This window comes from Thermomicrobium sp. 4228-Ro (assembly GCF_026241205.1).
Classification (GTDB): domain Bacteria; phylum Chloroflexota; class Chloroflexia; order Thermomicrobiales; family Thermomicrobiaceae; genus Thermomicrobium.
Genome location: NZ_JAPFQM010000001.1, coordinates 397358 through 454748 on the forward strand (window position 1 = coordinate 397358; position 57391 = coordinate 454748).

General features: G+C 63.9%; 52 protein-coding genes, 2 tRNA genes, 1 pseudogene and 1 riboswitch (1 of these 56 only partly in view). Of the genes and pseudogenes, 31 read left to right on the plus strand and 24 right to left on the minus strand.

Going from position 1 to position 57391, the window contains the following annotated elements; genetic code table 11:
- The first annotated feature begins 6 nt into the window (after window positions 1-6).
- From OO015_RS02060 to OO015_RS02070, 3 genes are read left to right on the plus strand one after another with little or no spacing between them, the layout of a single operon-like run.
- A complete protein-coding gene (locus OO015_RS02060; RefSeq protein WP_265939297.1) occupies window positions 7-801 on the plus strand; it encodes an ABC transporter ATP-binding protein in 795 nt (264 codons plus the stop codon).
- Entirely contained in the window at window positions 791-1549 is a 759-nt protein-coding gene (locus tag OO015_RS02065) for an ABC transporter permease (RefSeq protein WP_265939299.1), read from the plus strand. Before OO015_RS02060 ends, OO015_RS02065 begins: the two co-directional genes overlap by 11 nt.
- Window positions 1550-1568: 19 nt before the next feature.
- Window positions 1569-2630: an ABC transporter substrate-binding protein gene (locus OO015_RS02070; RefSeq protein ID WP_265939300.1), complete on the plus strand. Its 1062-nt coding sequence runs from the start codon at window positions 1569-1571 to the stop codon at window positions 2628-2630.
- Window positions 2631-2766: 136 nt separating this feature from the next.
- On the opposite strand, the gene nadA is transcribed toward OO015_RS02070, so the two are convergent.
- Window positions 2767-3690 (minus strand): quinolinate synthase NadA, encoded by a 924-nt coding sequence (gene nadA / locus OO015_RS02075; protein WP_265939302.1) that lies wholly within the window; start codon window positions 3688-3690, stop codon window positions 2767-2769.
- Between the two features lie 18 nt (window positions 3691-3708).
- On the minus strand, window positions 3709-4593 hold the full coding sequence (gene nadC / locus OO015_RS02080; protein WP_265939304.1) for a carboxylating nicotinate-nucleotide diphosphorylase: 885 nt from the start codon (window positions 4591-4593) through the stop codon (window positions 3709-3711).
- A 434-nt stretch (window positions 4594-5027) separates the two neighbouring features.
- Between nadC and OO015_RS02085 the strand changes: the two genes are divergently transcribed.
- On the plus strand, window positions 5028-6704 hold the full coding sequence (locus tag OO015_RS02085; RefSeq protein WP_265939306.1) for a hypothetical protein: 1677 nt from the start codon (window positions 5028-5030) through the stop codon (window positions 6702-6704).
- 427 nt (window positions 6705-7131) lie between these two features.
- Here OO015_RS02085 and OO015_RS02090 read toward each other — a convergent pair whose 3' ends face one another.
- A complete protein-coding gene (locus OO015_RS02090) occupies window positions 7132-7389 on the minus strand; it encodes a TOBE domain-containing protein (RefSeq protein WP_265941006.1) in 258 nt (85 codons plus the stop codon).
- A gap of 399 nt (window positions 7390-7788) precedes the next feature.
- Here OO015_RS02090 and OO015_RS02095 point away from each other — a divergent pair, with 399 nt between their 5' ends.
- Window positions 7789-7980, plus strand: coding sequence for a hypothetical protein (locus tag OO015_RS02095; RefSeq protein WP_265939308.1), 192 nt, complete (start codon window positions 7789-7791; stop codon window positions 7978-7980).
- 345 nt (window positions 7981-8325) lie between these two features.
- Here the strand turns inward: OO015_RS02095 and OO015_RS02100 are convergent.
- From OO015_RS02100 to OO015_RS02140, 9 genes and pseudogenes are all read right to left on the minus strand, one after another.
- Window positions 8326-8397, minus strand: a tRNA-Thr gene (locus tag OO015_RS02100).
- 3 nt (window positions 8398-8400) lie between these two features.
- A tRNA-Thr gene (locus tag OO015_RS02105) sits at window positions 8401-8476 on the minus strand.
- A gap of 569 nt (window positions 8477-9045) precedes the next feature.
- Window positions 9046-10032 (minus strand): zinc-dependent alcohol dehydrogenase family protein, encoded by a 987-nt coding sequence (locus OO015_RS02110; protein WP_265939309.1) that lies wholly within the window; start codon window positions 10030-10032, stop codon window positions 9046-9048.
- A gap of 2 nt (window positions 10033-10034) precedes the next feature.
- Entirely contained in the window at window positions 10035-10856 is an 822-nt protein-coding gene (locus OO015_RS02115) for a cyclase family protein (protein WP_265939310.1), read from the minus strand.
- 47 nt (window positions 10857-10903) lie between these two features.
- Complete coding sequence (locus tag OO015_RS02120; RefSeq protein WP_265939313.1) at window positions 10904-11698, minus strand: cyclase family protein; 795 nt, start codon at window positions 11696-11698, stop codon at window positions 10904-10906.
- Between the two features lie 66 nt (window positions 11699-11764).
- A complete protein-coding gene (locus tag OO015_RS02125) occupies window positions 11765-13549 on the minus strand; it encodes a molybdopterin cofactor-binding domain-containing protein (RefSeq protein WP_265939314.1) in 1785 nt (594 codons plus the stop codon).
- 34 nt (window positions 13550-13583) lie between these two features.
- Window positions 13584-14141: pseudogene (locus OO015_RS02130) on the minus strand (xanthine dehydrogenase family protein molybdopterin-binding subunit); the annotation flags it as partial.
- 19 nt (window positions 14142-14160) lie between these two features.
- Window positions 14161-14655, minus strand: coding sequence for a (2Fe-2S)-binding protein (locus OO015_RS02135; protein WP_265939316.1), 495 nt, complete (start codon window positions 14653-14655; stop codon window positions 14161-14163).
- The gene (locus tag OO015_RS02140) at window positions 14652-15536 is read right to left on the minus strand and encodes an FAD binding domain-containing protein (protein WP_265939318.1); all 885 of its coding nucleotides are present in this window, start codon (window positions 15534-15536) and stop codon (window positions 14652-14654) included. The genes OO015_RS02135 and OO015_RS02140 overlap by 4 nt, the downstream gene beginning before the upstream one ends.
- On the opposite strand from OO015_RS02140, the gene OO015_RS02145 reads away from it, so the two are divergent.
- The 7 genes from OO015_RS02145 to polX all read left to right on the plus strand — a co-directional run bounded on the left by OO015_RS02145 (window position 15535) and on the right by polX (window position 25437).
- Window positions 15535-16500 (plus strand): DUF2877 domain-containing protein, encoded by a 966-nt coding sequence (locus OO015_RS02145; protein WP_265939320.1) that lies wholly within the window; start codon window positions 15535-15537, stop codon window positions 16498-16500. The genes OO015_RS02140 and OO015_RS02145 overlap by 2 nt on opposite strands.
- A gap of 393 nt (window positions 16501-16893) precedes the next feature.
- Window positions 16894-18438: an acyl-CoA synthetase FdrA gene (gene fdrA / locus OO015_RS02150; RefSeq protein ID WP_265939322.1), complete on the plus strand. Its 1545-nt coding sequence runs from the start codon at window positions 16894-16896 to the stop codon at window positions 18436-18438.
- 20 nt (window positions 18439-18458) lie between these two features.
- The gene (locus OO015_RS02155) at window positions 18459-19907 is read left to right on the plus strand and encodes a DUF1116 domain-containing protein (protein WP_265939324.1); all 1449 of its coding nucleotides are present in this window, start codon (window positions 18459-18461) and stop codon (window positions 19905-19907) included.
- The gene (gene arcC / locus OO015_RS02160; RefSeq protein ID WP_265939326.1) at window positions 19907-20848 is read left to right on the plus strand and encodes a carbamate kinase; all 942 of its coding nucleotides are present in this window, start codon (window positions 19907-19909) and stop codon (window positions 20846-20848) included. The genes OO015_RS02155 and arcC overlap by 1 nt, the downstream gene beginning before the upstream one ends.
- A gap of 130 nt (window positions 20849-20978) precedes the next feature.
- Window positions 20979-22709, plus strand: coding sequence for a hypothetical protein (locus OO015_RS02165; RefSeq protein WP_265939328.1), 1731 nt, complete (start codon window positions 20979-20981; stop codon window positions 22707-22709).
- Window positions 22710-22916: 207 nt separating this feature from the next.
- Entirely contained in the window at window positions 22917-23687 is a 771-nt protein-coding gene (locus OO015_RS02170) for a hypothetical protein (protein WP_265939330.1), read from the plus strand.
- Between the two features lie 4 nt (window positions 23688-23691).
- Complete coding sequence (polX, locus tag OO015_RS02175; RefSeq protein ID WP_265939332.1) at window positions 23692-25437, plus strand: DNA polymerase/3'-5' exonuclease PolX; 1746 nt, start codon at window positions 23692-23694, stop codon at window positions 25435-25437.
- 59 nt (window positions 25438-25496) lie between these two features.
- Here polX and OO015_RS02180 read toward each other — a convergent pair whose 3' ends face one another.
- Genes OO015_RS02180 through mgtE form a run of 3 tightly spaced genes read right to left on the minus strand, consistent with a single transcriptional unit; the run spans window position 25497 to window position 29265 of the window.
- Window positions 25497-26711, minus strand: a complete 1215-nt coding sequence (locus OO015_RS02180; protein WP_265939334.1) for an MFS transporter — start codon at window positions 26709-26711, stop codon at window positions 25497-25499.
- Window positions 26712-26726: 15 nt separating this feature from the next.
- Window positions 26727-27674, minus strand: a complete 948-nt coding sequence (locus tag OO015_RS02185) for an MBL fold metallo-hydrolase (RefSeq protein WP_265939336.1) — start codon at window positions 27672-27674, stop codon at window positions 26727-26729.
- 40 nt (window positions 27675-27714) lie between these two features.
- Entirely contained in the window at window positions 27715-29265 is a 1551-nt protein-coding gene (mgtE, locus tag OO015_RS02190) for a magnesium transporter (RefSeq protein ID WP_265939338.1), read from the minus strand.
- A 526-nt stretch (window positions 29266-29791) separates the two neighbouring features.
- Between mgtE and OO015_RS02195 the strand changes: the two genes are divergently transcribed.
- The 5 genes from OO015_RS02195 (at window position 29792) to OO015_RS02215 (ending at window position 37985) form a co-directional block, all read left to right on the plus strand.
- On the plus strand, window positions 29792-31072 hold the full coding sequence (locus OO015_RS02195; RefSeq protein WP_265939340.1) for an NAD(P)/FAD-dependent oxidoreductase: 1281 nt from the start codon (window positions 29792-29794) through the stop codon (window positions 31070-31072).
- Window positions 31073-31231: 159 nt separating this feature from the next.
- Window positions 31232-34033 carry a 2-oxoglutarate dehydrogenase E1 component gene (locus tag OO015_RS02200; RefSeq protein ID WP_265939342.1) on the plus strand — a complete coding sequence of 934 codons (2802 nt, stop codon included), beginning with the start codon at window positions 31232-31234 and terminating at the stop codon, window positions 34031-34033.
- 21 nt (window positions 34034-34054) lie between these two features.
- Window positions 34055-35365, plus strand: a complete 1311-nt coding sequence (gene odhB / locus OO015_RS02205; protein ID WP_265939344.1) for a 2-oxoglutarate dehydrogenase complex dihydrolipoyllysine-residue succinyltransferase — start codon at window positions 34055-34057, stop codon at window positions 35363-35365.
- Between the two features lie 4 nt (window positions 35366-35369).
- Window positions 35370-36218, plus strand: coding sequence for an alpha/beta fold hydrolase (locus OO015_RS02210; RefSeq protein ID WP_265939346.1), 849 nt, complete (start codon window positions 35370-35372; stop codon window positions 36216-36218).
- A 141-nt stretch (window positions 36219-36359) separates the two neighbouring features.
- On the plus strand, window positions 36360-37985 hold the full coding sequence (locus OO015_RS02215) for a thiamine pyrophosphate-dependent enzyme (RefSeq protein ID WP_265939348.1): 1626 nt from the start codon (window positions 36360-36362) through the stop codon (window positions 37983-37985).
- A 73-nt stretch (window positions 37986-38058) separates the two neighbouring features.
- Here OO015_RS02215 and OO015_RS02220 read toward each other — a convergent pair whose 3' ends face one another.
- Genes OO015_RS02220 through OO015_RS02235 form a run of 4 tightly spaced genes read right to left on the minus strand, consistent with a single transcriptional unit; the run spans window position 38059 to window position 40621 of the window.
- A complete protein-coding gene (locus OO015_RS02220) occupies window positions 38059-39747 on the minus strand; it encodes a cbb3-type cytochrome c oxidase subunit I (RefSeq protein ID WP_265939350.1) in 1689 nt (562 codons plus the stop codon).
- Window positions 39744-40211, minus strand: a complete 468-nt coding sequence (locus OO015_RS02225) for a cytochrome c oxidase subunit II (RefSeq protein WP_265939352.1) — start codon at window positions 40209-40211, stop codon at window positions 39744-39746. Before OO015_RS02225 ends, OO015_RS02220 begins: the two co-directional genes overlap by 4 nt.
- A gap of 4 nt (window positions 40212-40215) precedes the next feature.
- The gene (locus OO015_RS02230; protein WP_265939354.1) at window positions 40216-40350 is read right to left on the minus strand and encodes a cytochrome c oxidase subunit 2A; all 135 of its coding nucleotides are present in this window, start codon (window positions 40348-40350) and stop codon (window positions 40216-40218) included.
- Complete coding sequence (locus OO015_RS02235; RefSeq protein WP_265939356.1) at window positions 40316-40621, minus strand: hypothetical protein; 306 nt, start codon at window positions 40619-40621, stop codon at window positions 40316-40318. Before OO015_RS02235 ends, OO015_RS02230 begins: the two co-directional genes overlap by 35 nt.
- Before the next feature lie 182 nt (window positions 40622-40803).
- Here OO015_RS02235 and OO015_RS02240 point away from each other — a divergent pair, with 182 nt between their 5' ends.
- From OO015_RS02240 to OO015_RS02250, 3 genes are read left to right on the plus strand one after another with little or no spacing between them, the layout of a single operon-like run.
- Entirely contained in the window at window positions 40804-41775 is a 972-nt protein-coding gene (locus OO015_RS02240) for an ATP-binding cassette domain-containing protein (protein ID WP_265939357.1), read from the plus strand.
- An 11-nt stretch (window positions 41776-41786) separates the two neighbouring features.
- The gene (locus OO015_RS02245; protein ID WP_265939358.1) at window positions 41787-42647 is read left to right on the plus strand and encodes an ABC transporter permease; all 861 of its coding nucleotides are present in this window, start codon (window positions 41787-41789) and stop codon (window positions 42645-42647) included.
- Between the two features lie 16 nt (window positions 42648-42663).
- Entirely contained in the window at window positions 42664-43206 is a 543-nt protein-coding gene (locus OO015_RS02250; RefSeq protein WP_265939360.1) for a cob(I)yrinic acid a,c-diamide adenosyltransferase, read from the plus strand.
- Between the two features lie 3 nt (window positions 43207-43209).
- Here the strand turns inward: OO015_RS02250 and dcd are convergent, their stop codons facing one another.
- A complete protein-coding gene (gene dcd, locus OO015_RS02255) occupies window positions 43210-43803 on the minus strand; it encodes a dCTP deaminase (RefSeq protein WP_265939362.1) in 594 nt (197 codons plus the stop codon).
- 150 nt (window positions 43804-43953) lie between these two features.
- Here dcd and OO015_RS02260 point away from each other — a divergent pair, with 150 nt between their 5' ends.
- The gene (locus OO015_RS02260; RefSeq protein ID WP_265939363.1) at window positions 43954-45429 is read left to right on the plus strand and encodes an LCP family protein; all 1476 of its coding nucleotides are present in this window, start codon (window positions 43954-43956) and stop codon (window positions 45427-45429) included.
- Window positions 45430-45439: 10 nt separating this feature from the next.
- Here the strand turns inward: OO015_RS02260 and argS are convergent, their stop codons facing one another.
- Window positions 45440-47593, minus strand: coding sequence for an arginine--tRNA ligase (gene argS / locus OO015_RS02265; RefSeq protein WP_265939365.1), 2154 nt, complete (start codon window positions 47591-47593; stop codon window positions 45440-45442).
- 21 nt (window positions 47594-47614) lie between these two features.
- Complete coding sequence (locus tag OO015_RS02270) at window positions 47615-48388, minus strand: sugar phosphate nucleotidyltransferase (RefSeq protein ID WP_265939367.1); 774 nt, start codon at window positions 48386-48388, stop codon at window positions 47615-47617.
- A 237-nt stretch (window positions 48389-48625) separates the two neighbouring features.
- Window positions 48626-48742, plus strand: a riboswitch (TPP riboswitch).
- A 72-nt stretch (window positions 48743-48814) separates the two neighbouring features.
- On the opposite strand from OO015_RS02270, the gene OO015_RS02275 reads away from it, so the two are divergent.
- The 6 genes from OO015_RS02275 to OO015_RS02300 all read left to right on the plus strand — a co-directional run bounded on the left by OO015_RS02275 (window position 48815) and on the right by OO015_RS02300 (window position 55489).
- Window positions 48815-49315, plus strand: coding sequence for a hypothetical protein (locus tag OO015_RS02275; protein WP_265939369.1), 501 nt, complete (start codon window positions 48815-48817; stop codon window positions 49313-49315).
- Window positions 49316-49477: 162 nt separating this feature from the next.
- On the plus strand, window positions 49478-50143 hold the full coding sequence (gene tenA / locus OO015_RS02280) for a thiaminase II (RefSeq protein WP_265939371.1): 666 nt from the start codon (window positions 49478-49480) through the stop codon (window positions 50141-50143).
- Window positions 50144-50550: 407 nt separating this feature from the next.
- Window positions 50551-51699 (plus strand): hypothetical protein, encoded by a 1149-nt coding sequence (locus OO015_RS02285; protein ID WP_265939373.1) that lies wholly within the window; start codon window positions 50551-50553, stop codon window positions 51697-51699.
- A complete protein-coding gene (locus OO015_RS02290) occupies window positions 51696-52952 on the plus strand; it encodes an FTR1 family iron permease (protein ID WP_265939375.1) in 1257 nt (418 codons plus the stop codon). The genes OO015_RS02285 and OO015_RS02290 overlap by 4 nt, the downstream gene beginning before the upstream one ends.
- A gap of 14 nt (window positions 52953-52966) precedes the next feature.
- Window positions 52967-55021 (plus strand): hydantoinase/oxoprolinase family protein, encoded by a 2055-nt coding sequence (locus tag OO015_RS02295; RefSeq protein ID WP_265939377.1) that lies wholly within the window; start codon window positions 52967-52969, stop codon window positions 55019-55021.
- Between the two features lie 9 nt (window positions 55022-55030).
- Window positions 55031-55489, plus strand: coding sequence for a hypothetical protein (locus OO015_RS02300; protein ID WP_265939379.1), 459 nt, complete (start codon window positions 55031-55033; stop codon window positions 55487-55489).
- Here OO015_RS02300 and OO015_RS02305 read toward each other — a convergent pair.
- Together OO015_RS02305 and rpsU are read right to left on the minus strand one after the other, a co-directional pair.
- On the minus strand, window positions 55441-55767 hold the full coding sequence (locus tag OO015_RS02305) for a hypothetical protein (protein WP_265939381.1): 327 nt from the start codon (window positions 55765-55767) through the stop codon (window positions 55441-55443). The two genes, OO015_RS02300 and OO015_RS02305, sit on opposite strands and share 49 nt — an antisense overlap.
- Window positions 55768-55844: 77 nt before the next feature.
- Window positions 55845-56069: a 30S ribosomal protein S21 gene (gene rpsU, locus OO015_RS02310; protein WP_012641941.1), complete on the minus strand. Its 225-nt coding sequence runs from the start codon at window positions 56067-56069 to the stop codon at window positions 55845-55847.
- Between the two features lie 293 nt (window positions 56070-56362).
- On the opposite strand from rpsU, the gene OO015_RS02315 reads away from it, so the two are divergent.
- The 4 genes in view from OO015_RS02315 to ureB are tightly spaced (at most 41 nt apart) and all read left to right on the plus strand, a layout consistent with a single transcriptional unit that may run on beyond the window.
- Window positions 56363-56605: a helix-turn-helix domain-containing protein gene (locus tag OO015_RS02315; RefSeq protein ID WP_265939383.1), complete on the plus strand. Its 243-nt coding sequence runs from the start codon at window positions 56363-56365 to the stop codon at window positions 56603-56605.
- A gap of 41 nt (window positions 56606-56646) precedes the next feature.
- The gene (locus OO015_RS02320; RefSeq protein WP_265939385.1) at window positions 56647-56994 is read left to right on the plus strand and encodes a hypothetical protein; all 348 of its coding nucleotides are present in this window, start codon (window positions 56647-56649) and stop codon (window positions 56992-56994) included.
- Window positions 56985-57287, plus strand: coding sequence for an urease subunit gamma (gene ureA / locus OO015_RS02325; protein WP_265939388.1), 303 nt, complete (start codon window positions 56985-56987; stop codon window positions 57285-57287). Before OO015_RS02320 ends, ureA begins: the two co-directional genes overlap by 10 nt.
- Window positions 57284-57391 carry the 5' end (the start) of an urease subunit beta gene (ureB, locus tag OO015_RS02330; protein ID WP_265939390.1) on the plus strand. 282 nt of this gene lie beyond the right edge of the window, so the window shows 108 of its 390 coding nt (coding positions 1-108); its start codon is at window positions 57284-57286; its stop codon lies off the right edge, out of view. Before ureA ends, ureB begins: the two co-directional genes overlap by 4 nt.

The following is a 57391-nucleotide window of genomic DNA, read 5'->3' on the forward strand; positions in this document are numbered from 1 at the left end:
GTGGCCGTGAGCACGCTCCGACGGGTCGAAATCCGGAGCGTCACGAAAGTCTTCTACCGCGGACGCGCGCGCATCGAGGCACTCGGGCCGCTCGATCTCGTCGTCACCGATCGCGAGTTCTTGAGCATCGTCGGTCCCTCCGGTTGCGGCAAGAGTACGCTCCTCAACATCGTCGCTGGCCTGGAGGAACCATCGAGTGGCGAAGTCTGGCTCGACGGCGCACCAGCTCCGCACCGCCTCGGTCGGGTCGCCTACATGCATCAGCGCGACCTGCTTCTACCGTGGCGCCGCGTCCTCGATAACGTGATCTTGCCGCTCGAACTACGCGGTGTGCCCAAGCACGAGGCACGCCACCGCGCCCTGCCCTGGCTCGAACGCTTCGGCCTGGCCGAGTTCGCTGCGGCCTATCCAGCCCAGCTGTCCGGTGGGATGCGCCAGCGCGTCGCCTTCCTCCGAACGCTCATGGCCGAGCGACCCCTCCTCCTCCTCGACGAGCCGTTTGGTGCTCTCGACGCGCTCACCCGAGCGAGCCTCCAAGAATGGCTGCTCGCGCTCTGGGAGGAACTCGACCGCACGATCGTTCTGGTGACGCACGATGTCGAGGAAGCGATCCTCCTGAGCGACCGCGTCATCGTGCTGAGCGAACGCCCTGGACGCATCGTCGACGAAGTACCGGTCGCCCTGCCACGCCCGCGAACCTACGAGATCGTCACCGATCCACGCTTCGTTGCGCTCAAAGCGCGCGTGCTGGGTGCACTTCGGGCTCGATCGGCCCGGGAGGTCCGGACCGATGCACCGTGAACGTCTGCTGCCGGCACTCATCCTCGCCGTCGGTTTGGCGACGTGGGAATGGCTGGTCAGAGTCCTCGCGGTACCACGCTGGGTTCTGCCGCCCCCGAGCGCGATCGTGCTCGCACTCCTCCGCGACCAGCGTCTCCTGCTCCAGCATCTCGCGGTCACTCTGGAGGAAGTTGCGCTCGGACTCGTCCTCTCTGTCGTCCTCGCGATCCTGCTCGCTGTCGGGATCGTCAGCTCGCGGATCGTCGAGCGGTCGCTCTATCCGCTCGTCGTCGCGTCGCAGGCCGTCCCGATCGTCGCGCTCGCGCCGCTGCTCCTGATTTGGTTCGGATACGGACTGACACCGAAAGTCATCGTCGTCGTCCTCATCTGCTTCTTCCCGATCGCTGTCAATCTGGTCGACGGGTTACGCGGTGTCGATGGCGAACTGGTCGACCTCGTCCGCAGTCTCGGTGCCTCGCGCTGGCAGACATTGCGCATCGTCCGCATACCGGCAGCGCTTCCGGCCTTTTTCTCTGGCTTGCGCGTCGCTGCCGCTGTGAGCGTCATCGGTGCGCTCATCGGGGAATGGGTCGGTTCCGCTGCCGGGCTCGGCTACCTCATGATCCGCGCAGCCTCGCAGTTCCACACCGACCGGGTTTTCGCCGCGGTGCTCGTGAGCGCTGCGGTCAGCATCGCCCTCTTCTGGAGCGTCGGCGTGGTCGAGCGCATCGCCCTACCCTGGCGCACGACATCGCGAACGGAACGATAACAGGGAGAGGAGGAGACGCATGACGCGCAAAGTCACGCGCCGAACGTTTCTGATGGGTACGGCAGCGCTGCTCGCCAGTGCCTGCGCTGGGGAACGACCCACCGCAGGCGGATCGGCGCCACCCGCGACACCCACGACCGCCGCTGTCGCGGCTAGCCCGACCGAGGCACGCGAGTCGGTGAGTGTCGCGCTCGACTGGTATCCCTGGTCGAATCACACCGGTCTCCTCATGGCTCGTGAGAACGGGCACGTCCAGTCCGAAGGGCTCGACGTCACGCTGGAAGTGCCGGCCAATCCGGAGGACGTGCTCAAACTCGTCGCGACCGGTCGGAACACCTATGGCATCAGTTACCAGACCGACGTCCTTCTCGCTCGAGCCGAGGGAATCCCGGTCGTCTCGATCGCCGCACTCGTCCAGCACCCGCTGAACTCCGTCATGGCGCTCGAGCGCAGCGGAATCACCCGTCCGCGCGATCTCGCCGGGAAGAAGGTCGGCTATCCTGGCTTGCCGAGCGACGAGGCACTGCTTGCCACGATGCTGGAGGCCGATGGTGCACGACTGGAGGACGTGACACTGGTCAACGTGGGATTCGAGCTCGTTCGTGCGCTACTGAGCGGGCAGGTCGATGCCGTCATCGGTGCCTACTGGGTACACGAGTCGATCCTGATCGAGCAGCAAGGCGAAAAGCCGGTAATTCTGCGCGTCGAGCAGTGGGGCGTGCCGGACTTCTACGAACTCGTCATGGTCACCAGCGAACAGGAACTCCGCGAGCACGCGGACCGCGTCCAGCGATTCGTCCGCGGCATGATCCGCGGATACCAGGATGCCGCCCGTGACCTGGATGCTGCAGTGGCACTTTTGGTCCGGGAGTATCCCGAGACCAACGAAGAGCTGGAGAAGCGCGGCATCCGGCTGCTCGCACCGCTCTGGACCGAGGGCGTGCCGGTCTTCGGCTGGCAGGAAGAGCGGCGCTGGACCGAGTACGCCTCCTGGATGCGCCAGCGGGGGCTGCTGGCCAGCGACGTCGATGCGCGTGCCGCCTTCACCAACCGGTTCGTCGAATCGGCGCGTCAGCCATAGCCGGTACAGCCTCGCCTGGCTTCTGCCTCTGACGTGCTGGGAGGACCGCAGCGCTCTCCGGACGAGAGCCAGCCCGAATCAGCGGGCCGGCTCTCGTTGGAGCGTCGCATCACGGAACTCGTGGCGTCGCTCGCTTCTAGCCTAGTGCGAGCATCGCTTCGAGCGCCCGACGAGCCGGGACAGCGATCTCCTCGGGAACAGTGATGACATGCTTGAGATCGCGTAGCGACTCGTAGACCTTCTCGAGCGTCGTCCGCTTCATGTACTGGCAGACGGCGTCCTCGCGCACCGGAATGAACCGCTTGCCAGGAGCCTTCTTGTTGAGCCGGTGCAGGATGCCCACCTCGGTCGCCACGACGAACTCCTGCGCCGGCGACTGCGCGGCGTACCGCACCATCCCCTCGGTCGAGAGTAGCTTCGCGTCCGGTCGTAGGAAGATGCAGGTCGAACTGCACCCACACTCCGGATGGATGAGAAACTCCGCGTCCGGGTGTGCCGCCAGTTGCACCTCCAGGTCCTCGCTTCGGATACCCGCATGGACGTGGCATTCACCGAGCCAGACATCCAGTTTGCGGCCGGTGATCCGCTCCACGTGCGCACCGAGGAACATGTCCGGAACGAAGAAGATCGGCCGATCCGGAGGCAGGCTAGCTACCACCTCGACTGCGTTCGCGCTCGTGCAGCAGATATCCGCCAGTGCTTTCACCGCCGCACTGGTATTGACGTACGCCACGACGATCCCGTCCGGATGCTGCTCGCGCCAGGCACGGACGTCCTCTCGGGTGATCGTTTCCGCGAGCGAGCACCCCGCTTCGAGATCGGGCAGAAGGACCGTCTTCTCCGGGTTCAGGATCGCTGCCGTCTCCGCCATGAAGTGGACACCGCAGAAGACGATCACCTCGGCATCGGTCCTCGTCGCCTCGCGCGAAAGTCCGAGCGAGTCACCGACGAAGTCGGCGATATCCTGCACCTCTGGTCGCTGGTAACTGTGGGCCAGGATGACGGCACGTCGTTCCTCCTTGAGCCGGAGAATCTCCTGAACCAGTTCCTGCTGCTGCATCGCAGTGAACGACCCCCTTCAGTCCGAATCGATCGCCACGATTTCCAGTGCGATGTCCAGCGCACGCACGGAATGGGTGAGCGCACCGACCGAGATCGCGTCTACACCGGTCTCGGCGATCGCGCGGACGCGCTCGAGCGTCACCCCGCCGGAGGCTTCCAGCCGTGCGCGCCCGGCTACACGCCGGACCGCTTCACGCATCGTTTCCAGATCCATATTGTCCAGCAAGATCCAATCGGCTCCGGCTTCGAGCGCTTCTTCGAGCTCGTCGAGTGTCGTGACTTCGACCTCGATTGCCAGCGGATGGGGAGCCCGCTCGCGCGCCCGCCGGACCGCGTCGCCGACGCTGCCGACCGCTCGGATATGGTTGTCCTTGATCAAGACGCCATCGAATAGCCCGAAACGATGGTTCCGCCCGCCGCCGACGCGTACCGCGTATTTCTCCAGCGCCCGCAACCCCGGTGTCGTCTTGCGCGTATCCAGAATCACCGCACCGGTGCCCTCGATCGCTTCGACGAATCGGCGCGTCGTCGTCGCGATGCCGGAAAGCCGCTGCAGCAGGTTGAGCGCCAGACGCTCGCCCGTGAGGATGCTCGCCAGTCGGCCGGCGATCCGCGCCACCACCGTTCCAGCGGCGACCGATGCGCCTTCCCGAACCAGCGCCGTGCAGTCGAGCTCGTCATCGACCTCGTGGAAGACCAGCTCGACGAGCGGCAGTCCGCACAGGACACCCGCCTCGCGCGCGACGATTTCAGCCTGACCGCGGACATCCGGGGAAACGATTGCCTGGGTGGTCACGTCACCGGTTCCGACATCTTCGAGCAGCCATGACCGCACCCACTCCCGGAGGACGGTCCTCGGAACTCCGAGTGCTGTGAGCGTCGTGCGCTGCTGGACAGCCATCTTCTGTGTCTTCCGTTTCACGTTGACCCGACACTGCGCTGCTTTATGGTTTTCCTTCCAGGATAGATCACAGATCCGTCGGTAAACCAGTCGGCGCGTCCGAGCGCTCGGACGTGTCCGAAGAGGTCCCTGAGCCGCTCGAACGGCGAGGAGCTATGGGAGTCGATTCCCTGCGAGGTGTTCTCGATGAGGGCTTGCCAGGCAGCCTGCTGCTCGCGCCCCGGTCCGCCCCGCACCACCGCTCTTGGAAGTTCCCAGCTGTCGGAAACTGAGAGAAGATGAAGACAAACAACCGCGCACTCTATCCGTGTACCACGGCAGCTGGTCGGGGACAACGGCCGGTAGCACGCACTGATTCAGCCGACTCCCTCTTGACAACAGGCGCAACCGGGTATTACTTAATATGCACACATCGACTGAGGGGGTAAGGATCTGTGGCGCACGCTGGGCGGATGCTGCTTCTACTCGCAATGCTACTTGGTCTGGTTGGGGCGGTTCCCTCGCTACCTTTCACCAGCGCCCGTGCGCAGACCGAAGGGCCGTGCCGCTACTTTCCGGAAACCGGCCACTGGCTCTGTCATGGCTTCCGCGACTACTGGGAGCGGTTCGGCGGGTTGGCAATCTTCGGCTACCCGCTCAGCGAAGAGTTCGTCGATCCGACAACTGGTCTCGTGACGCAGTGGTTCGAGCGGGCTCGCTTCGAGTGGCATCCGGGCGTCTGGCCGGAGCGCTACGATGTGCTCCTGAGCCTGATCGGGCGGGAAGTGACGCGCGGACGCGAGCACGAGCCGCCGTTCCAGCCGGCACAGCCGATTGGGAGCTGCACGTACTTTCCCGAGACCCAGCACAACCTGTGCGGGCGCTTCCGCGAGTACTGGGAGCAGTTCGGCGGGTTGCCGATCTTCGGGTATCCGATCAGCGAGGAATTCGTGGAGGTGAACCCCGACAGTGGGCAGCTGGTGCTCGTGCAGTACTTCGAGCGTCACCGGTTCGAGTACCAGCCGGGCGTCTGGCCGGAGCGGCTGGATGTTCTGCTCGGACGTCTCGGCGCGCAGGCTTTGCATCTCCTGCCGTCCGGCTCTCCGGGGCCAGAACCGTCATCAACGCCCACACCGACGCCGACACCGGTAACCCCGACACCCACGCCAACACCGACACCTAAACCCACACCCCTGCCGACACCCTCCCCGACACCCACGCCGAGGCCCACACCAACACAGACTCACCCTTATACGCCGACGCCAACTTCAACACCCACGCCCGCACCGACACCTGGTGTGACACCGACACCAGTCACCCTGACACCCACACCAACGCCCACACCCGCCCCCGGGTCCGATTTCTGCGGGTATCCGACACTCGTGCAGGTCACCGATAGCCTCGGGCATACCAACCCGAACTCCTGGGGCAAGGGAACCGGTGGGGATTGGCCTGGCGGGCTCGACAACGCGCCGACCGTCCATGTCGGAGATACCCTCACCTTTACCGCAACAGCCCAGAGCCCTTGCAATCGCCCCTTGCTGTACCGCTTCTGGGTTGAATCAAGGCTGCTCCGTGACTGGAGTAGCGACAACCAAGCTATCTGGACTGTAACTGCAGCAGATGTCGGGCAATGGATCACGGTCATCGTCGAAGTCAAGGATGATGATAGCTATTTCCGGTTCGGAAGGAGCGATGACTACACCTACATGACCTACAACGTCGAACCCGCCCCCGGGTCCGATTTCTGCGGGTATCCGACACTCGTGCAGGTCACCGATAGCCTCGGGCATACCAACCCGAACTCCTGGGGCAAGGGAACCGGTGGGGATTGGCCTGGCGGGCTCGACAACGCGCCGACCGTCCATGTCGGAGATACCCTCACCTTTACCGCAACAGCCCAGAGCCCTTGCAATCGCCCCTTGCTGTACCGCTTCTGGGTTGAATCAAGGCTGCTCCGTGACTGGAGTAGCGACAACCAAGCTATCTGGACTGTAACTGCAGCAGATGTCGGGCAATGGATCACGGTCATCGTCGAGGTCAAGGATGATGATAGCTATTTCCGGTTCGGAAGGAGCGATGACTACACCTACATGACCTACAACGTCGAACCCGCCCCCGACTCTGGCTGAGAGGGCCGATAACCGACGTTGAGGCAGGAAAATCAAGGAGTCAGCTAGCCCTGGAAAGTGTTTCAGTTGCTCTTACCTGGTCCGCGCAGAAGGGCTCCTGGAAGTTGGGAACGTGCCCTAGCTCTGGGCCACACAGGGCAACTTCTCCTCCTGCCCAACACCAGAAATGAGACAGTTGGCTTCGACGCCGCACAGCCGCGACTCGGTGCCTATCCCGCTGTCCAGATCGCGCCGAGCCGGTGACAGTGTCAACCCTACAGCTGCACCCGCTGCGGGACGCCCGACTCGTGGTCGCGCGAACGTGCGGGCCTTCCTCCGACCCCAGGCAGGCCCACAGCAGGTCCAGACGACACCAGCCACGAACGCAGGATCGGCTGTCACCGAACCGACACGGACATGCACCGCCCGGAACTCGTCAGCCCGCAGCTCACTCGACTGCGACCATGACCTCGGTCGCTTTGATGATGGCCACGACCGGTGTGCCGGGAGCCAGCCCCAGTTGCTCGGCCGACTCGCGGGTAATGACGGAGACGAGCTCTTGCCCATTGCCGAGGTCGATAACGACCTCGCTGACGACTGCTCCGTGTTTCACGGACTTCACTGTGCCCCGCAACTGGTTGCGGGCGCTGATACGCTTAAGCCCTTCCTTCCGCGCCCATGACCTCTGACGAGAGTTCCAAAACAGTCTACCACGTTCCCGTCGGGTCCATTGGCAAATTCGTGCACACCCGAGCAACCCCGGGGCGATCTTTTTCGGTCTTTCCCGATCCGAGTGCGTCAAACGATACGAACCATACAGTATCACTTCGGCCCGTGAAGGAGGCGTCGTGGGGTTCACGGTACGGCTCGTCACAGGACGTGCGTGAGTCGCGCATGCCCCTTTACGGTTGACGAGACACCGGATCCTGGCCAAATCGAACGCACTCGGCCTCATTGTGACCAAGCCCGAGCTGGTCGACCGACTGACGAAGATGGGGTGCGCTGTCCGATGTACTGGCGGCCGACACTGGTAGCGGCACAGAAGCGCTGCTGACGTGATCCCGCTGATCCCGCGCACTACAAGTGGGAGACGGTCGAGAAGCTGATGCCGGAAGCGCTGGCGTTCCGGCAGTGGGTCGGCGACGTGGAACGCCGCAAGCTGACCACCAGCTACATCCGCAACGCCAAGCGCACGGAAGCTCGCCTGCGCTGGCTCGACCGGATGAAGGCCGGGCGTCTCACTCGGCTCGGACCATTCGCCACCGACCTCCAGTGGACGAGCGGAGTCCCCTTCTGAAAGCAGGTACAGGCTGGTAGGTCACGGACTCACCGGCCTGTGTCGTCCGGACAGCTCGACGGCCGCCGACGAGTGTGCTGTGATAACCGTGTGAGACGGTACGTACCTTGAGAACGCGATACCTGGCCACTGCAGTGGCCAGCGGCCGGGTCAGTGGCCGAGCGAGTGGCGGCTCGCTGGACCGGCGTCGAGTATAGTCCGCTGGCGCTCGACCAGCGGGCTCTCCGCGTCTCCGGCTGACCACACCTTGACCACACGGTGACCACACGCCGGTCAGCGCGAAGGCGGCCGAGTATCGCGCCCGGCCGCCTCGTGGGTTCTGCGTCGTCTCGCGCTTTTTCGGGGAGCCGGTGGTCGGATTCGAACCGACGACCTGCTGTTTACGAAACAGCTGCTCTACCGCTGAGCTACACCGGCCTCTGGAGCCCACGCCGGGACTCGAACCCGGGACCTCAATCTTACCAAGATTGTGCTCTGCCTCCTGAGCTACGTGGGCCCACAGCCAACGCCTTCAGCAGTATACCCGAGTTCGCCGTTTCGTGCAACGCTCTCTGCTCCACACTACGCAGCACCGGTCCTCCTCGTCGTGCACCACCGGACAAGCTCCGGTCCTCTCGGGACACTTCGCATGGTTGCGCGAGAGCGCTCGTATCATCGCTCGATTTCCGTGAAGGAACGCCGCGACGCTCCACCATCGCCTCCGCCATCATCTCTTCTGGACAACCGAGACCAGAACGAGCAGACAAGACGACACGCTTTGCGTCCCGTTCGGGGCAGCTTTCGTGACGGTCGTCTTCCGTCAGACTCCCACCGCTCGCGCCAACCGTGCCGTCATCCTCCGGCGTGACGAGGGGACGCCTGCACCGATCGGTTGATCGCTGCCGCCCCGTTGCACAGCCTCCGGATTTACTTCCTAAGACTGCCCGTCGGTCGGCTGGTATCGGTCGTGTCCCACCTGTACCCACCGACTCTCGGCTGGACCGTCGCAGCACGCGCTGGAGCAGCGAAACTGGTGCCGGATGCGACTTGCACACGAGGCATGCGGTACCGCCGGATGAGGAGTCTTTAAGCGATCTGCAGCACCGCAGCGCCGCGCACGCGCCCAGCCCGTACATCATCGAGCGCGCGGTTCGCGTCTTCGAGGCGATACACCTGCACCTCGGTGCGCACAGGCACCTGCGGAGCGAGGGACAAGAACTCCTCACCGTCTCGGCGCGTGAGGTTGGCGACCGAGCGAATCACTCGCTCCTCCCAGAGCAGTCCATAGGGAAACGAGGGGATGTCGCTCATATGGATCCCCGCGCACACGACTGAGCCACCTTTTTCGAGCGCCCGCAGCGCCTGGGGTACCAGCGCGCCGACCGGTGCGAAGATGAGCGCCGCCTCGAGCGGTTCCGGCGGGAGCTCGTCCGATCCTCCCGCCCAGACGGCGCCGAGGCGGCGGGCGAACGCTTGCCCCTCCGTATCGCCAGGACGCGTGAAGGCATAGACCTGGCGCCCTTGCCAGACCGCGACCTGGGTGAGAATGTGGGCCGCTGCACCGAACCCATAGAACCCGATCCGCTGCGCTGGGCCAGCGAAACGCAATGCCCGGTACCCGATCAGTCCAGCGCACAGGAGCGGTGCTGCCTGAACATCCGGATAGCCTTCGGGAATTGGGAAACAGTACCGCTCGTCGGCCACGGCGTACTCGGCGTAGCCACCATCGAGCGTGTAACCGGTGAAGCGGGCGCGATCACACAGGTTCTCGCGCCCGCTCCGACAGTACCTACAATTACCACAGGTCCAGCCGAGCCACGGTACACCGACACGCTGCCCGGGGGCGAATCGTGTGGCACCGGCGCCGGCGCGGACGACCTCACCGACGATCTGGTGCCCGAGCACCAGCGGCAACTTCGGATCGGGAAGCTCACCGTCCACAATGTGGAGATCGGTCCGACAGACACCGCAGGCACGCACGCGTAAGAGAACCTGCCCGGCCCCTGGCTCCGGAACCGGAAGGTCACGCAGCACCAGCGGCTGCCTTGGTCGCTCGAGCACCATCGCGCGCATCGCTACAGCTCGTCCTCGGGGACGAAAGCGACGAACCGGCAGAACGCCGCCTCCCCTCCTTTGAAGCGCCAGGGGAAGCAACCGACCATGACACGCCGATCGAGGATCCTGTCGATCTCCCCACCAGCATTCTCGATATGAATGACCCCGTGCGGAAAGAGCGCGAAGTGCATCACCTGATAGTCTGCGTCGGGCAGAAGCTCGCTGATCGGCTTCCCGTGCTTGGCCTCGAACTCCGGCACGAGATCCGCCCGGATTTTCCGGATCACGGTGTTGAACGGATGGTCAGCGGAAGCACAGTCGACCGCGAGCCAGGCGATCTTCCGCTCCAGCACCCAGTCAGCGAACGCCCGCGTCGGTCCAGGATGCTTGATGAAGTACCGCGTCTCGTCCGGTTGCCGCAATGCCGGATCGGTCGCCCAGTCGCTCGGGTAGTAGTGGTGATAGCCGGTATGGATCACCAGGATGTCTCCGGGCTGGATCCGGATGCCGGTATCCCGTTCCCACTGCTCGAAGTGTTCGGGGCCGTAAATGTCGTAGTCGCCGATGCCATAGCGAGTGAGGTCAACGATACAGGCCCAGCCGACCAGCTTGTCGAGCGGGATCGAGGCGATATCGTCTCCACCAGTGATGAAGTGCAGCGGTGCATCCAAGTGCGTTCCGACATGAAGCGTGGACGAGATCCACTGGCCGCCTGCCCGCTCGAAGGCGACGCGCTTGATCCACTTGACCGTCGGACCCTCGTAGAGCGCGAAACCGGGCGTATGGATGTCCCAGTCCTGGGAAAGATCCAGCACCCGGCACCGCGCCAGATCGACTACCATCGAGCGACTCCTTCGTACTCACTCGCAACCGTAGGAAACAGCCTCTCTCAGGCTTCTTCGACGAAGGCGACGACCCGGCAGAACGCCGCCTCGCCCCCTTTGAACAGCCATGGGAAGACACCCAGCGTCAAGCGCCGGTTGTGCAGCTCCTTCCGCCCGATCTCCCCACCGAGGTTTTCGACATGGATACAGTCATGCGGGAACAGCGCGTTGTGCGTCAGCTGGTAATGCTCCTCCGGAAACAGCTCGGCCAGCTTGTCACCGAACTTGCGCTCGCAGATCGTTCGAACCTTCTTCCACTGCTCGAGTCCGCCGCGCCCCAGGAACCGACCGATCGGCAGGTTCATCGGGTGGTCGGTGGAGACCATATCGACACCCCAGATCTTGATCTTCTTGGCGATGAGCCAGTCCACGATCGACGGATGCGGACCAGGGTGCCGGAGAAGGTACTTTTCCTCGTCCGGTTCCTCACCGAACTGCGCATAGCGGTGCCAGCCGGTGTGGATGAAAAGGATATCGCCTTCGCGGACTTCGACCCGCTGCTCGATCATCTCGGGCGTGAAGATGTCGAGCTCGTCGAGCATGTCCGACAGGTCGACGATAACTCCCGGCCCGTACAGCCAGTCGAGCGGAATCTGGTCGATCGTCTTCCCACCGGTGATGAAGTGACGCGGTGCATCGAGGTGCGTGCCCATGTGATTCGAGGTCATGATGTATTGCGCGTTGACCCCATGCTCCGCCTTGCGCTTGATGTACTTGACCTCGAACGGTGGATAGAACGGCCAGAATGAGACTTCCTGGTTGAGCGGTTGTGAGAGATCGTACAACTTGACTTTACCCATCGCGCCTTCCCCTTCCCTCCGCACTGATCCCATACTGCTCTCCAGCTCGTTTCGTGCGTTGGCGCATCAGCCCTCCGCAGGATGCGTCAGACGCCAGATCGTATCCGGATCGAGCGGCATTCGCGTGATCCGCACCCCGAAGGGTTGCAAGGCATCCTCGACTGCCGCGGCGAACACGGCCGGCATGGGGATCGCTCCGGCCTCCCCGACTCCTTTGACACCGATCGGATTGAGCGGTGAGGGCGTCTCCTGATGTGCGACCTCGATGCGCGGTATTTCCATCGCTGTCGGCATCAAGAAGTCCATGAAGCTCGCGTTCAACAATTGCCCGTTCTCGTCGTAATGGAGCTTCTCGTAGAAGGCTCCGCCGATTCCCTGGGCGATCCCACCGTGCACCTGTCCCTCGACGACCAGCGGGTTGATCAGCTTGCCGCAGTCGTGCACGACCCAGAGCTTGCGGAAGACGACTTGACCGGTGTCGATATCCACTTCGACCAGCGCCCCCACTGCACCGCTCGCCCACGTCGCATGTGGGGGAGAGTAGTACTCCGTCGCCTCCAGCGCCGGCTGGCGTCCGGGCGGGAGTGCTGGCCCTGTCCAGGGACGCGGTCGGACCACGAGATCGCCGGAGTAGGCGTACCGCAACGGGTTCGCCAACTGCGCCACCTGTGCCCAGGTGAAACCGCGTTCCGGTGCGCCGCGGACGAATACCCGGCCGTCCTCGACGACCAAGTCCTCCGGCGCGACCTCGAGCTCTTCGGCCACCAGCGCGAGGCCCTGCTCGCGCACCTTACGAGCGGCCAAGGCAACGGCGCTCCCGCACACCACCGCGCTCCGGCTCGCATAGGTCCCCGAGCCGAACTGGAAATGCTCCGTATCGCCCTCGTAGACCTGCACGGACTCGAGCGGGACCTGCAGCTCCTCCGCCACGATCTGAGCCAGGATCGTCTTGTGCGCCTGCCCCTGCTGCGGCATCCCAGTGGCCACGTACACCTGTCCGGTCGGCTCGATCCGAACCGTCGCCCCCTCGTACGGCCCGATACCGGTACCCTCGACGTAGCAGGCGATGCCGACCCCGACGTATCGCCCCTCCGCCCGCAGACGCGGGAGTTCCTCCTGGATCAGGCGCTGGTAGTCCATGCGCTCGAGCAGCAGGTCGAGCATACCGGGATAGTTACCGCTGTCGTAACGGGTCGGCGCCCCGTCCTGGAAGATCAGTCCCACATCGTAGGGAAACTCGTCCGGCTGGATGAAGTTGCGGCGTCGGACTTCCGCGCGGTCGAGCCCGAGCTCATCCGCTACGCGATCCAGCAGCCGTTCCATGACGAAGCAGGCATGGGGACGGCCAGCACCACGGTAGGGGCTGACCGGGACGGTATTGGAATAGACAGCGCGAAACTCGACGTGGTAGTTGGGAACTTTGTACGGTCCGGGCAATTGGCACGCCGTGATGATCGGCACGATGATGCCATAGGGCGTGTAGGCACCGGCATCGTGGAGGAAGCGGTCGCGGATCCCGAGGATGCGTCCCTCGGCATCGACGGCGATCTCGGCTTCGTGGATTTGTAGTCGCTCGTGGTTGGTCCCCACGAAGTGCTCGAGGCGATCTTCCGCCCATTTCACCGGCCGGCCGAGAATCATGGCGGCATAGGGAATCAGCACTTCTTCCGGATAGACCATGATCTTGCAGCCGAACCCACCACCGACGTCCGGCGCGATGACTCGAACCTGTGTCGGCGCGAGACCGAACAGTGCTGCCAGCGCATTCCGGATCACGATAGGGGCCTGCGTGGTATCCCAGACCTCGAGGACCGCTTCTTCGCCCGGATTCCATGTCGGCCAGAACCGCACGTGTCTCGATCGGCATACCGGCGCTGCGCTCGATCACGAGGCGTTCGCGAAAGACGTGTGCCGCCTCGGCGAACGCCCGTTCCGGATCCCCGACGATTCCCACGTAGTGTGCCGCGACGTTCGTCCCCAGCTCTTCGTGCACCAGCGGTGCTCCAGGCTGTACTGCACGCTCGATATCGACGACCGGCGGCAGCTCCTCCCACTCCACGACGATCGCCTCCAGGGCGTCTTCCGCAGCATACCGGCTCTCGGCGATCACCATTGCCACCGGCTCGCCGACATGGTTGACCTCGTCCCTGGCCAGTGCATAGCGCGTATACGGGTGCGTGAGGTCCGGATGCGGAATGAGCAACGGCATCCGGCGCTGGCAGGGTCCGATGTCCTGGTAGGTCCAGACGGCGACGACACCCGGCGTCGCCCGCGCCGCTGTCACGTCAATCGAGCGGATCCGCGCATGCGCGAGTGGGCTCCGCAGGAACGCGACGTGCAGTTGCCCTGGCAGGTCGATGTCGTCGACGTAGCGACCGTGCCCCGTCAGCAAGCGCGGATCCTCAGCCCGCTTGACCGGTTCACCGAAGAAACGGGTCGGCATGGTTCGCCTCCAACCCTCGTCAGCTCGATCGCAACAGCTGTGCCGCGTACCGTGCCGCTTCGACGATGTTCTGATACCCGGTGCAGCGACAGAGATTGCCGGAGATCGCCTCGCGGATCTCTTCCTCTGTCGGATCGGGGTGCTCCGCGAGAAACGCTTTCAGGACCATCAACATACCGGGCGTGCAATAGCCGCACTGGAGCCCATGCTTTTCCCAGAAGGCGCGCTGCAGGGGATGCAGTTCGCCGTCGCGCGGTGCCAGTCCCTCGACTGTCTCGATCGCGTGCCCGTCGACCTGCACCGCGAACAGTAGACAGCTCCGCACCGGCTCACCGTCGAGGAGCACGGTGCAGGCACCGCACACCCCGTGCTCGCAGCCGACGTGCGTGCCGGTCAGGCCGAGCTCGTGGCGCAAGAAATCGGACAGGAGCAGGCGCGCTTCGACATCGCGCTCGTAGACGGCCCCATTCACAGTGACCCGGATCGTCCGGCGTTCCGTACCCACCGCACTCATCGGTTCATCCCTTCCAGCGCTCGCTGTGCCGCCAATGCCAGTGCCCGCTCGGCGAGGACGCCAGCGACGAAGCGTCGATACGCTGCCGAGGCGTGGATATCGCTGGTCGGATCCAGTTCTTCTCGGACAGCAGCCGCTGCGGCACGCCAGGTCTCGGGAGCCAGCGGCTGCCCGCGCAAAGCCGCCTCAGCCGAGCGCGCACGCACCGGTGTCCCGCTCACCCCGATAAAACTCAGTCGCGCATCCTCGATCGTCCGTCCATCGTCCGACAGCGTCACCACTGCGCCGATTCCGACCAAGGCATAGTCACCGTGTCGGCGCGCGACTTCCAGCCAGGCGGTCCCGCTCCGGGTCGGAAGGACCGGAAAACGGACGGCGGTCACGAGTTCGTCCGCTGCGGCAACGGTCGTCAAGAGATCGACGAAGAACTCGCCCGCTGGTACCACCCGCTGGCCGTTTCGACTCCGCAGCTCGACCGCACCGTCGAGCGCCACCAGCACCCCTGGGAGCTCAGCCGCTGGGTCAGCATGCGCGATACTCCCTCCGACCGTGCCCCGCGTGCGGATCGGAAGATGGCCGACGTAGCGGATCGCTTCTGCCAGCAACGGCTGGTACTGTGCTACCGACGGCGACCGTTCCACGGCTCGGTGCCGCGTCATCGCCTTGACGCGCAGGAAACCGTTCTCGAGCTCGATCCCGTCCAGTTCGGCTATCCTGTTGAGATCGACGAGGACGCTCGGTCGGGCCAGGCGCATGTTCAGCATGGGAACGAGACTCTGGCCACCGGCCAGTGGCTTCGCCTCGTCGCCGAGGTCAGCAAGAAGGGCGAGTGCTTCCTCGAGGCTCTCCGGTGCTGTGTAGCGAAAGCGCGGTGGCTTCATGGACGATCCCCTCACTCCTGCTCGTCCGACACGTTATTCTCCAGCGACTCCCCGTGCGCGCCCCTCGCCTCCTGAGTCCAGCGGGAGTACCGGCACCGCACTGCGACGTCCCTCTCTCCGTCTGGTCGCGAGCCCGGTCGTGCCGCTCGTCTTCGGACCTCCGCGCGAGCTGCGGGCCGTCGCGGCCTACCCGCGCGCAGTCTACCTGACCGACGGCTCGCGGTGGGTCTCGCTGGTCACACCAGGCGCCTTGCTCCCACCCGACGGCCTCCACTTGGAGGCCCAGGACGACCTGTCGGTACGCGTACCACCGGGTGCGATCGTGCGGATCGGCCGCGGCCGGCTCGAACTCCCCAGCGGCTCGGCACTCGTGGCGACTCCAGCGACGCGCCTGTGGCTCCCGGTAGTCCGTCCCGGCAATCGTCCAAGGCGATGCTCGATGCAGCTCGCGGCTGCGTTGCTGTGCGACCTGCCGCCGCAGCCCCCAGTCGCCGATCCCTTCGCCCTGCGCGTTACGCCCCGGCTCCACACACTGTACGGTGCGGTGCTGCGCAGCCTGTCGCAGGAACGGATGGACGAGGCGATCCAGCATGTCGTGACACTGGCCGGTCTCGGCCCCGGACTCACGCCGCTCGGCGACGACGTACTCGCTGGCATGCTCCTCGCACTCTCGCTGCTTGCACCTTACTTGCCGGAAAACTGGCTCAGCTACCGGTACGATCTGGCGGTCGCGGCTGCCGCTCGAACCACCGGCCGCAGCGCGAGTTGGCTCCAGCTGGCTGGGAACGGCGCGTTCGCTCGTCCCTTCCTGGTCTTCGGCCGCGCGCTCCAGCGGTGCGACCGGCGTCACGCTCCAGCGCTCCTCAGGCACGTCCTCGCTACCGGTTCCACCTCCGGCTGGGGCGTCGCCTACGGTCTGCTGACGACCTACCGCGAACTCGGCTCCCTGGTTGGTCTCGAATAACGCGAGGTTCGCCTTCGATCGCATGCAGAACCCGTCTCGATCGCTGTCGGGTGAGCGAAACACCGCACCCACTCGCTGCTCGTGCCCAGTCGGTTGAGAAAAGCAACGATCCATGCCATCGACTCCTTGCCGATGGCGCGAACGAGACCGCTGTTCGTTGGCCGAAAAAGCCGAGAGGAGCTCGTCGCGGAGCTCCTCTTGCCCTCGGGCGACGCGAGCAGTATAGTCTGGGCGAGTCGAGCGTGTCAACGAGCCGGGTCTCGTCTTCTCGCCGATCGTGTTAGGAGGGTAGTCCCGGGAACGCGGCTCACCAGAGAGATCAGCAGTCGAGTGGCCAGCCTGGAAACTGCTCCAGGTTGGCCTGGCTACTTTTTTTGGAGCGAGGAGGGAGCGATGATCGTTCGCCTGCACGTCGAGCCGAATGCGTATTTCGACTCCGTCGCGCTCATGGCGGTGGCAGCTGCGGCCAATCGCCGCGCTGGCGTCGACCTGGCTGCGCTGGTGATGGGTACGAGCGCGAACCTGGAACTCTTGCGTGATTCGGGTATTTGGGACGCGCGACTCGAGCAGGTGGGACCGAACGACCTCGTGATTGCTGTTCGCGCAGAGGATGAAGAGACAGCGCTCGCCGCGATCCAGTTCGCGCTGGAGGAACTGTGGCGAGCGACGCCGGTCCGGCAGGTCGCGGACACGACCATCGTCCCTCGCACTCTCCGCGGCGCGCTCCGTCTCGCCCCACAGGCGCAGGTCGTGGCTGTCTCGGTTCCTGGTCCGTATGCACCGATCGAAGCCGAGGAAGCACTCCGGGCCGGCCGTCACGTCTTTCTCTTCAGCGACAACGTTCCGATCGACGAAGAGGTGCGGCTGAAGCGGTTAGCCTCCGAACTCGGGTTACTGCTCATGGGACCCGACTGCGGCACTGCCTCCATCGCGGGACTCGGTCTCGGCTTCATGAATGCGGTCCGCCGTGGGCCGATCGGCATCGTCGCGGCGGCTGGCACCGGGCTACAACAAGTGGCTTCGCTCATCGATTGGTTCGGTTCGGGAATCAGCCATGGGATCGGTACCGGCGGACGCGACCTCGACGAGCGCGTCGGCGGCCTGACGATGGCAGCCGGACTCGCAGCGCTCGCCAGCGATCCGTCGACCGAGGTGATCGTCCTCATCTCCAAGCCTCCTGCCCCGGCTGTGGGCCAGCGCATCCTCGATCAGGCAGCTCACTGCGGAAAACCGGTCGTCGCTTGCTTCGTCGGCGGGACTGCGGAGGAGCGTACCGACGTGCAGGTGACCCGCGACCTGACGGAAGCAGCACGACTCGCCGTCCACCTCGCGACCGGCCAACCGGTCGACACCTTGGACGTACCGGGCATGGCGGAGGCACGCACTCGTCTGGCCACTGAACGGTTGCACCTGGCACCGGAACAGCGCTTCCTGCGCGGCCTCTACAGCGGCGGCACGCTCTGCGACGAGGCGATGACCATCCTGATGCCGAAGATCGGTGCCATCCATTCCAACGTTCCGTTGCGACCGGAATGGCGGCTCGCCGATCCCCACTGGAGCACAGGCCACACTTTCGTCGACCTCGGCTCGGACGAGTTCACGGTCGGTCGCCCGCATCCGATGATCGACCAGACGATCCGGATCGAGCGTCTGTTGCGCGAGGCCGACGATCCGACTGTCGCTGGGATCGTCCTCGACGTCGTCCTCGGTTACGGCGCCGCCGCCGATCCCGCCGCTGAACTCGCGCCGGTTATCGCTGAGGCACGGGCCCGAGCCCAAGCGACCGGACGTGCCCTACCGGTCATCGTCGCACTGATCGGCACGCGCTCCGACCCGCAAGGCTTCGATCGGCAACGCGAACGACTGGAAGCCGTGGGGGCCATCGTCGTCCCCAGTAATGCCGCCGCTGCAGAACTCGCCGCCCAGTTGGCGCGGTGAAACGGGAGGAGGAGTGAACGATGAGCGAGCAGATCCGCGCGTTGTTGCAGGACAAACCGAATGTGATCAACGTCGGGCTCGAACTGTTCGCGCAAGCGGTCCGCCAACAGGGCGGCGCTGTCCAATCGGTGGACTGGAAGCCACCGTTGGTCGAGCCAGCCCGGGGCGCACTTCCGCTCTTCAACGATCCATTAATCGCTGCGGCGAACCAGGACGCAGTGACCCGGATGATGCGCGCCCAGCCGGTGGTCGTCGGTGTCGCCCGGGCCCGCGACGTCATCCCCGGTATGACCGAGCGCACGTTCCTCCACGCCGGACCGCCGATCGACTGGCAGCACGCTTCCGGCCCCTTACGTGGAGCGCTGATCGGTGGCATGCTGTTCGAAGGTTTCGCCACCACGCCGGAAGAGGCGATCCGCAAACTCGAATCCGGCTACATCGAACTCGCTCCCAACCACGAGCACAGTGCGGTCGGTCCGATGGCCGGTGTGATCACGCCGTCCATGCCGGTGTACATCGCGGTCAATGCCAGCGGTGAGAACCGCGCCTACACCAACTTCAACGAAGGCATCGGTAAGGTGATGCGGATGGGAGCCTACGCGCCCGAAGTCATCGACCGGTTGCGCTGGATCAGTACAGTGCTGGCGCCGCTGGTGGGCCGAGCGCTCGAGCGGAGTGGCGGCATCGACTTGCGGAACATCATCGCCCAGGCACTGCAGATGGGCGACGAGTGTCACAATCGCAACAAGGCCGCGACATCGCTCTTCTATCGCGAGATCGCACCCTACCTGGTCGAATGCGATGCGCCGACTTCCGACATCGCCGCGGTGCTGCGCTTTATCAACGCCAACGACCACTTCTTCGTCAACCTGGCGATGGTCGCTGCGAAGGTGATGGCTGATGCCGCACACGATGTGCCGGGTAGCACGCTGGTGACCACGCTGTCACGGAACGGGACGGAGTTCGGTATTCGGGTCTCCGGCCTCGGGAATCGCTGGTTCACTGGCCCGGCCAACGTGCCGCGCGGTCTCTACTTCGCCGGTTTCGGACCGGACGACGCCAACCCTGACATCGGCGACAGCGCCATAACCGAGACAGCTGGCTTCGGTGGTTTCGCGCTGGCCGGTGCCCCCGCCATCGTCCAGTTCATCGGCGGCACTCCGGTCGATGCAGTTCGTGCGACGCTCGAGATGTACGAGATCACGGTCGCCGAGCACGAGATTTTCCGCATCCCAGCGCTGGATTTCCGTGGCACCCCCGTCGGCATCGACCTCCGTGCTGTCATCCGCAGTGGCGTTCTCCCCGTCATCGATACCGGGATCGCGCACCGCGAACCGGGCATCGGGCAGGTCGGAGCCGGAATCGTTCGCCCTCCGGAGCGTTGTTTCGTCGAGGCGTATCGGGCCGTCGAACGAGCGTACCTCACCGGAACCTTTCGGAACGCCGAAGCCACCGAAAGGAGCAGGTGATGAAGCGCCTCGTCGTCGCGCTCGGTGGAAACGCCATCATTCAGGCGGGACAGCGCGGTACCGCGGAGGAGCAGCAAGCGAATGTCGATCTCACCTGCCGTCAGCTCGCCGAACTGGTCGCAGCTGGTTACGAACTGATCATCACTCACGGGAACGGCCCGCAGGTGGGCAACTTGCTCGTCAAGAACGAGCTCGCCCGCGAAGTCGTCCCGCCCGTCCCTCTCCACTGGTGCGTCGCCCAAACGCAAGCGACGATCGGCTTCATGATCCAGCAGGCACTCGGGGCTGAACTGCAGCAGCGCGGTATCGAGCGCGTCGTGGCGACGCTGGTCACCCGTACCGAGGTGAGTCCGGACGACCCCGCCTGGCGTGAGCCGACCAAGCCGATCGGACTCTACTACCCGGAAGAACGCGCTCGCGCGATCATGGCTGCGACCGGTCAGGTCTGGAAGCCTCAGGGATCGCGCGGCTGGCGGCGCGTCGTGCCGTCACCCGACCCGATCGCCATCGTCGATCGGCCAGCGATCGAGCTGCTCCTGGGGGCAGGGGCGATCGTCGTGGCCTGCGGCGGTGGCGGAATACCGGTCGTCCGTCGCACTGACGGGCGTTACGAGGGCGTCGAGGCAGTCATCGACAAGGATCTGGCCGCTGCGCTCCTCGCACACGAACTCGGCGCGGACGCACTCGTTATTCTCACGGACGTTCCCTCCGTCATGCTCTACTACGGAACTCCGGAGGCGCGTCCGCTCGAGAAGGTGACGGTCGAGGAGCTACGCCGCTATCAGGCCGATGGGCACTTCGCCTCCGGCAGTATGGGCCCGAAAGTCGAAGCAGCGATCCGCTTCGTCAGCAGGAAGCCGGGCCGGCGCGCGGTCATCGCGGCTCTCGACCACGCGCGCGAGGCGGTCGAGGGGAGAAGCGGGACACAAGTCATCGGTTGACCCGGTACCAGCGAGAAAGAACCGGGTACAGAACGGCCAGAATGCGATCGTCCGGCACTACTGGTTCTTCTGCACTCTTGTGCCCCATCATCGGACGGTCGATGCTCCTCGGTAGCGAGGAGGGCGGCCGTTGCGGAACACGAACACGTCGATTCTCCGGCCGATTCCGAGAGCGCCAGGCGCGTACCGAACCACCCGTGACGGTACGCGCCGTCGCGGTACCTGGAGCGGCGTGGCCGCTTTCCTCCGATACACCACGGCGTTGCTTCTGCTCGGCGGTGTGCTCCTCGTCCTCGCGCTCAGCTGGCGTGGCCAGTCAGAAGCCATCACCAGCCCGGTGTTGCTCGGTCGGTATGACGAGGCGAGGCTTCACGCGCTCGCGACGGACGGACTGAGCGTCGCTTTCGTCCGGTCTTCGGGAGAGACCGAAACGCTGACCGTGCGTCCCATCGACCAACCGGACGAGCGCATCCTGGCGGTCACGCCCGGCCACATCGCTGTCGTCGCCGTCTCTGGTGACGTCGTGGCCTGGCAAGAACACGACTGCGAAAGCTGTCCTGGCCGCCTTCAGGTTCGCCGCTGGACGGACGGTCAGGACATCACGCGTGCCAGCACGAACGACGAGCGGTTGCCAGTGCTGTGGCAGCGTTGGCTCGCCTGGGTATCTCGGAACGGGCATGACCGCGTGTACGCTGCCGATCTCTCGAGCCCACAGCGGACGGTCGTCGTGGCAGCAGTGGGGAGTGACGACGTCACGATTCGTTCTATCCAGTTGAACGACGGCCGACTCTCTTGGCTCGAAGTCTCGACCGGAGACACCTGGCGCATTCGGACACAGCCGGTTGCCTCACCGGGCGAGACGGCGACGCTCCTGGAAGGGGACGGTGCACCGCCTGCGTTTCTCGTTGCCGGCGACACGATCGTGACCATCACTGACGCGATGACGGTTCGGAACCGTGACCGGGTACTGCAACTCGGTAGCCCACCGAGGCCTGCTCTGGTCGCCAGCGATGGCCAGTACCTGTTCTGGCTAGATTCGTCACCTCCGGGTCAGACCGCGCCGGCGATCGTCGCCTTCGATACCGAGAGCAGGAGTCGCTTCATCGCTGTACCAGAGGCAGGAGACATCGAGGCGCTCGCTGCTGGCGGTGGTTGGCTGATCTGGTCGGAACGTACGAAGGCGGGCAGCGTCCTCTGGGGTGCACCACTCGTCGACCTCCTGCCGACTGCACCTCGTTCCGCGCCGGAAGGGGAAAATCCGCACTGGCGCTACTTTCCCGAAACAGGCCACTATCTTGCCAATGGTTTCCGCCGTTTCTGGGAGCACTACGGTGGAGTCGAACTCTTCGGCTATCCGATTTCCGAAGAGTTCGACGAACTGGATCCTGAAACCGGGCAGTTCCGGACGGTCCAGTATTTCGAGCGTGCCCGCTTCGTCTGGGCCCCCGCCGACGCTGCTTCTCTCGATGGCGTCGTGCTCGACCGCCTCGGTGTCGAGCTCGCCGAGCAGCTCGGCCTGACCCAGACTCGTGCGTTCCGTGTACCGAACACCGCCACATTCTCGCCGGGCGCCTGCCGTCGATTCGAGGAGACAGGTCATACGCTATGTGGGGGGTTCTTGGCTGCCTGGCAGCGCAGCGGAGAGTTCCTCGCACCTGGCAAAACCCTCTCCAGCGAGGAAGCAGCTGTTCGCTTCACCGGACTTCCCATCAGCGAACCGATCGCCTTGCCCGACGGGTCGATAGCCCAGTACTTCGAACGAGCTCGCCTCGAGTATCGAAGCGGACGCGATGGAGGCGGGTTCGTCGAGCGCGGTCGCATCGGTGCCGAGATCTTGCGCGAGCGCGGCTGGCTACCCTAGATCAGCACTCGGCGTGCCGACGCCCCACTGGATCGTCTGGCCCAGACAATGCTGGGCTCCACTCGATCAGCCCCGAGCCGTTCGCCTACTGAATACCGCATACGCTGCTCACCTGGCTACACTTCGCTCCGTGCGCCCCCACGTGACAGCGACGTGCACACTCGGTATGCTCGACACTGTCGAGTACCGGCGGGGGAGGGAACCGAGATGGTGTTCCAAGATCCGTATTTCCACGCGTTCCGTCGCAAACTCGCCGCCACGCCATACGAGGAGGCCCGACGGCGCCTCACGACGCAACTCCAAGCGGCTGCACGCACGATAGCGCGGCCGCCGCACCTCTCAGCGGACGAGATCGAGCAGCGTGAGCGCTGGCTCTATCGCGAGGGACTCGATCTCTACCTCCCTATCTTGCGCACGGTCTACCGAGCCATCGCGCGCGAGGTCGCCGCCGGGCTCGTCGAGCCGGAGGACCTCGATGCTGAAGAGCTCGCCTTCGCTACCTATCAGCGTGCACTCGACGAGATCCGGCGCCTGCCGCACCTCCCGCGTGACCGTTTCGCCTGGCTGCGCCACTTGGCACGGGACACCGTGCACCGTGTCGCACTGGAGCGACACAGCCAGCGCCACCGTCCATCCGAGACGCGCACGCCCCCGGCTCCGCAAGAGCATCGGCCACCCAGCCAGCCGGTCCTGGCACGACTCGAAGCAGTGTTCGGGGATCCCGATCTCCCGCTCCCGGACGATCTGCTGCAGGACGAGGCAGCACGGCGAATACTCGATTCCTTGCTCGAGCGACTTCCCGACCAGTGGCGCGAACTCTACTTGCTCTCGGTGCTCGATCGCTGGGACGACGAACGGATCGCTGCCGTGACCGGACTCCTCCCGGACGAAGTCCGGGCCATCGTTCGGGCGACCGCTCGCTTTCTCCATGCGTGGCTGCACGAGCTGGCCAGCGAGCAGGCGCCGAGAGAGGGGTGACACCATGCGGAGAAACGAGGAAGTCGCAGTCCTACTCGAACATATCGCAGAACTCTTGATGCTGAAGAACGAAAATCCGTACAAGATCCGCGCTTACACGATTGCCGCTCAGAATATCCGCGACCTGGACGCCGACATCGAAGAGTTCGCCCGCCAGGGTAGGCTGGACGAGATTCCCGGTGTCGGTAAGGCGATCGCGGCGAAGATCGAGGAGTACCTGCGTACCGGAAAACTCGAATATTACGAGGAGCTGAAGCGAGAAGTGCCGGTTCAAGCCGTCAACCTCCTCGAAGTCCCTGGCATCGGCCCCGCTCGCGCGCACGTCTTGTACGAAAAGCTCGGCATTACGACCATCCAGCAGTTGTTGGAGGCAGCCCAGAATCATAAATTGTGCAAGTTACCCGGTTTCGGCGAAAAACTCGAGGAGCGGATCGCGCGCGAGGCAGCCCGCTTGATGCAGCGGACCAAGCGTCTCCTCCTCGGTGTCGCCCTGCCAGTCGCGGAAACCGTCGTCTCCTTGTTGCGTGACGAGCCAGCAGTGCGGGCGATCGCTCCTGCCGGCAGCCTGCGACGGATGAAGGAGACGATCGGCGATATCGATATTCTCGTCGCGTCCGATCGCCCCGAGGAGGTCGTTCAAGCATTCACGCATTTGCCGATCGTGAAGGAAGTCCTCGCCGTCGGCCCGACCCGGCCATCGATTCTCACCCGCGAAGACCTGCAAGTCGACCTGCGGGTCGTTCATCCCGACGAGTACGGATCGGCGCTCCTCTACTTCACTGGATCGAAGGAACACAACATCGCACTCCGTTCCATGGTCCAGGAGCGTGGTTGGAAGCTTTCCGAGTACGGGCTCTTCGACGAGACCGGTAAGCGACTGGCTAGCCGCACGGAAGAGGAGATTTACACGACTCTCGGCATGGACTGGATCCCTCCTGAACTCCGCGAGAACCGCGGTGAGATCCAGGCCGCGCTCGAGCACCGGCTGCCCAAACTGGTGGAACTGTCGGAGATACGGGGCGATCTCCACGCCCATACCGACTGGAGCGACGGGCACGATTCCCTCGAGCGCATGGTCCAGGCAGCGATCACCCGCGGGTACGAGTACATCGTCATCTCCGACCATTCGCCCTCGCTCACCGTCGCCAGAGGGCTGACGCCCGAGCGCCTGCGCGAGCAACGGCAACGTATCGACGAGCTCAACGAGCGCTACGCGCCGTTCCGGATTCTTCAGGGAGCCGAAGTCAACATCCACCCTGACGGCTCGCTCGACTATCCTGACGAGGTGCTCGCCGAGCTCGACGTGGTGATCGTCTCGGTCCACAGCGCCTTCGACTTACCCGAGGAACGCATGACCGAGCGAGTCATCCGTGCTCTGGCGAACCCGCACGTCGATCTGCTCGGCCATCCGACCGGGCGACTCCTCAACTCTCGCCTGCCGTATGCCCTCGACCTCGATGCTGTGCTCGAGGCAGCTGCTGAATTCGGGGTCGCGATCGAAGTCAACGGGCAGCCCGATCGCCTGGATCTGCCCGATATTTGGGTGCAACGCGCCATCCAGCGCGGTGTGCTCATCGCCTGCACCAGTGACGCCCACTCGGCACGACAGTTGGAGAATATGCGCTGGTCGGTCGCGACCGCGCGTCGCGGCTGGGCGGAGACACGGCACGTGCTCAATACGCGCTCGCTGTCCGATTTGCTCGAGTGGCTCGGGCGACATCGCGCCGCACGACGAAGGAACCAGGACTAGCGGCGCGACCAAACGACTACCGACTCGTTCACTGTCAAAGCGCTCGCACGGTGCTCGACTTAGACAGTCGTCCAGCTCCGGTACGTCCGATGTGCTCGCACCACTCCGAGACCGAAAAAGAACAGCAGGGAGGCCGCCTGGATGGCGACGATCGCGAGTGCTGTCTCGCTCGGCCCGACGCGCTCGTACAGGATCCCCAGCAGCACGCCCCCGGCGAGCCAGGCTGCACCGAAGATGGTGTTGAAGATACCGTAGGCGAATCCCCGGACGTCGCGTGGAGAAAGATCGCCGACTGCCGCACGCATCGTCGTCTCGATCAATCCCATCGCAATACCCCAGGCGATGAGACCGAGGACCACCAGCGACACATGTGTCTGCAACGCAGCAACACCAGCGAGCGCTGTGAACACCGGCACCGCCGCAAGCGTGACCAATCCGAAGCGGTCGTAGCCCCACCCGGCGAACAGCGCAACGACGCCGTCGATACCCATCGCCAGCGCGTAGAGCAACGGAATGGTCGCAGCGGGAACCAGATGCTGCGTCTCGAAGTGGTACGAGAGCAACGCGAACGGGGCGAAGCCGAGCGTCGTCACAGCCGTAAAGGCTGCATAGCGCCAAAACGCAGCTGACAACCGGCTGCTCCCTCCGACGGGCACAGGTACTGGATGGTGCGTTTCCAGGGTCTCCGGTTCGGGTTCACCACGCCAGGCGACGAGCAGCACGAGCACGGTCGCCAAGGTCGGCAGGCTCAACAAGGCGAATCCGACGCGATATCCAGTAGTGCCATCCCAGGCGAGTGCCAGGGCGAAGAGCGCCGGACCGATCAGTGCGCCGAGCTGGTCGAGCGCCTCGTGAAGACCGAACCCTTTGCCTCGCCCGACCTGACTCGCCGCATGCGAGAGGATGGCATCGCGTGATGGTGTGCGCAGCGCCTTCCCGAGTCGCTCCAGGACGATCAAGAACGCTGCAAGTTCCCAGCGATGCACGAGAGCCAATAACGGCAAGGCACCGATCGCCGCATACCCGACGAAGGTCAAAAGCCAGTACGAGCGAAGACGATCGGCGACGTAGCCGGCCACCGTCCGGAGTGCGTATCCAACGAACTCACCGAGCCCAGCGACGAGCCCCACAGCCGTGGCACTCGCACCAAGGAGAGCCAGATACGGGCCGGTGACGCCCCGCACGCCTTCGTAGGTGACATCACCGAGCAGGCTGACCATACCGAGAAGGACGATCAGACGATAGGCCCGTTGGCGAAGTGCCTGCTCGACCATCCTCATCCCCCGATGCTATATGCCGCTCGCGAACGGGCGGTGCGAGCGGAAGTATCGGGCGTATCCATCGACCGTCATGCGGTAACTGCCCGATGCCCACTGGTACGCTGGGAGCGATGCTGCACCGCCAGCGAGCTGACCCAGTTCGGCCTCGGTCAGCTCCCGCAACCGTTCGGCGATCGCCTCCGGTTCTTGCCCCAGTTCGAGCTGTGCGCTGATCCAACCTCCCCAGAGGAACAAGCGTGCCAGCAGATCGTCGAAGTGCCATTCAGGATCGTCGACGGCCCCGAAATGGCCGAGATACAGTCGCGTTGGCCGAAGCTGGCGCAACCGCTCGATACTCCGCCGCCACTGACCGAGATCGATATCAGGCGGTGGCGTCGGCGGGAAGACGAAGCGCTGGCCGCCGATGCGGATGCCCGCGACGTCACCAGCGAAGAGCGAACCGCTCGCCGTATCGAGGTAGGCATGATGATGCGAGGCGTGGCCGGGAGTCGCCAAGGCCCGAAGACAGCGACCACCGCCGAGCTCGATCGTCTCGTTGTCCTCCACGATGACGACCCGGTCGCTGGGACACGGACGAACTTCCCCCCACAACTGCTCCATGCGGTCGCCGTAGATCCGGGCAGCGCTCGCCCACAGCCGACTGGGATCGACCAGATGAGGTGCCCCGACCGGATGCACGAAGACACGGGCGTTCGAACACCGCTCGAGCACGTGTCCAGCAGCGCCCGCGTGATCGAGATGGATATGCGTCAGCACGAGATTCCGCACCTCCGCCTCGCCGATGCCGAGCTCGCTCAGCGCAGCGAGCAAGGTCGGCAGCGTCGTCTGCGGCCCCGTATCCACCACTGTCGCACCCTCGCGCCCGACGAACACATAGGACGCGATGACGTGGGGAACGTGCTGAAACGCCAAATCGATCGCATACCAACCTGGCTCAACCTCATGCACCTGCACCATCGTCACCCTCCTGCCTGAGCGCCAGCATGCGACGGCTCGCTCAACTGTGCAAGCCGAGAATGAAGCGTGCGACATTGAAGTAGATGACCAAGCCCGTGCCGTCGACGAGCGTCGCGATAAATGGGGAGGAGACTACGGCGGGATCGATGCCCAGCCTCTTGAGCGCGAGCGGCAAGAGCGTCGCGACCGTCACCGCCCAGAGCACGATACAGAAGAGTGCCGTGCCGACTGTCAGGGAAATAGCCGGATCGACACCCAGAATCTCAGCGCGGAGGAACCCCGCGATACCCATGGTGAGGCCAGCCAGAAGCCCAGCGATGAACTCCTTCGGAAAGATACGGAAGAAATCACGCAGCGAAATCCCCTCCACCGCCATGGCTCGTACCAGCGTGGTGACGACTTGCGAACCGGCGTTCCCACCGGTACCGATCAGGAGCGGGACGAAGAAAGCCAACGCGATCGCTTCTTCCAGCTCTTGCTCGAAGTGGCGGAGCACCGTTCCAGTGTACATCTCAGCGACGAAGAGCAGGAGAAGCCAACCGGCCCGGCGGCGCCAGAGATACGTCGGCGTCGCCCGTGTGTATGGCACTTCCAACGGCTGCGAACCACCGAGTCGCTCGATATCCTCGGTGACTTCCCGCTCGAGGATGTCCGCGACATCGTCGACGGTGATGATGCCGAGAAGCCGGTCCTGCTCGTCGACGACCGGAATCGCAAGGAGCCCTTCCTCGACGAGGAGCCGCGCAGCTTCCTCCTGGTCCGCGGTCGCCCGCACTTTGACGATATCGCGCTCCATGATCTCGCCGATGGTGCGATACGGAGGGCTCAAGACCAGATCTCGCATCGAGACCACGCCGAGCAGGTGATTGTCCTCGTCGACGACGTACGCGTAGTAGATCGTTTCCACCTCCTCAGCGACCTTGCGCAGCGCCGCGATCGCCTGATCGACCCGCACGTCAGGCAGCAACGCAACGTAGGCTGGTGTCATCCGTCCGCCGGCCGTATCCGGCGGATAGCTGAGAAGCTCCTGAAGCTCCTTCGCTTCGAGTGGCTCCATCTCTACGAGTATTTGCCGTGCCTCAGTGGGATCCAGCTGGGCGAACACGTCCGCTGCATCGTCGGGAGCCATCGCCTCGAGGACATCAGCGGCTTCCGCCGAGCTCAGTCGCTCCAGTATGTCGGCAGCATCCTGCGGATCGAGTTCAGCTAGAAATTCGCCGAAGGTCTCGTCACCCAGTAGCTCGGCGAACGCAGCCAGTTCCGCAGGCTGCAGAGCTCGGAGCAAGCCGACGAGCCGACGGTGCTCGAACAACCGCCAGAGCACTTCTTCAAGCACGTCTCGCGCGGCATGGCCGAGCCGGAGCAATACCGCTGCTGCAGGTGGAGGCCCGAGTTTCGTGAGAAGATCCGTGAACTCTTCCACGCCGAGAACCTCGACGAGTGCGACGAGCTTGGCAGGATCGAGTTCCTCGAGGATCGCTGGGAGCCACCCCTGATCGAACAGGTCCCAGAGCACTGCACGGAGCGCTTCCCGATCCTTGCGCTGGAGGGCTTCCTCGAGCATGCTCCGTACGTTCATTTCCGTCGTCATGCGGCCCCCTTCCCAGCCTCGAGCCGAGGCAGTGCTCCCGATTGCGACGCGTCCACGGCTCGCCAGCGATCTGCCCAGCGACGCATTCAGCGACCGGAGCACGATCAGGTATCCGGACCCGGTCAAGCGGGATATCCCGACGCACCAGCGCCCCCGGTACTACGGTTGGCCGCTCCCGACCGCCCCGGAGGGCCGCTGGCGGGACCTACGGGGTCAGGCGGGGGGCACGCGAGCCATCCACACTCGGATCTGAGGCGTCCACCGCTTCGTCAGTCCTTTCATCGATGCGGCACGACGGCTCCTGGGCAGTCGCCATCGCCTCGCCCAGTCTACGCCGCTCCGCCAGCGAAGGGCAATCGATGAAAGGCGGTTGGAGAACCGAGGCGCTGTTGCGATCGCAGCCCTTGTGTGCGCAAGCGTGCCCCTGAGCCCCGGAGGGTCGGTGATGCCACAATCAGACTGTCCGCCAGGGATCACCCTGGTGAGTGACGCTCCAGCGAGTGTTGGTCCGGGAAGGACGCGAACGGTGCCTGCTGAACTCGGATCCTTCGACGCCATCATCGTTGGATCGCGTATCGCCGGTTGCATCACTGCCGCCGGCTTGGCCAAGCACGGCTGGCGAGTGTTGGTCGTCGACCGTGTGGCGTTCCCTCGCTCGACGCTTTCCACGCATCTCTTCTTCTCCGACACGCTTCTTGCTCTGCATGCGTTCGGCCTCCATGTTCCCGTTCTGGCGATCCCGGCACCGCGGATCCGCTGGCTCCGCTTTCCCTACGCCGAAGCACCGTTCCCGAATCACGGCGGATACGATTTCGCACTGTGCATCAGGCGGGAGATTCTCGACACCGTTCTAGTCGAGCAACTGGGTACCAGAACGGAAATAACGTTTTTGACCCGCGCTCGCGCTCGCGATCTTCTCTGGGCCGACGGGCGAGTGCGCGGCGTCGTCGTCGAGTACGCTGGCCGGGAGTGGCGCGCACAGGCACCGTTGGTGGTGGGCGCTGATGGGCGGGATTCCACGATCGCGCGCCTCGTCGGTGCGCGTTCCTACGATCGCGTTCCGCCGCTTTTCGCCTGGTATTACACGTACTACGAAGGACTGGCCGTCGACCCCGAACCGGCAGCGCTTGCGTTCCGCGGCACGTATCCAGAGATCGGTGCCGAGTATGCCGCGGCCTTCCTCTTCCCTGCTGACCACGGATTGACGCTCGTCGGGTACGGTGTCGAACACCGCGCCTTCCGAGCGTTCCGCACGGAGGTCTACCGACATTTTGAGCAAGGTCTCGCGAAGATTCCAGCAGCATGGGAGCGTGTCTGTAGCGGGCGCCGTGTCGCGCCGATTCGTGGGACAGGTCAGCTGCCCAATTTCTTCCGAACTGCGCATGGACCAGGCTGGGTACTGGTCGGTGATGCGGGATGCCACAAGGATCCCCACACCGTTCAGGGAATGGGCGACGCCGCGCGCAGCGCCAGGATGCTCGTCGAAGAACTAGCGACGACCGACCCAGCGACGAGTGCGCTGGATCAGGCACTCGCGCGCTACGCGACACGCCGCGATCACGATCTGCAGCCGATGTACGACTTTACCACGTTTCGCCTGCGCCAGCGCATTCCAGAGGCAATCTGGGAACGCTTCGAGGCACGATCACGTGAGGACCCGGAACTCGCCGCGCTCCGCATCGCCGCGATGGTTCACGCCATCGATCCGCGTGCAGTGTATTCGGAGGAGCAGCTTACCCAACTCGCTACAGGGAAACCGATCGACCCTCCGGGGCGCTCGACCTCAGCCCAGAACGAACGCTTATAGTTCGTCCAAGAAAACCGAACACCGTGCTGTCTCCACGCCACGATTAGGGGTATCATTGGTATGCGACATCCGCCGGCAGGTGGTGTGTGCTGTTCGGAATCTAGGCGCAGGCACCACCCCGCAGAGTCGGTGTCAGCACGCACGAGGTGGGTTGGTGTGATGCAGGATGTGCGAGACGCGTTGGAGCGCCTGACCGGGCTCAATGTCGGCTATGTCATCGCATTGTATGAGGAGTTCCGGCGAGACCCTTCGGCCGTCGATCCGAGTTGGCGAGCGTTCTTCGAGCAGTGGGGACCTCGCCTCGCCGAACTCGAAGCGCCGACGCCGGCCGCCGTCGTAACCGGGCCGGCGTTCGATTTTTCGAAGGTGGCGGCGACCGTGCAGCTGGCGCAACGGATTCGCCACCGCGGGCACCGTGCCGCCCGGCTCGATCCGCTCGGCAGCTCTCCGCCCGGGGATCCGGCGCTCGATCCCGCCTATCACGGGTTGACCGAAGACGACCTTGCCCAACTGCCCGCGGCTCTGGTCGGAGGGCCAGTGGCGCAGGACGCTCCGAATGCACTCGTCGCTATCGACCGTCTCCGCCAAATCTATTGCGGCACCATCGGGTTCGATTACGGGCATATTCAGGAGCGTGCCGAACGGGAGTGGCTCGAGGACGCGATCGAGTCCGGGCGCTATCGCGTCCAGCTCGACGCTGAGGGGAAGCGCGCCCTTTTGGAGCGTCTGACTGCGGTCGAGGTCTTCGAGCGCTACCTCCATCGTGCCTTCGTCGGGCAAAAGCGCTTCTCGATCGAAGGTACCGACATGCTGGTGCCGATCCTCGACGAGGTGCTTCGCCAGGTGGCCGCCGCTGGCATCCCGAAGGTCGCCATGGGTATGGCCCATCGCGGCCGGTTGAACGTCCTGGCACACGTTCTGGGGAAGCCGTACGAACAGATCCTCGCGGAGTTCATGGGACTCGACCACCGGGAGTCGGTCGCGCAGACGGAAGGTGGCACGCTCGGCTACACCGGCGACGTCAAGTACCATATGGGCGGCGTCCGTGCCACGGGCGAACTCCAAGTCATCCTCGCCAACAATCCCAGCCATCTCGAGTTCGTCGACCCGGTCGTTGAGGGAATGGCCCGCGCCCTGCAGGAACGCCGCGATCAGCCTGGCTTCCCGACGCAGGACGTCGATGCCTGCCTTCCGATTCTGATCCACGGGGATGCGGCCTTCACCGGCGAGGGGATTGTTGCTGAGACGCTCAACATGAGCGGCATTCCCGGATACTCGACCGGTGGAACGATCCACATCATCGTCAACAATCAGCTCGGCTACACGACCGAACCACAAGAAGGCCGTTCGACGCTGTACGCGTCGGATCCAGCGCGCGGCTTCGAAATTCCTGTCTTCCACGTCAACGCTGACGATCCCGAGGCTTGCTTGACGGCAGCTCGTCTCGCGTTCGCGTATCGGCAACGCTTCCACAAGGACGTTCTGATCGATCTCATCGGTTATCGCCGGTGGGGGCACAACGAGGCGGACGAACCGACCTTCACGCAGCCGGTTCTGTACCGGGTTATCAGCCAGCATCCCACCGTGCGCGAGCTCTGGGCCAAGCGCCTCCTCGCTGAGGGGATCGTGACCGAGGAAGAAGCGAACGCGCTCGAACGACGCTACTTCTCGTTACTCCAAGAGATCCGGCAGAAGCTACAGAGCGAAGCGAAGCCCACGCTCCTCACCAATGGTTCCTCGAACGGGGATCGACGCACGCCGAGTGTCACGACGAGCGTCCCCCTCGATCGACTCAAGGAGCTCAATCGGCAGGCACATTCCCTACCCGAAGGCTTCCACCTCAACCCGAAGATGCATCGCCAGCTGCAGCGGCGCCTCGAGGCCGTGGAGCGCGAGGAACAGGTCGACTGGGCACACGCCGAACTCCTCGCCTTCGCCTCCCTGCTCGCCGAGGGGGTACCGATCCGGCTGGCGGGTCAGGATACGATTCGTGGCACCTTCAGTCAGCGCCACGTCGCGTTCTACGACTTCGAGACCGGAGAACGCGTCATTCCCTTGCAACGGATGCCAGCTGCACGAGCGAGCTTCGCGGCGTACAACAGCCCGCTTTCCGAGGCAGCACCACTCGGCTTCGAGTACGGGTACAGCGTTCAGGCTCCCGAAGCGCTGGTGCTGTGGGAAGCGCAATTCGGTGACTTCGCGAACGTCGCCCAGGTGATCATCGACCAGTTCATCGTGAGCGGCTGGGCCAAGTGGCGCCAGCGCTCCGCTCTCGTGCTTCTCCTGCCGCACGGTTACGAGGGGCAGGGACCCGAGCATTCCAGTGCACGCCTCGAACGCTTCCTCCAGCTCGCGGCAGAAGACAACGTGCGGATCGCCAACTGCACCACGGCTGCCCAGTACTTCCACTTGCTCCGTCGGCAAGCTGCCCTCCGAGCGGTCGATCCACGTCCGCTCGTCGTGATGACACCGAAGAGTTTGTTGCGCCACCCACGGGCGATGTCAGCGGTGCGGGAACTCGCCGAAGGCACCTTCCAGCCAGTCCTCGATGACCCGCACGCGGCCGATCGGCGTGAGGAAGTGACACGGCTTATCTTCTGCAGCGGAAAGGTCTACGTCGACCTCGTGACGAGCCCGCAGTTCTCAGAAGCACGCACCGTGGCGATTCTCCGTCTGGAGGAGCTGTATCCGTTCCCGGAACTCGAAATCGCCGCTCTCTTGTCGCGCTACCCCAATGCGCGGGATGTGGTCTGGCTGCAGGAAGAGCCTAAGAACATGGGTGCCTGGACGTTCGTCCAACCGCGTCTCCAGGCGCTGCTCGGCGACCGCACGTTGCGCTACATCGGTCGACCCGAACGAGCGAGTCCGGCCGAAGGTCACGCCGATGCGCACGAACGCGAACAAGCGCGCATCATCGCGGAAGCCTTCGCTGGCGTACCGGAACCGGCTGTGCCGGCCTGATGCGGAAGCAGAGGGAGTAGGATGGCAGTCGAAGTCCGTGTCCCGCAGATGGGGGAATCGATCGTCGAAGCCGTGATCGGTGCCTGGCGCAAGCGCGAGGGCGAGCCAGTCGCGGTCGGTGACGTCCTGGTCGAGCTCGAGACCGAGAAAGTCAATGTCGAAATCACTGCGGAACACGCCGGTGTGCTCGAGCGCATCCTGAAGCGCGAGGGCGAGACGGTCACGGTCGGCGAAGTGATCGCGCTCATCGCGGAGTCAGCCGAAGTACCCGCTCCACCCGCTGAAGCCGCTGTCGGGGCAGGAGCACCAGCAGCACCATCGTCGCAAGCAGCCGCGCCACCGCCTGCGCCCGGAGCTGCAGCTGTGCGCGCGACTCCTGCCGTGCGCCGGTTGGCCGAAGAATATGGGGTCGACCTGAGTCAAGTTCCCGCGAGCGGCGAAGGTGGACGCGTAACCCGCGAAGATGTCCTGCGCTACGTGGCACAGCATCGCGCAGCACCGCAACCGGCTGATGGCGCAGCGACGGCAGTCGCCCCCACACCGCCGTCCGTCGCTCCGTCTCCACCCGTGTCGGCACCGATCGAGACCGCTGCTCCTGTTGCACCGCCGCCGATCGTCACCCCGGTCGCTGGCCGACGCGAGGAACGCATCCGGATGAGCCAGCGTCGGAAAACCATCGCGCGTCGCCTGGTGGAGGCGCAGCACACCGCTGCGATGCTCACCACGTTCAACGAGATCGACATGAGTGCCGTGATCGCGCTGCGCAACCGCTGGCGACAGCAGTTCCGCGAGCGCTATGGTGTCAACCTCGGATTCATGTCGTTCTTCACCAAAGCCGTGGTCGGTGCGCTGAAAGCGTTCCCCTTGCTCAACGCGGAGATTCAGGGCGACGAGATCGTCGTCAAGTACTACTACGATATCGGTATCGCTGTCGCGACTGACGAAGGATTGGTCGTCCCGGTCGTGCGGGACGCCGACCGGAAGTCGTTCGCGGAAATCGAGCGAGAAATCGAAGAGTTGGCCCGCAAAGCTCGCGAGCGACGACTGACGCTCGAAGACTTGAGTGGCGGGACGTTCACCATTACGAACGGGGGCGTTTTCGGTTCGCTCCTCTCCACACCGATCTTGAACCCGCCGCAAGTCGGTATCCTCGGTATGCACAAGATCGAGGACAGGCCGGTCGTCGTCAATGGGGAAATCGTTATCCGGCCGATGATGTATGTTGCGCTGACGTACGACCACCGCATCATCGACGGGCGCGAAGCGGTGCTCTTCCTCGTCCGTGTCAAGGAGTTGATCGAAGATCCCGAGCGATTGTTGCTCGAAGGGTGAGGGTGTGAGCGTCACCGAGCTCTGTTGGGCAACGACACCCAATGGAACGAAACTGGCCTATGAGCGGCGGGTCAGCGCAGAAGGCCCGCCGCTCCTGGCGCTCCACGGAATTCTGGTCGGCACGTCCAACTGGATCCACCAGGTCCTCCGCCTGCCACGATTCCGCTGGCTTCTCCCGCACCTGCGCGGACACGGCATGAGTCCGCCCCCGATGCCGCGACAGACCATTGAGGAAGCAGCGCTCGACGCCGTGAGCGTGCTCGATGCGGAACATGTGCAGACTGCAGTCGTCTTGGGAAACTCGCTCGGAGCGACGATCGCGCTGGCACTGGCACTGATGCGACCGGAGCGCGTGCAGGGACTGGTTCTCGTGGAACCCTCGCTCCCTGCGCTCGCTGGCGAGGACGAGCGGGAGCGCCTGCGTGCATCGGCAGATCTCGTTCGTGCGCTGCTCGCCGCTGACCGGATCGACGAGGCGTTAGCCCATTTCCTGGAACCGCGCCTCGGTCCTGACTGGCGCCAGAAGGCTGGACAGCGCCGCCTGGAGGAGTGGCGCCGCAACGTGTTCAGTACACCAGCCTGGATCGAGGCTGTCCTGGCCTTCGATCCCGGACCAGTACCGCTGGCGGCACTCGACCGACCGACCTTGCTCGTCTACGGAGCCGAGACACAAGCCGCCTACCGGCGCACGATTTTCGCCCTCGCTGAACTCCTGCCGAACGCTGAGGTCGTCGAAATTCCCGAGGCCGGACACGGTGCTCCGGTCGATAATCCGGATGCATTCAATGACATCTTGCTCGCCTTTCTGCGTCGCATCGACATCCTCACGGACAGCGCGAACACTTTCCGCTAGAATGGCGCTGAGGCAACGCTGCCTAGACGGTTCCGACCGTTCCCTGCACCGTCCGGCCGGGTTTCCTGCGCAACGGAGCGCTCTCTTGCAGCGAAACGTACAGGGGACGCTCCGCTCGCTTTCGGCGGAAAGGAGACAGAGATGCCGGTTCTGACTGGCGGCCAAGCGCTGGTGGCGCAACTCTTGCAGGAGGGGATCGAAATCGTTTTCGGTCTTCCCGGTGTGCAACTCGATTGGGCGTTCGACGCACTCTACGAGGCTCGCGACCACATCCGCGTGATCCACACACGCCACGAACAGGCAACGAGCTACATGGCTGACGGGTACGCTCGAACCACCGGCAAAATCGGGATGTGTCTGGTCGTCCCCGGTCCTGGTGTACTGAATGCCATGGCAGGTCTCGCGACCGCCTACGCGTGTAACTCGCGCGTCCTCTGTGTCACCGGCCAAATCCCATCCGATCAGATCGGCAAAGGGCGAGGATTCTTGCATGAAATCCCGTACCAGCTCGAAACGCTCCGTTCGGTGACCAAGTGGGTCGCACGGGTGACGACACCGGAAGACGTTCCAGGGCGCGTACACGAGGCGTTCGAACAACTCTTCAGCGGACGGCCACGTCCCGTCGCGCTGGAAATCCCCCCAGACGTGCTCCAGAAGGCTGCCGAGGTCGAACTCGTCGCACCGATACGCCCGGAGCCACCCGAACCGGATCCGGAACTCATCGAACAAGCGGCTCAGCTCTTGGGGAAAGCCGAGCGTCCACTCATCTTCGCCGGGGGCGGTGTACTCGTCGCCGAAGCGTGGAACGAGCTGCGGGAGCTCGCTGAACAACTCGAGGCACCGGTCGTCCTCACGATGGACGGCAAAGGTGCACTCGACGACCGACACGATCTCGCGCAGAACATCATCGCCGCTCGAGAACTCACTCCGCAATCGGATGTCATTTTGGTCGTCGGGACGCGCTTCCTCCAGCCAGCGATGTCCGACTGGGGACCGCACGATCAGGCCGTCATTCAGATGGACATCGACCCGGAGGAGATCGGCCGGAACTACCCTCCGACGATCGGGATCGTTGCCGACGCCAAACGAGGACTCACCGCCTTGCTGGAGCGACTCCCCCTCTATAACCAGCAGCGAGCGTCACGGCGCAGCGAACTCCGAGCCTTGAAGGAGCGGGTCGCCGATCTCCTCTGGGAAGTCCAGCCGCAAGCGTCGTTCGCAATGGCGCTCCGCCAAGCGCTTCCCGAGGACAGCATCGTGGTCAGCGAGAGCACGCAGGTCGGCTACTGGACGTGGAACGCTTTCCCCGTCTACCAGCCCCGCACGTTTCTGACGTCCGGCTACCAGGGGACGCTGGGTTTCGGTTTCGCGACAGCGCTCGGAGCCAAGGCCGGGAATCCCGGTCGTGCCGTGCTTTCGATCAATGGAGACGGCGGTTTTCTCTACAATCTTCCGGAACTGGCGACGATGGTGCAGCACCGCCTCGATGTCATCACTGTCGTCTTCAACGACAACGCCTATGGGAACGTCCGCCGCATTCAGAAGGAACGGTTCGGTGGCCGGTTCATCGCATCGGACCTCTATAACCCAGACTTCGTCGCGCTCGCGCGGAGTTTCGGAATCGAGGGCGCTCGCGTCCATACGCCCGAGCAACTCCGCGATATTGTGGCCGATGCGGTCGCGGATCCGCGACCGATTCTCATCGAAGTGCCGGTCGGGGAAATGCCGAGCATCTGGGGAATCGTGAACGCCGGTCGCCGCTACTGACCGCTCGCCTGGAGCAGAGAGCGAAGGTCGGGGTGGCGGAACTCATCGCCACCCCGCTCCTACCTTGCAGAGCTCAATAGACCTTGATCGGTGGGGACACACTGTTGAGCGGCAAGTAGAGTACGAACAACGGAATGTACGCGATCGCGACCAGAATGACACCGACGAGGAACCAGAAACCGAGACGGTCCCAGAGAGGCGCCGTTTCACGGGCACCGAACCGCATCTCGGCCACCGGGATCTCCATCGGCTGGGCGAGCCGGCGGCCAGCTAACAGTGTCCAGAGGATAACGATGAAGTAGAGCGCCCCGCTGATCACCATCAGGGTACCACCGATGGCGGTCAACCAGTTGTCGAGACCGGCGCTGATGAGGTCGCGGTACGGTGCCTCTCCGATCGACGAGCGACGCGGCTCGCCGAGGAGTCCAGCCGCGATCTGCCCACGCGCGAAGAGGAGGACACCGACGAACCACAACCACGCCTGAGCGAGCGCCAGGCGACGCCCCATGAGCTCACGGCCGCTCAGGTACGGGATCAGCCAGTAGGTGATCCCGATGAAGGAGAGAGCCACCGCTGTCCCCACCGTCATGTGGAAATGGCCAGGGATGAAGGACGTATTGTGTACGACATTGTTGAGGTTATAACTCGCATTGACGATCCCAGTCGCGCCACCGAGGATAAAAACGAGCATCGCGAGCAACTGGGCAGCGACACTCGGATCACCCCAGGGAAGCTTCCAGATCCACCCCAAGAGTCCCCGGCCACCGCGAGCGCGGCCACCGTCCTCCAGTGCCGCCATGACGGTGAAGGCTGTAACGAGGCTCGGATACACTACCGAGAACGTCGTGAACAGGTGGACGACCTTCATCACGGTCGGGATACCGGGATCGACGTACTGGTGATGGAGCCCAGTAGGCACCGAGAAGATCAGCAACAGGATGAAGACGAGGCGAACCAGGCTATCGCTGAAAACACGGCCCCCGACCTGGCGCGGCACGATCAGGTACCAGGAGATATAGGCTGGCATCAGCCAGAAATAGACGATGGCATGGCCGGTGTACCAGAAAAGAATGCGGTTGAACTGGGGATCGGTCGTTTTCAGCCATCCCAGCTGCCAGGGCAGCAAGAAAAAGACGACGAGTACGACGACTCCGAGCGAGGCCAGCGCCCACATGACGTACGTGACGACACCAACGAACCCCAGGAGCGGTGTCCGTTCAGCAGGATGCTCGCGTTGCCAGGCCCGGCGCGTCAAGACGAGGTTCAACGCCGTCAGGAGTGTGGAGACCACCAGCAATGCAGCACCGAGATAGAACAGTGAACTCGCCCGCATCGGCGCGTAGAAGGTGAAGAGAACCGTCGCTTGATTCCGCAGGATGGCATACGCTGCGAGCAGCGTGCCGGCCAGCATCGTCCAGAACGCCCCCTGGACGAGGAACGTGCTCGCGAGCGGCCGCTCGAAGCCGCGGATCGCCATCAGCGAGACGAACGCATTCCCAAAGCCGAAAGTGAACAGAAACGCCAGGAGGACTCCATGGATCGTGAGACCCTGATAATAGCTCTGGAGTAGCAGTCCCTTGTAGATCACGATGCCCACACGATCCAGCGCCTGCATGAGCCCCATCAGGCCACCGACGGCGAGACCGATGAGGGCGAGCGCCAGCTGCCCCTTGATCGGCCACAGCTGCTCAGCAAGGAAGACGCCCTCCCGCGCGACCGCTCCACCACCGGCCACAGCCTGAGGACGCGCTGTCGCGCTCATCGCACCACCACCTTCCCGTACATCTGGTGATGCCCGAAACCACAGTACTCGTGGCAGACCCAAAGGTACTCACCGGGCTGGTCGAATCGGGCCGTCACCTGCGAGATCTGGCCCGGGATGACCATCACATTGGCATTGGTGCCAGTCAACTCGAAACCGTGAATCACGTCCGAACTCGCCAGTGTGAACGTGACCGTCGAGCCGACCGGTACCTCGATTTCGTTCGGCTGGAACTGCCAAGCACGAGCGACGAGCACTGCTTCGTACTTCCCACCGCCCAAGTCACGTAAACCCGGCTGATCGAACGGGGGCGTTGTCGACAGCGCTCGCGGATCGACGCGTCCGGCCGGCGAGGGGACATGGACACCAGCGACCAGCGCACCGATCGCGATACCGACGATGCCGAGCGCGAGCATGAGACCAGCGAGGACCATGAAGATCCGCTCGTACGTCTCGATCCGCATCGATTCACCCCCGCCCGAGCATGTCGAAATACACCGTCAACCAGATCCCGATGATCACGATCAAGATGATCAACGTGAGGAACAACGTTCCGACCGGATGCTGTTCATTCCGCTCGTCGCTCCGCTCCACCGACGACATGCTCCCCACTCCTCTCCGCTTCTTCCCCTGCCACACCACAACCTCGTCCCACCTCGTCTCTCACCTCCCCCAATGCCCCGCTCCGTGCCAGAATCCAGCGCGCCAGGAGCAAGGTGAGCAGAACCCCGGCAATGCCGATTCCGCCACGAAACCAGTCGGATCCCGAAGCGAACCCTCCGACGATCCGATTGAAGCTCGACCAGAACAGCATCGCACTGGCCCCACCCCAAACCAGCAGCACGAGCCAGGCCACAAGCAACGACCAGCGCATCGTCTCCCTCCCGCCTACCGAGTCTAATCGGAAACCGGCGACCCAGATGGCTCGGTGTTGACAGAAAGTGTTACAAATGCATAAAAGTCCGAAGACGGGGCCTATCGCGCATTCGGGCGACGTCCATCCCGCAGCAGTACACTTAGCTGGTGCGACGCGGTCGCAGCTAGAGGGGCGAACGAATGTCTGCGGCCATCGAGGTCCGTGGTCTGGTGAAACGATACGGCGAGATCATCGCTGTCGCTGGCGTAGACTTCACGGTCGAGCGCGGCGAATTCTTCGGTTTTCTCGGACCGAACGGAGCTGGCAAGACGACCACGATCAGCATTCTCTGCACGCTCGTCCGCCCGACCGAGGGCACTGCTCGCGTCGCTGGCTTCGACGTTCGGCATGAATCGGATCGTGTCCGCCAGAAAATCGGAATCATCTTTCAAGATCCCAGTCTGGATACGCAGCTCACCGCTTGGGAAAATTTGGCGCTTCACGCTCGCGTCTATGGCGTACCGGGCGCGCTCTGGCGGTCGAGGGCTGAACAGCTTCTCACCCTCGTTGAACTGTGGGAGCGGCGGCATCACCTGGTTCGAACCTTCTCCGGCGGCATGAAGCGCCGGCTCGAGCTCGTCCGCGGGCTCCTCCATGCCCCGGACGTCTTATTTCTCGACGAACCGACGCTTGGCCTCGATCCGCAAACACGACGTCAGATCTGGTCGTATCTCCTGACCTTACGTCGCGAGACAGGTGTGACCCTCTTTCTCACAACGCACTACCTCGATGAGGCAGAACAATGCGATCGCGTCGCGATCATCGATCACGGCCGGATCATCGCGCTCGACACGCCGGAAGCGCTCAAGGCGCGGGTGGCCAAGGATATCGTCGTCCTCACCACTGCTGATGACCAGCGAGCGGCCGACGAATTGCGTGCACGGTTCGGACTCGAACCGATGCTCGTCGATGGGACGCTGCGTATCGAGGCTGAGCGTGGTGACGAGCTGATCCCGAGACTGATTCGTGAGCTGACCGTACCGATTCAGTCGGCGAGTCTCCGTCGTCCTTCGCTGGACGACGTCTTTCTCGCCCTGACTGGTCGACAGATCCGTGAGGAGGAGGCTTCAGAACTCGATCTGTTCCGCGAGCGTATGCGGGCGCGACGCTGAGAGGAGTCGCGATGGCAACTGCCGAATTGCTCGATCAGGTTCGTCCACCATCCTCCGCCACGCGGGCAGTCATCGGTGTTCTCACGCTCTGGCAGCGCGATCTCCTGCGCTTCTGGCGTGACCGTACGCGTATCGCCGGAGGACTCGCCCAGCCGCTCCTCTTCCTGGCTATCTTCGGCGCCGGACTCTCGCCTTGGATGGGACGGCTCGGTGGCGCGACCGCCGGCCCGGATTATGTCCAGTTCATCTATCCCGGTATCATCGGGATGTCGGTCCTGTTCTCTTCGATTTTCAGTGCCGTGTCGGTGGTGTGGGATCGCGAGTTCGGCTTCCTTAAAGAACTCCTCGTCGCGCCGATCCCGCGCTGGTCGATCGTCGTAGGGAAAGCCCTGGGCGGGAGTTCGACGTCCATGCTTCAGGGGCTCCTGCTGCTCGTTTTGGCTCCGGTCATCGGCGTCGGCCTGAGTCTGCGCGCAATTCTCGTGCTGATCCCGCTCCTCTTTCTGCTCGCCTTCGCGCTCTCCAGCATCGGGCTCGTCATCGCCGCACGGATGCGCTCCACCGAGGGGTTCGGGCTGGTGATGAACTTCCTCGTCACCCCGCTCCTCTTCCTCTCCGGCGCACTCTATCCACTGAATAACCTTCCATCCTGGCTGCTCGTCCTGACGCGACTCGATCCGGTCACGTATGGCATCGACGCGATCCGGCGGATCGTGCTCGCCTCGACCGGGGTACCGCAGCCGCTCATCGACCAACTCGGTGTATCGCTCTTCGGACGCCCGCTCGATCCAGCGCTGGACGCGCTGCTCGTGCTCGCCTTGGGACTCGTCCTGATCGTGGTCGCTGCTCGACAATTCGAGCGGCAAGATTGACCGGAAGGAGCCAACGATGCTGTACACCGGTAAGGGCGATCAGGGATACACCGATCTCCTCGGTGGCCGCGTGCCGAAATACGCGCCACGACCAGAAACGTTCGGAACCCTGGACGAAGCAACCTCCGCGATCGGTCTGGCAAGGGCACTCGCTCAGGACGAGAAGACCAAGCGCATCCTCATCCGAGTCCAGCGCGATCTCTACGTGATGATGGCCGAACTCGCGTTTGCCCCGGGCATCGAACAGGAGAAATACCACATCACCGAAACACACGTGCGGCATCTCGAAGAGACGATCGACCGACTCGGTGCGATCGTTCCCATCGGCCGGCACTTCGTCCTACCGGGCGATACCGCTCAGGGGGCGGCACTCGACTTCGCTCGCACCGTCGTACGACGTGCCGAGCGCCTGGTCGCGCGACTCTATCATGACGGCGAAGTGCACAACGAATATCTCTTGGCGTACCTGAACCGACTCTCCTCGCTCCTGTTCGTCTTGGCACGATACGAGGACCATCGTGCCGGAGTCACACCGACGCCAGCGAAAGAGCAGCCATGACGCTCAGGAACTGCGCAGCCGCTCGAGCGCCAGTTCTTCGGCCAGCCGGCTCGGCTTGGGATCCTTTTGGCCCGCGTACTTGTTGCCGCGCTTCATCCGATACGGTACGAGGGCCGGCGAGGTCAGCTGCTCGAACGTAAACGAACAAATGCGCATGCCTGGATACAGCGCGACGGCCATACGCCCGAGATTCGAGAGCTCCATCGTCGCGGTTCCCGCCCAGCCTGGCTCGAAGAGTGCAGCTGTACTGTGGACCGTAATGCCCAAGCGCGCGATACTCGAACGCCCCTCCAGTCGTCCGACGAGGTCGTCGGCAATCTCGATGTACTCGAGCGTCGAGGCGAGCGCGAAATCACCTGCCTGCATGATGAACGGCTCACCATCCGGCACGACGATCGTGCGCATCGCATCGCCGATCGACTGCGGTTGCCGTGGATCAATGTAGGAAAAACGCGAGTGCTCGAACACCATGAACGTATTCCCGAGGCGCAAGTCGATCGAACACGCGCCGAGTTGTGTCTCGAGATCTGGTTCCGGGGTGATCTTGATGCGGCCGGTCTTCAGTGCCTCGATGATATCCCGATCGGACAGAATCATGCTCGCCTCCTGCCTCGCACCCAGCCGGCGTAGGAACCCCTCGTACGGACGACAGTATGGAGTGAACGGCGGCGCGCCGTCAACTCCGGGCCTCGCTGCTGCGGCTGCTATACTCCTGCCCGGCGCGAGAGGGCTGTGGAAGGACCGGGAATGACCTCGAATGAGCCACCGCGAGAACCGCTGCACCTCCCATACGTGCGCCGGACGGCCCGCGAGTTGCGCGCTGCCCGGCACGGGTACGTCGCCGAGGAGCCGCAGTCGCCTCCTGTCCAGCCAGCGGGCCGTCAACGTGGACCGTCGGCGCGCGTCTTGATCGGTATCGCCTGCCTCGTGTGCGTTGCCGTGGTGCTCGCCTATCTCGGCCCGCTGGCCCTGGCGAGCTGGCGTGCCTACCAGCGCGTTTTCGTCACCCCCGCACCGCGCGCAACAGTCGTCATCAACGAACGGGGAACCCCTGAGGTCGTGCTGCTGACGGCAGACGATCCAGCTCTCCAGCTTCCCGACTGGGAGAAGAAGGATCGAATCAACGTCCTGCTCCTCGGTGTCGACCGGCGGGAGCAGGAGGAGATCCCTCGCTCGGATACGATCATCGTCGTCACGATCGATCCGCTGACCAAGGACGTCAGCATGCTCTCGATTCCTCGTGACCTGTTGGTCACGATCCCGGGGTACGGGGAAGACAAGATCAATGCCGCCTACGCGCTGGGCGCAAATTCACCGATCACCGGTCCCGGACTGGTACGGGCGACGATCGAGTACAACTTCGGTATTCCGATTCACTACTACGCGGAGGTCGATTTCGACGGCTTCGTCCGCATCGTCGATACGCTCGGTGGCGTCGTCGTCGACGTGCCAGCACCGATCAAGGACGACGAGTATCCGGGTGAAGATTACAACTACACGCGTGTCTATTTCGCACCCGGCCTCCAACGGATGGACGGGAGGACAGCACTCCGTTACGTCCGAACCCGTCACGACGACAACGACTTCTCCCGCGGCTACCGCCAGCAGCAGGTGCTTCGCGCGCTCCGCGAGCAAGGACTGCGACTGGATCTGATCCGCAAGGCACCGCAACTCGTCGATTCGCTCGCGGATACCGTGCGCACGGACCTCAGCCCGACGCAGGTGCTGGCACTCGCCAAACTCGGTGCCGAGATCCCGCGTGACCGCATCCACTCCTACACCTTACTGGAGGTGACGACGAGCTACTGGGAGCCGGGTCAGCCGTTTTACCTCATCCCGAACTGGTCGGCGATCCAGGCGATTCTCGATCGGATGTTCCCACCTCGAGAGGGGCAGCCACACCCGCAGGTACGCGCAACCAGCATTTCGATACCAGCCCAACCAGCAGCTCCTGAACTCGCCGAACCGGTCGAGACTCCACCACCGGAATTGACTGCGCCGGAAGAAGGAACACCCGAGCCGACGCCGGAGCCGGTCATCCAGCCGACCCCGGTATCAGAGCCTACCATCGCAATCCCGACAGCTACGCCCCCGACGCCAGCTGCAACCCCGACCGTCGCGCAACCACCCGCGCCGACGCAAGAACCAACCCCGGAGGAGTCGATCCCGATCGTAACGCCGACACCGGTGCTCGAAGTGACTCCTTCTCCGGGACATGGCTGAGTGTGTCGGCTTACATCACCTCGGGTGCAGCGATACCCAAGAGCGCCAGCCCGTTCGCCAGCGTCTGACGCGTCGCCGCTACCATCGCCAACCGGGCCGATCGCTGTGGTTCGGGCGCCTGGAGTACCGGGCAGACGCGATAGAACTCGTTGAACCGCTTGGCGAGCTCGTACACGTAGTTCGCGATCACCAGCGGTTTGTACTCGTCGGCCGCACGCTGGACTTCATCCGGGAAGAGCGCAATCTGCTCGATGAGGTCGCTTTCCTCACGGGTGAGATCCTCCAGCACGTACGGCCCCTCCGGCAAGGCGTCGACCTTCTCCAGGATTCGGCAGGCTCGCGCGTGCGCGTACTGAATATAGGGAGCAGCGTGTCCCTCGAATGACAAGGCTTCTTCGATATCGAAGACGATGACACGGTTGTTGTCGCGCGAGAGCATCCCGTACTTGAGACTGCCTAATCCTACCTGCCGGGCAACCGACTCCTTCACAGCAGGCGGCAGGGTCGGATTCTTCTCCTCGATGATCTCCCGCGCTCGCTTCAGGACCTGACGGGCGACATCCTCGTAGAGAACCACGTTGCCCAACCGGCTGCTCATCGCTCCGCTGGGGAGCATGACGGTCTCGTACGCCAGGTGGTAACACTTCGACGCCTGCTCGAACCCCCACAGCTCCATGACCTTGAAGATCTGCTGGAGATAGAGCGTCTGGCGGACGTCGACGACCCAGATCGCGCGGTCCACCTTGTACTGCTCGAACTTCCGCTTCGTGAGTGCCAGATCCTTGGTCGAGTAGAGTGTCGTCCCATCCGAGCGCAGGATCGGCAGCGTCCGATAGGTCTCCTTCTCGAGGCCGAGCTTCTCGTCGATCTTGACGACCGGTAACCCATCGCTGATCTCGGCGATACCACGCTCCAGGAGCTCACGGACGATCTGTCGTCCTTCCTCCTCGACCTCGCTCTCGAAGAACCACACGTCGAAGTGCACGTCGAGTTCCTCGTAGATGCGGAGGAACTCCTCCATGCTCCAGGCACGGGTTTCTTCCCAGAGGCGGACGAACTCCGGATCCTTCCGTTCCCAGCGCTGGAACGTTTCGCGGACTTCCCGCTCCCACTGTGGCACGTGCGGCCACCAGTCGAGCGTCGCAGCGAGCCGGCGCCAGCGCTCGTACCATTCCTCGAGCTGGGCCAGCCGATCACGAGCTCCCGGTTCTTGTTCGGCCGCAGCGCGTGTTTCGATGAGTTCTTGTTCGAGTTGCCGACCGACGATCGGCCAGAACTTTACGATCGTCTGGTCATCATAGAACGCCTCCGGCTTGATCTCGCGACCGTGTGAGATCTGACCGAGCAGGTAGGCGATATCTTCGCCGACTTTGTGCTCTTTCCAGAGTTCCTTGAGCAGGCGATCGATCGCCTGGACGAAGACCTGATCGTCGCGAGCGATTTCGTTCAAGAGCTCGACGACGTCGTTCCGGTAATTCAAGCGCCGATCAGCTTCGGCATAGATTTCGCCCAGCCAGCGGCCGCGTTGCTCACGCGGCGGTTCTTCGCCCTGGTGGAACCGCAAGTAGCACCAGAGGCACTTGATGACGTGCAACCCGATATCGCCGATGTAGTTGGCCTCCAGGACATCGAAGCCAGCGAAACGCAAGATACGGCTGAGAGCGTTGCCCAGACACACATTGCGCAAGTGCCCGATGTGGAAGGCCTTATGCGTATTTGGCTGCGAATATTCCACCATCACCCGCTCGCCACGCGGGGCGCCGCGCCCGAACTCCCGCCCCGTCACGAGCACCGTGCGGAGCACCTCGTTGGCGAAGCGTCCCGTGTCGTAGACGATATTCACATATCCGTTGACGGCCTCCACGCGGGCGAAGTCACCGTGCGTCGAGAGCCAGCTGGCGAGCTGCTCGGCGATCGCCTGGGCGCGCTCGCGCACACGTGCCTGGACGATGCGCTTCGCTTCCTTCTTCGAGAGGCCAGCCGTGACCTGTTCGAGTTCCTCGGACAGTTGTTCGTTGGCGACCTGGTAACAGACCGTCGTCGACGTTCCCCACACGCCGGGGAACGGGATCGGTCGCATCTCGAAGACGCGGCTGCCGTAGCCGAGCTCCTCGAGCGCTCGATTGATCAATGCTGCTGCGCGATCTGCTTCGCGTTTGAACATCCTTCCTCCGCACGTCAATCGTTACGGGTTCGCTGCTCCGACTGGTGGCTGCGCGACGAACGGTTCCGGATCGCGGTAGCCCCGCCGCTCAGCCCAGTAGCGGTTGGCTCGGTGCAAGCTTTCGAATGTCCCGGCGTCGCTCCAGAACCCCTGGAGCTCGACCCAACGCAAGAGTCCCAATTCCAGGTACCGGTTATTGACATCGGTGATCTCCAGCTCGCCGCGTGGTGACGGCTCCAGCTCGCGAATGAAATCGAAGACGCGACTATCGTAGAGATAGAGGCCCGTCACCGCGTAGGGGCTCTTCGGCTCCTTGGGCTTCTCTTCGATGCGGATGATCCGAGTCGGATCGTCCGGATCGAAAACCGGGCAGCCGAACCGGTGCGGATCGGGCACGCGAGCCAGGAAGATCAAGGCACCACCGGTGAAACTCTCGACAGCAGGTCGGATATCCGCGTCAGTCGTATTGTCACCCAGTATCACACAGATGTGTTCGCCATCGGCGAATTCCTCGCACAAGCTCAGCGCGTCAGCGATCCCGCGCTCTTCCTCCTGGTACGCGTACTCCAGGTGTCGCACTCCGAGATGCCGCCCGTTGCGGAGAACGCGCAGGAAATCACCCGCATGTGGCCCTCCGGTCACGACCATGATCTCGTCGATCCCAGCACGGACGAGCGTCTGGATCGGGTAATAGATCATCGGTTGATCGTAGACCGGAAGGAGGTGCTTGTTCGTCGCGAAGGTCAACGGATAGAGTCGCGTTCCCAGGCCACCCGCGAGCACGACCCCCTTCATCGGTTTCCCCCGTTCGTCGAACCCCGGTACGGCACCGTCACGCACCGGCGAAACCGGGCAGCCGCTCCCGAAGCCTAGTATAGCGAGGGCCGTTTCCCCACTGGTCTCGGACAAGAACAGGCACTGACACGACGGTGATCGGCGCTCGGGACACCGCGTACATCGCCACCAGCGCGATCCGGTCCGGAAAACCGATCCTTGACAATTCTCGATAGCACGAGTAGCGTGTCAGGTAGGACGGCGTGCCCCGGGAGCTCGGGTGAACCGGGCTGAGAGGGCGGCTCAGGATTCCGCCGCCGACCGGTACGACCTGATCTGGGTAATGCCAGCGAAGGGAGGGCCGCAGCCGTGTGACCGCTTGCCACAATCCCCACCAGAAACCGATCGGTCGCGGTGTCCTCTGCCCGAAAGCAGGAGGTTCGTGTCATGACGACTGTGCTCGACGAGTTGCTGCAGGAAGCGCAGCCTCTCTGGCAAGCCATGACCCACCATCCGTTCGTTCGCGAACTCGCGACCGGGCAACTGTCGCGTGAACGGTTCGACTTTTGGGTCCAACAGGACTATCTGTTCGTTCAGGCAGGCATCCGCTTCGTAGCCTTCCTCATCGCCCGTGCTCCGGATGAGGAACTCCGGCGTGGCCTGCTCGACGCCGCCGTGGCGTTCCGCAATGAGCTGGCGCTCTTCGAGGACTACGCCCGCACGAACGCTCTCCCGCTGGATGTCGAGCCGACACCAGTCTGTCTCGGTTACGCCTCGTTCCTCCTCGCGACCGCTGCCACCGGCTCGCTTGCCGAGGCACTGACCGTCCTCTGGGGAGGCGAAAAGGCGTACTACGATGCCTGGTCAACCGTCCGGGCTACCCTGGGCCTGGCCGAGCCCTACGCGCGCTGGATCGAGAACTGGACGAGCCCGCAGTTCGCCGCCTAGGTCGAGTGGCTCGGTGAGCAACTGCGCGCGCGAGTAACCGATGCCGAGCGACCAGCCATCCGGGCCGCTTTCTTCGCCACGGCGCGCTACGAGTATCTCTTCTGGGACATGGTCTACGCGCGAGCCGGTTGGCCCGTCTGAGCGACAGAGAGGAGTTATCCGATGACCCGGTTCACCGAGGAACTGTGGCGTGCCATCGATCCGATCTTCTCGGCTATTCTCGCTCACCCCTTCGTCGAGGGCCTCACCGACGGAACATTGCCCGTCGAGGCATTTCGCTTCTACGTCCTCCAGGATGCACGCTACTTGCAAGATTACGCCCGCTGCCTCGCCATCGCCGCAGCCAAGGCTCCCCGTCAGGACTGGTGCGAACTCTTCGCCGAGCACGCGAAGGTCGCCCTCGTGGTCGAACGAGCCCTCCACGAGAGCTTCTTCCAGGAATGGGGGCTCACCGAAGAGCACGTCGCGGCGACGCCGTATGCTCCGGCTAATCTCGCCTACACCTCGTACCTGTTGCGTGTCGCTTACGAACGCCCGTTCGAGGAACTGCTCGGTGCGGTGCTGCCCTGCTACTGGATCTATTGGGAGGTGGGGAAGCATCTCGAGCGCCTCGGATCGCCCAATCCGCTCTATCAACGATGGATCGATACCTATGCCTCCGAGGAGTACGCGCAGGTCGTGCGCGCGGTTCTCACGGTGATGGACGAGGTAGTCACCGATCTCCCCGAATCGAGGCGTCTGCCCATTCGGGAACATTTCATCACCACCTCGCGGTACGAATGGCTGTTCTGGGATAGCGCCTGGCGATTGGAAACCTGGCCCGTCTGACGCACCCAGGCGAGAACGACGGAGCGCAACGGATGCGGGGAGCGATGCAGGTTCAGTGGAATGGCTGCGTCGCTCCCCATCCGACTAGATGCTGCCCGTCCAGCACAACCGGACTGCCTCGTCGCTGTCGTCGATGAGCGTGAATCCGACCGGATCCGACGGTCATGCTCGCGTCCGGAACGAGAACTTCTCGCTTGCCATCGAAGCGCCAGCTCCGTGCAGTGACTGCCCGTCTTCCGCTCACCGCGTGCCGCAATCGTCAGATCCACGCTCTTACCGCTTGACACCCCTCTCCTGTCCACGTAGAATGAATCCCGATTGTTTTACTCGGGTTTGCTCGCCGGCGACTGGATCGGGAAAACACGAGGGTGACGTCAGACGATCCGGGTATGAGGGAGGAGAGGAACGTGCCGACTCGCTGGTTCCCGGTTCAGCGCGTCGTGTCGCTGACGCTCGTGCTCGCTACTGCACTCTTCTTTCTGGCTTGCAGCCAGTCGCCGGAAGCGGAACCGACTCCGACCCAGCCAGCTGCCGGAGCAGGAACGACTCCGACGACGGTCGCGACACCCGACCCCCACGGGGAACATGCGACCGCGATCCAGGACGACGCCGACCTCGTCGCGACACTCTACGAAATGCTCGGACACCTCGAAGCGAGCCGCGCGAACCTCGATCGGGGCAACTGGACACTGGCCCAAGCGCATGCGGCACACCCGACCGCCGAGCACTGGGCCTCGATCGAGTCGGCGCTCGCCGAACGCGGGTTGACTTCGATCCACGAGCCACTCGACGCATACCTCCAGGCCGCACGGGAGCAGTCCGCGGACGCGGGCCGAGCCAACGAGGCTGCGCAACAGGCAGTCCGCGAGGCGATCGCGACGATCCTACAGTCCGGTGACGATCGATCGTCGCTCCAGGCTGCTGCGCTCGCAACGCTCGCCGAGTCGGTCGCGACGGAACTCGCCGAGGCGGTCGAAAACGGTCAGCTCGTCAACGTCGAAGAGTTTCAGGACGCGTGGGGCTTTTTCCAAGTGCTGCAAAGCGAGCTACCGGACGCGGTCACAGCCGCTCCAGAAACGGGGAAAGAAGCGGCGACCGAGGCACGGGAGGATCTGGAGGCGCTCGAGGCCAGCGCACTCGCGCAGTTCCACGATGAAGCCGGTGCCGCCTTCACCGTCATCGATACGATCCGCGAGCGACTCCAGCACCTCGCCGCTGAACTCCGGCTCGCCTACGGGATCAGCGCGCCGCAAGCAACGTCGGTCAGCGACCAGATCGCCGAGATTCAGGCGATGCTGGACGAAGCGCTCGAACGCTACAGGCAGGGTGACGCCGAGGGAGCCTACGAGCAGGCTGCGAACGCCTACCTCGAAGGATTCGAGCACCTCGAGGCACCGCTCCTCGATGCCGGTCATCGCGAACTGGTCGAGCGCCTCGAACTCGACTTTAAGGCCGTTCGCGATGCGATTCGCGACGGTCGCCCGGTCGATGAAGTGTCCCGGTTGATCGACAAGGTGAAGAGCGGACTCGTCGAAGTCGAGGAGGTCTTGCAGTGACGTTCGCCGCACCACGCTGGGTACGACTCGTTAACCTGCTCGTGTTCGCAGTCACACTGCTCGCGCTGGTCATGCTGCCGAGAGCGACTCACGCCCAAGCGCAGGCGCCGGCAGTCGCCGTGCGCGACGAGCTGGCTGCGCTCCGCACACTTATGCAGCAGAGTCGTGATGCGTACCGTGCAGGAGACCGCGAGCGTGCCCTGCGCCTGGCGCGGCAGGCCTACCTCGATCACTTCGAACTCGTCGAGATTCCGCTCCGCGTCGCCGATCCGACCTTCACGTTCACGATGGAAGTGAAATTCGCCGAGTGGCGGCAGCTCATCGAGGAGGGCGCGCCAGTCGAGGAAATCGACCGCATTCTCATGGATATCGAGAGCGGACTGGTGGAAGTGGAGCGGGTGGTCGGTGGTCCAGGTATCGCCGCCCCGCTCTTCGTCACGCTCGCCTCCTTTTCCATCCTGTTCCGTGAAGGGATCGAAGCGATCCTCGTCATCGCCGCCCTGCTGGGTTATCTCGGCGTCCACCATCCCAGCTTGCGCCGTCCGCTCTGGATCGGCGTGCTCCTCGCACTGCCGGCGACCCTGGCGACCTGGGTCCTGCTGGTGGTCGTCCTGCGGGTGATGCCGATCGGGCGTGAGATTCTGGAAATCGCGATGTCACTCCTGGCGGTGCTCCTCATGATTTCGATCAGCCTCTGGCTCCTGCGTCGAATCGACACGCGGCGCTGGATGGAATACCTTCGAGCCCACGCGTGGGAGGCGGTCGCGACCGGCAAGGCGTCAGCAGTGGCGTTGCTCGGCTTTACCGCTGTCTATCGTGAGGGTGCCGAAACAGCCGTACTCTACCAGTCCCTCGTCCTGATGGCCCGGCGACTGGAATTCTGGATCGTGCTCGGTGTTCTGCTCGCTGCCGGGCTGCTCCTCGCCATCGGATGGGCAGTCATCGCGCTCGGTGCCCGATTGCCGTTGCGGGCATTCCTCTCCGCAGCTGTCGTCGTCATCATGCTGCTGTCGGTCGCCATACTCGGGCACGCGGTCTGGGAGCTTCAGATGCTCGGTTATCTGCCGATCACGGTCGTCGAGCTCCCCACGCTCGATCGCGTGCTGACCGATCTCCTCGGCCTTCACCCGACTCGCGAGGTGCTGATCGCACAGGCTGCGCTCGTTCTGGCATATAGTGCAGCGTGGGTGTGGGCTGGCTGGACATGGTACCGCAGCGCAGCGGTAAGCCGAGCAATCCAGGTCTCCAAGTAGAGGGAGGGAGCGGAGTGATCCGAATCGGTATCGACGTCGGAGGGACCTTCACCAAGGCAGCAGCGGTGGACCCACGCTCGGGCGAACTGATCGCGCGGGCAGCGGTACCCACCACACACCGTGCCGAGCAGGGCGTTGCCGCCGGGGCCATCGCGGCGCTCCGCGCTCTCCTCGCCACCGGCCGATTCACTGCCGAGGAGGTGGGTCTGGTCACGTTCAGCACAACCCAGGCAGTCAATGCCCTGCTCGAGGGCGACGTCGTACCGGTCGGTATTCTCGCCATCGGTCCCCGGCGCGAGCGCCGTCAAACGCAACGACGCACGCGCTTGGAGCGGATCGAGCTCGCACCGGGCCACACGCTCCAGCTGCACCACGCCTACTTGGACCGAGAAGAGTGCAGCGAGCAGAGCATCGAACGAGCACTCCGCGGTCTCGTTGCAGCCGGTGCTCGTGCTGTCGCGATCTCCGCTGCGTATGCCGTCGAAGACGCACAGCCGGAGGAACTTGCTCTGGCCGTGGCTGGGAAACTCGGCCTCCCAGCGACAGCCGGTCATCAACTCACCGGACTCTACGGGCTCGAAGTCCGGACCCTCACCGCGGCGGTCAACGCGAGCATCTTGCCGCGTATGCAGGAGACGACGGCCTGGGTCCGGAGTGCGCTGGCAGAAGCAGGCATCGCTGCGCCGGCGATGGTACTGACTGGGGATCTCAGTGTGGTGCCGATCGACCAGCTGGCGACGCTCCCGGCCGCCAGTATGCTTTCTGGACCGGCAGCGAGCGTTGCTGGTGCACTCCGAACGCGGCCGACTGTGGATGCCCTTTTCGTGGAAGTCGGCGGAACGAGCACGAATATCGGCGTCATCCGTGACGGACGCCCAGCGCTGCGGTACGTCCGGATCATGCAGCACCCGACATGCCTCCGCTCGGTCGACGTCCACGTGGCGGGAATCGGGGGCGGGTCGCTTTTCCGTATCGAGCGCGGTCGAGTCAGCGGTGTCGGACCACGGAGCGCACACATCGCAGGCCTTCCGTACGTGAGTTTCGCCACCGAGCTCGAACCCCCGTTCACCTGGGAAACGATCGCACCCCAAGAAGGAGACGATCCCCACTACGTCGTGGTGCGGGACGCTCGCGGGCAGCGGGCTGCCCTCACGCTGACGGATGCAGCCAACGCGCTCGGGCTGCTCCCTCCGTCGGACTATGCCTACGGTGACCGGGAACGTGCTCGCGCAGCATTTCAAGCAGTCGCGCAGTCGTTCGGATGCAACGCCGATCAGCTCGCGCGTGAGGTGCTGGCGCGCGCGATCGATGCCTTGATCCCTCTCGCCCAGGGGCTCCTCCGCGAGTACGGACTCCATCAGCCCCAGCTCATCGGGTTGGGCGGTGGTGCGGGCGTCATCGCACCGCTACTCGCCGAGCGTCTCGGGCTCGACGTCGTCATCGCACCACATGCCGAGGTGATCGCCGCGGTCGGTGCTGCGACGACTCCGTTGAGCCTCATCGAAGAAGTGCACGTACGCTCGGGCTCGGAATTGCTGGCTGCGGTCGAGCGAGTCGAGCAGCGCCTGATCGCCTACGGGGCTGTCTCCGGAAGCGTGCAAGTGGTCGTCGAGCCGATACCCGAACGTCAGGCCTCGCGCATTCGCGCGCTCGCACTCGACGCAGCCGCACCGCTCTCCCTCACCGCTGTCGTCGACCGCGAAACGGCTCAGCGACTCGCTGCACGAGCACTCGGTGTAGCTGAGGAAGACGTGCGCTTGCAGTTCGAGAATCCCTACTATCGTGTCTTCACGGCCGTGGTTCGGAGTGGCATCGGCCCGCTGCGCCGCGAGCGGCGGCCGATCGTCGTGATCGACTGCCACGGAGCCATTTGCTTCCATGCCCTCGACGGCTCCTGTCGCGCACTGGACGGGAAGTCTGCCAGTTGGCCGCGTCAACCTGCTCACGGTTGCGCCTGTGCCATTATCGGTTCTCGCTGTCTTCTCTTCGACCGTCCAGTCGGGTTCGATCAGGAGCTGCCCTGCGGAGAAGCGGGTTGCCTCCTGGTCGGTCAGCTGGCTCGCCTGTGAGGTGGTCGCGTGGCTGTCGTTCGCCCCCACCGGCGACGCCCGGCGTGGCTTCCAGTCGCCATACTGGCTGCGGCGATCGTCCTCGTCGCGATCGTCGTGGCTGGGTGGCTCCGATTCCGTGCGCCCTCGACAGCGTCCTCCGACGTGAGAACAGCTGCGTCGCAAATCGTCGCAGAACTCGACGTCCTCGCTGTCTCTCTCTACACCGACGAGTCTGTCCGCGATGGGGAAGTGCTCCAACCGGCCGAATACGAGGCTGCACGGAACGCGGTTACCCGAGCGCGCACCAGCTGGGAACGCATCCGCGATGCAGTCAGCCCTGAAGAACGGACGACGATCGATGCCCTCTTCGATCGACTGGCGAGCGCGATCGAGGAGCGGGCAGCAGCAGCCGAAGTGCAAGGGATCGTTACCGAGCTTCAGACACGGCTGCGCTCACTCAGCGAGGGACGTTCACCCGCAGGGTGACCTCGCCACGGGTGGCGAGCGACGCAGAGCCAGTACGGCAAGAACGCGAGGACGTTGAAAAGCGCGATCAGCACAACCCAAACCATGCGTGCCCCGAACCGGAACTCGTCGCGAGGACGCTCGAGCAAGTCGGCGAGCGCCACAGCGAGCGCGCTCACCGTCAGGACAAACGACGGGGGGAGCAAAAAAGCGATGACCCACGGGGGAAAGCGAAGGACCGCGATGAAGAGGATCGAGCCAGCGACAAAAAGCAGGAACGTGGCTGTCGCGAGTGGCAACAGCCACGTTCGTTCAGTCAGAGCACGAAGAGTCGCCTGGCCCGGCTCCTTGGTGCCCGACTTCGCCGGCCGCACGATCAGAGTCCGAGCTGACCCTTCTTGGCGAGCTTCGCGAGCTTGCGCCGTCGGCGGTGCTCCGCCTTGCGGATCTTCGCACGACGCTGCTCCGACTTGCTCACGTAATGCCGCTTAGCCCGGTAGTCACGGAGTACACCGGCCTTCTGCAGTTCCTTCGTGAACCGCTTGAGGAGCGCATCGAAGCTTTCGTTCTCGCGCAGCTCGACATGAACCGACTTCGCCACCTGGCCTCACACCCCTTCGGTACCGAGATTGGCACGCGCCACCGTGCCGGCACACTCGCAAATGATACCACACGGTGATTGCGTTGTGCAGATCGTCCCCAATCCGCGACAGTCTCGTTAGCAACTGAAGGAGTCGAGGCCACGCAACCGAGTATATGCTCACGTCATCACCCATGCCGAACGAAGCACTGTGTTCGTGCACAGCGCCGATGGCTTCATGCTCAGCGACGATGGACGATACTCGATTCTACCGGGTATACTGCACAGCTGCGGGATCGAGACGGGAGCGAGCGATGATCGAAATCGACGGTGTCGAATATCTCACGGCTCAAGAAGCGGCTGCCCTGCTCGGTGTGAAGCGAGAAACGCTCTATGCCTATGCCAGTCGTGGCCGTATTCGGAGTTACCGTCGGGGCATCGGCCGCGAACGCTTGTATCGCCGCGTCGATATCGAGGCACTGCTCCGCTTACAACCAGCTTCCACGGACGACCACCGTCTCCCGGCCGCGGATACGTGGATACCCTTCACCTCATGACGGTGAACGACCAGTCGCCCATTTCTTCCAGGAAGAAAGCCGTGTCGCAGCGCAGGTTGTACATTTGGCTCGATCGCGATCCCTTCAGCGGACCGCCTGATCTCTGGATCGAGGACGTACCTGGCCGGGCCGACCTCGATCTCCTCGCCGAAGCCATCCGTTCCGGTCGGCTCGGACGGTACTTGCCGACTCGGCTCGCGCTGTCGCCGCATGAATTTCCTCGGCTACCCAGTGCCTACCGGAGCGTCAACGTTTCGAACCTGCTTCGCCAGTACCGCATTCCCTATCGCACCCGCCTGGAGATTCCTTCCCCAGAGGCGGCAGAGCAAGAGGCAGCTGTCCGGACGTCGGCCCGTTCGCCGGAAGCAGAGCACGACGGATGTATCTGACGCCGAAAGAACTGGACCGTCTGACCGTTTTCAACCTCGCCGAGTTGGCCCGGCGCTATCGCGCTCGTGGTGTCAAACTCAATTACGCCGAAGCTGCTGCACTGATTTGCGATGAAGTCTTTCTGGAGGCACGAGCGGGCCGCTCGTACGAGGAAGTCGTCGCACATGCCACGTCGCTCTTGACACGCGACGACGTGCTGCCAGGAGTCGCCGAGATGCTGACTGTCCTCTACATCGATGCGTTGTTCCCGGATGGCACCCGCCTGGTGACCGTGAGGAACCCGATCCGATGAGACCAGAGGAACTTCCGCCAGGAGCCGTCCTCCCGGGCGACGGTGAAATCGAACTCAATGCGGGGCTGCCCGCTCGCACGATCCGGATCACCAACCGCGGCTCC

What these genes read in the sequence shown, in the direction of transcription:
- OO015_RS02065 (WP_265939299.1), top strand. Translation starts at nt 791, where the DNA reads ATGCACCGTGAACGTCTGCTGCCGGCACTCATCCTCGCCGTCGGTTTG.
- OO015_RS02070 (WP_265939300.1), top strand. Translation starts at nt 1,569, where the DNA reads ATGACGCGCAAAGTCACGCGCCGAACGTTTCTGATGGGTACGGCAGCG.
- nadA (WP_265939302.1), bottom strand. Translation starts at nt 3,690, where the DNA reads ATGCAGCAGCAGGAACTGGTTCAGGAGATTCTCCGGCTCAAGGAGGAA.
- nadC (WP_265939304.1), bottom strand. Translation starts at nt 4,593, where the DNA reads ATGGCTGTCCAGCAGCGCACGACGCTCACAGCACTCGGAGTTCCGAGG.
- OO015_RS02095 (WP_265939308.1), top strand. Translation starts at nt 7,789, where the DNA reads ATGCCGGAAGCGCTGGCGTTCCGGCAGTGGGTCGGCGACGTGGAACGC.
- OO015_RS02110 (WP_265939309.1), bottom strand. Translation starts at nt 10,032, where the DNA reads ATGCGCGCGATGGTGCTCGAGCGACCAAGGCAGCCGCTGGTGCTGCGT.
- OO015_RS02115 (WP_265939310.1), bottom strand. Translation starts at nt 10,856, where the DNA reads ATGGTAGTCGATCTGGCGCGGTGCCGGGTGCTGGATCTTTCCCAGGAC.
- OO015_RS02120 (WP_265939313.1), bottom strand. Translation starts at nt 11,698, where the DNA reads ATGGGTAAAGTCAAGTTGTACGATCTCTCACAACCGCTCAACCAGGAA.
- OO015_RS02135 (WP_265939316.1), bottom strand. Translation starts at nt 14,655, where the DNA reads ATGAGTGCGGTGGGTACGGAACGCCGGACGATCCGGGTCACTGTGAAT.
- OO015_RS02145 (WP_265939320.1), top strand. Translation starts at nt 15,535, where the DNA reads ATGGACGATCCCCTCACTCCTGCTCGTCCGACACGTTATTCTCCAGCG.
- OO015_RS02140 (WP_265939318.1), bottom strand. Translation starts at nt 15,536, where the DNA reads ATGAAGCCACCGCGCTTTCGCTACACAGCACCGGAGAGCCTCGAGGAA.
- fdrA (WP_265939322.1), top strand. Translation starts at nt 16,894, where the DNA reads ATGATCGTTCGCCTGCACGTCGAGCCGAATGCGTATTTCGACTCCGTC.
- OO015_RS02155 (WP_265939324.1), top strand. Translation starts at nt 18,459, where the DNA reads ATGAGCGAGCAGATCCGCGCGTTGTTGCAGGACAAACCGAATGTGATC.
- arcC (WP_265939326.1), top strand. Translation starts at nt 19,907, where the DNA reads ATGAAGCGCCTCGTCGTCGCGCTCGGTGGAAACGCCATCATTCAGGCG.
- OO015_RS02170 (WP_265939330.1), top strand. Translation starts at nt 22,917, where the DNA reads ATGGTGTTCCAAGATCCGTATTTCCACGCGTTCCGTCGCAAACTCGCC.
- polX (WP_265939332.1), top strand. Translation starts at nt 23,692, where the DNA reads ATGCGGAGAAACGAGGAAGTCGCAGTCCTACTCGAACATATCGCAGAA.
- OO015_RS02180 (WP_265939334.1), bottom strand. Translation starts at nt 26,711, where the DNA reads ATGGTCGAGCAGGCACTTCGCCAACGGGCCTATCGTCTGATCGTCCTT.
- OO015_RS02185 (WP_265939336.1), bottom strand. Translation starts at nt 27,674, where the DNA reads ATGGTGCAGGTGCATGAGGTTGAGCCAGGTTGGTATGCGATCGATTTG.
- mgtE (WP_265939338.1), bottom strand. Translation starts at nt 29,265, where the DNA reads ATGACGACGGAAATGAACGTACGGAGCATGCTCGAGGAAGCCCTCCAG.
- OO015_RS02200 (WP_265939342.1), top strand. Translation starts at nt 31,232, where the DNA reads ATGCAGGATGTGCGAGACGCGTTGGAGCGCCTGACCGGGCTCAATGTC.
- odhB (WP_265939344.1), top strand. Translation starts at nt 34,055, where the DNA reads ATGGCAGTCGAAGTCCGTGTCCCGCAGATGGGGGAATCGATCGTCGAA.
- OO015_RS02215 (WP_265939348.1), top strand. Translation starts at nt 36,360, where the DNA reads ATGCCGGTTCTGACTGGCGGCCAAGCGCTGGTGGCGCAACTCTTGCAG.
- OO015_RS02220 (WP_265939350.1), bottom strand. Translation starts at nt 39,747, where the DNA reads ATGAGCGCGACAGCGCGTCCTCAGGCTGTGGCCGGTGGTGGAGCGGTC.
- OO015_RS02225 (WP_265939352.1), bottom strand. Translation starts at nt 40,211, where the DNA reads ATGCGGATCGAGACGTACGAGCGGATCTTCATGGTCCTCGCTGGTCTC.
- OO015_RS02230 (WP_265939354.1), bottom strand. Translation starts at nt 40,350, where the DNA reads ATGTCGTCGGTGGAGCGGAGCGACGAGCGGAATGAACAGCATCCGGTC.
- OO015_RS02235 (WP_265939356.1), bottom strand. Translation starts at nt 40,621, where the DNA reads ATGCGCTGGTCGTTGCTTGTGGCCTGGCTCGTGCTGCTGGTTTGGGGT.
- OO015_RS02240 (WP_265939357.1), top strand. Translation starts at nt 40,804, where the DNA reads ATGTCTGCGGCCATCGAGGTCCGTGGTCTGGTGAAACGATACGGCGAG.
- OO015_RS02245 (WP_265939358.1), top strand. Translation starts at nt 41,787, where the DNA reads ATGGCAACTGCCGAATTGCTCGATCAGGTTCGTCCACCATCCTCCGCC.
- OO015_RS02250 (WP_265939360.1), top strand. Translation starts at nt 42,664, where the DNA reads ATGCTGTACACCGGTAAGGGCGATCAGGGATACACCGATCTCCTCGGT.
- dcd (WP_265939362.1), bottom strand. Translation starts at nt 43,803, where the DNA reads ATGATTCTGTCCGATCGGGATATCATCGAGGCACTGAAGACCGGCCGC.
- OO015_RS02260 (WP_265939363.1), top strand. Translation starts at nt 43,954, where the DNA reads ATGACCTCGAATGAGCCACCGCGAGAACCGCTGCACCTCCCATACGTG.
- argS (WP_265939365.1), bottom strand. Translation starts at nt 47,593, where the DNA reads ATGTTCAAACGCGAAGCAGATCGCGCAGCAGCATTGATCAATCGAGCG.
- OO015_RS02270 (WP_265939367.1), bottom strand. Translation starts at nt 48,388, where the DNA reads ATGAAGGGGGTCGTGCTCGCGGGTGGCCTGGGAACGCGACTCTATCCG.
- OO015_RS02275 (WP_265939369.1), top strand. Translation starts at nt 48,815, where the DNA reads ATGACGACTGTGCTCGACGAGTTGCTGCAGGAAGCGCAGCCTCTCTGG.
- tenA (WP_265939371.1), top strand. Translation starts at nt 49,478, where the DNA reads ATGACCCGGTTCACCGAGGAACTGTGGCGTGCCATCGATCCGATCTTC.
- OO015_RS02315 (WP_265939383.1), top strand. Translation starts at nt 56,363, where the DNA reads ATGATCGAAATCGACGGTGTCGAATATCTCACGGCTCAAGAAGCGGCT.
- ureA (WP_265939388.1), top strand. Translation starts at nt 56,985, where the DNA reads ATGTATCTGACGCCGAAAGAACTGGACCGTCTGACCGTTTTCAACCTC.